Below are 57671 nucleotides of genomic sequence, written 5' to 3'. Positions count from 1 at the left end.
ACGACGAGTGGACGCAGGACGAGAAGAACGAGGAGATCGCGGCCGCGCTGGCCCCCACCCTCGACCGCAAGATCAAAGAGATGAAGCTCGCGATCGGGCTCGAGAAGAACTACACGAAGGATGAGATCCTCCAGGCGTATCTCAACATCGCGGGCTTCGGCGGCAACACCTACGGCGTGCAGGCGGCGGCCAAGGAGTTCTTCGGCAAGTCCGCGGCGGACCTGACGATCGCCGAGGCTGCGAGTCTCATCGCCATCGTGCAGGAGCCGAACTCGCGCAGCCTCAACGATCCCGAGAACTACGCCGACAACCAGGCCCGCCGCGACGTCATCCTCAAGGAGATGAAAGGGTACGGCTGTATCACCGCCGAGGAACGCGACGAGGCGCTCGCCATCCCGGTCGACGAGGAGTTCGTCAACATCCAGCCGTCGACCGTGGGATGTCTCAACGCGTCGCAGGGATACGGGTACATCTGCGACTACGCACTGCACGTCGTCGACGAACTCGGCGCACTCGGTGGCACCCCGGAAGAGCGACAGGATACCTGGGACCGCGGCGGCTTCACGCTCGTGCTGACCATCGACCCCGGCCTTCAAGCCGTGGCCTGGAACACCGTCCATCAGTGGGCGCCCTCGAACGAAACCCGCTTCGATCTCGGCGCCGTTGCCACCTCGGTCGGAGTCGGCACCGGCAACATCCTCACGATGGCGCAGAACAAGACCTTCGACGACTCGCTTCACCCCGCCGACCCGCTCACCACGAACGCCGTCAACCTCGCCGCCGACCTCGCCCATGGTGGGTCGCTGGGCTTCCAGCCCGGCTCGACGTACAAGCCGTACGTGCTGCTCGCGTTCCTCGCGGCCGGGCACGGCCTCAACGAGTCGTACAACGCCAGCATCCGCGAGGTGAACCAGGCGGAGTTCGCCGACAGCTGCGGCCCGGCCCTGTTGGCCAACGGCGAGCCCCGCACCGACGAGAGCGGCAACGTGGTCGCTCCGCCCTGGGGCGGAAAGTACAAGTTCCGCAACGACTCGAACGAGCAGGGGTCGTACAAGATCGAGCGGGGCACCGCGCAGTCGGTGAACTCCGTGTTCATCCAGATGGCGAAGGCCGTCGACCAGTGCGACATCAAGAAGATCGCCGAGTCGATCGGCGTGCACGACGCGGGTGGGCACGACCTCGTCACCCGTCCCTCCTGCTCGATCGGCGGGTGCGAGAACAACATCGCGCCGCTCACCCAGGCGGCCGCCTACGCGGCGATCGCCAACGGCGGCGTCTACTGCGAGCCGATCATGATCGCCGCCGTGATCGACCGGGCCGGCGAGACGCACGAGGGCCAGGCGAAGGATTGCAGCCAGTCGCTCGTGTCGCCGAGCGTCGCGAACACCGCGGCTCACGCGATGGCCGCCGTCATGAGCGGCACCGGCTCGGCGTCGAACCCGAACGACAAGACCCCCTACATCGGCAAGACCGGAACGACCGACGAGTCGGTGCACACCTGGATGGTCGGCTCCTCGACGCAGGTCGCGACCGCCGTCTGGGTCGGCAACATCACCGGGAAGCAGGCGATGCGTAATGTGCGCGTCAACGGCCAGAGCGGCGGTCTGCTCCGGCACCGGATCTTCAAGACGATCGCTCAGGCGATCGACGTGGTCTACCCCGGTGGCGCGTTCCCCGGTCCCGACCCCGCGTTGCTGACCGGCACCACGGTCGACGTGCCCGACGTCATCGGCCACACCCTCGAGCAGGCGAAGCGGGCCATCGAAATCGCCGAGCTCAACTTCGAGCACGGCGGCGACATCGACTCCGACCTCCCTGCCGGTCAGGTCGCGGCCACCGACCCCGCGCCGGGCACGGCGGTCTCCCGCGGTGCGACGGTTCGTGTCTACACCAGCAACGGGCTCGCCGTGCCGGTGCCCGACGTCATCGGAATGTCAAGGGGTGATGCGGAGAGCGCGCTCGACGCCGCAGGTTTTGGCGTCAACGCGGTGTGTGTCGACGACTCCGACCTCGGCAGCCCGTTGCCACCGCCCACGGTCGACGACGTGACCTCGCAAGATCCGCCGGGCGGCACCATGCGCAACCCGGCGAGCACGACGGTGAGGATCAGCTACTACCGGCCGATCTGTCCCTGAGCGTTCCGGGGCTTCCTTCAGGTTCCTGACCGGACCCATCGCGTACCCTAACGCTATGCCCGCCCAGAAAACGACGGCCACCAGTCTGTTCACGGCAATCCTCGGAACCCTCGGGTTCAGTGCCCTCGCTGGTGTTCTCGTGACCGTCATGATCGCCCCCGCCATCGCTGTCACGGGCGTCACGGCCAGCAACACCGTCGGCATCTTCAACTCGTTGCCCGAGTACATCCAGCTCGACCCCGGCAGCCAGCAGAACACGATCGCCGTGCGCAACGCCGATGGCACCCTGACGAACGTCGCGACGATCTACAAGCAGAACCGTGAAGAGAAGACGCTGGATGAGATCAGCGACTACCTCGAATGCGCCGCGGTGGCCGGTGAAGATCGCCGCTTCTATGAGCACGGCGGGGTCGACCTGCCGTCGCTGGTGCGCGCCGCGATCGGCCAGGTCACCGGAGACGACGGGGCCGGTGGTGCCTCGACGCTCAGCATGCAGACGGTGCGCAACATCCTCCAGCAGCAGGCGCTCAACGACGACAGCCTGACCGAGGAGGCGCGCAAGAAGGCCATCCAAGATGCCCTCGACCCGACCCTCGATCGAAAGATCAAGGAGATGAAGCTCGCGATCGGGCTCGAGAAGAACTACACGAAGGACGAGATCCTCCAGGGCTACCTCAACATCGCGGGCTTCGGGGGCAACACCTACGGTGTACAAGCGGCCGCGAACCAGTATTTCAGCGTCGACGCAGCAGATGTCACGATCGCCCAGGCCGCGAGCCTCCTCGCGATCGTGCAGTACCCGAACCTGCGTGACCTCAGCGATCCCGAGCATTACGCGGCCAACCAGGATCGCCGCGACGTGATCCTCACCGCGATGGAGGACTACGGCTGCATCACGAAGGCGGAGCGCGACGAGGCCATCGCCATCCCCGTCGATGAGAACTTCGTGCTCCCGTCGCCGTCATCGGTCGGGTGCCGGAGCGCCTTGCAGGGCTACGGCTACGTCTGCGACTACGCCCTGCACGTCGTCGATGAACTCGAGGCACTCGGCGGCAGCGCGGAAGAGCGTGAGCAGGCGTGGGACCGCGGCGGCTACCAACTCGTGCTCACCATCCACCCCGATTTGCAGGCCGCGGCGTGGAGCACGGTCCATCAGTGGGCTCCGTCCAACGAGACCCGGTTCGCGCTCGGTGCCGTCGCCACATCGGTGGAGGTCGGCAGCGGCAAGATCCTGACGATGGCCCAGAACAAGACCTTCGACGACTCCCTCGAACCCGCCGACCCCCAGAACACCAACGCCGTCAACCTCGCCTCCGACGTTGCTCACGGCGGATCCCAAGGGTTCCAGCCCGGGTCGACGTACAAGCCGTACGTGCTGCTCGCGTTCCTCGCCGCCGGCCACGGGGTCAATGAGTCGTACAACGCGAGCATCCGCGAGGTGAACCAGGCGGAATTCACCGACACGTGTGACCCGTACTACAACGCCGAGGGTGTTCTTCAGGGCCCGCCGTGGGGCGGCATCTACAAGTTCCGCAACGACTCGAACGAGTCGGGCTCGTACAACATCGTGCGTGGCACCGCCGGGTCGGTGAACTCGATCTTCATCCAGATGGCGAAGGCCGTCGACCAGTGCGACATCGCGAAGATCGCCGACTCGATCGGTGTGCATGACGCGAGCGGCGCCGAACGACTCATGACGCGGCCCTCCTGCTCGATCGGTGGCTGCGAGAACAACATCGCCCCGCTCACCCAGGCGGCGGCATACGCCGCCATCGCCAACCAGGGCATCTTCTGCGAGCCGATCATGATCGACGCGGTCATCGACCCGACGGGAAACTCGCAGCCCGGGCAGAAGCAGGAGTGCGGGCAGTCGCCGCTCGTCTCCCCTGGGGTGGCGAACACCGCCGCCTACGCCATGGCCGCGGTGATGGGCGGCACCGGTTCGGCATCGAACCCGAACGACGGCACCCCGTACATCGGCAAGACGGGAACGACCGACGAGTCGGTTCACACCTGGATGGTCGGCTCCTCGACCCGTGTCGCGACCGCGGTCTGGGTGGGCAACATCACCGGCAAGCAGGCGATGCGTAACATCCGCGTCAACGGCACAAGTGGTGGCTTGCTACGACACCGCATCTTCCGACCGATCGCTCAGGCGATCGACGCGGTCTACCCCGGCGGCGCATTCCCCGGGCCCGACCCCGCATTGCTCACTGGATCGCCGGTCGAGGTGCCGAACGTGATCGGCAGCACCCTCGAGCAGGCGAAGACCGCGATCGAGCTCGCCGAACTCGGTTTCGAGCACGGTGGTGACATCGACTCCGACCTCCCCGCCGGCCAGGTCGCCGCGACCGATCCCGCTGTGGGCTCGGGCGTGCCGCGGGGTACCACGGTGCGGGTCTTCACCAGTAACGGCCTCGCCGAACCGGTACCGAACGTCGTGGGGATGTCGAGGAACGACGCCGAGGACGCGCTCGATGATGCGGGCTTCAACGTCGATGCCGTGTGCGTCGACGACGAAGATCTCGGCAATCCGTTGCCACCGCCGGCCGTCGACAACGTGACCTCACAGGATCCGCCGGGCGGCGCGATGCGCAACCCCGGGAGTACCACGGTGACGATCAGCTACTACCGGCCGATCTGTCCATGACCCGTGTGCGCGCGGCGGGCGTCGTCCTCGGAGCGACGACCGCCGCGGCACTCGGGGCGCTCACCTGGGGCGTGTTCGTCGAACGCACCCGCTTCACGGTGCGCCACGAGGTGCTGCCGATCCTGGAGCCCGGGGCGCGGTCGCTGACGATCCTGCATCTCAGCGACCTGCACATGGCGCCGTGGCAGCGCAAGAAGCAGGACTTCGTGCGGTCGCTGGCGCGCTATGAGCCCGACCTGATCGTCGACACCGGCGACAACCTCGGACACGCCGAGGGGCTGGTCGGCATCCGTCGTGCGTTCGAACCGTTCCACGGCATCCCGGGCGTCTTCGCTCACGGGTCGAACGACTATCACGGCCCGGTGCTCAAGAATCCGTTCTCGTACTTCGGGGGCCCGTCGAGGAAGAAGAAGCAGCAGCCCGATCTCGACGTGGGTGCGCTCAACGCGTTCCTCGGCGACGACCTCGGCTGGCTCGACCTCAACAACACCGCGCGGGCGCTCGAGTTCCGCGGTCACCGGATCGAACTGTTCGGCACCGGTGACGCCCACCGCGGCTGGGACCGGCTCGACACCCTGCCCGGCGCGATCGAGGCGCTGCGCGAAGAGGTCGAGTGGGATGCCGACGCTCACGCCGTGCTCAAGCTGGGGGTCACCCACGCCCCCTACCGCCGGGTGCTCGACGCGTTGACCAACCAGGGCGCCGACCTCATCCTCGCCGGACACACCCACGGCGGGCAGGTGCGCATCCCCGGCCTCCCCGCACTGGTCACCAACTGCGACATCCCGCACCGCCAGGCCCAGGGCCTCTCGGTCTGGAACGGGCAGCGTCGTTCGGCGCTGCTCAACGTCTCCGCGGGCCTCGGCACCTCGATCTACGCGCCCGTCCGCTTCGCCTGCCCGCCCGAAGCCGTGGTGCTCACCCTGGTTCCGGTCGGCTATCCTTGACAGGTTGCCGCGACAACGCAGTAACGGGGTATGGCGCAGTTTGGTAGCGCGCGTCGTTCGGGACGACGAGGCCGCAGGTTCAAATCCTGTTACCCCGACCAACGTGGAGAGGGCCGCCCGACGGGGCGGCCCTCTCCACGTTTCGTTCCGCGGAAACTACCGGGCCCCCGCTGCCGGTTCCGGCGCGCCGCCTCCGGCGGCGTGACGGCCGTGCACGTCGGGGCGTACCCCGACGCCACCCAGCGGAATCGCATCGCGATTCCGCGTCACGTATTGCACACAGCCTTTCCACGCTTAGTGAATAGGCCGCTAAACTAATCCCCGGATCTGGAAACCTCAGATGGGCGGGAAAACAAATTGAAGAAGCAAATCACGCAGCTGGTCGACGATCTCGACGGCACCGTGCTCGAATCCGGTAACGGCACCACGATTCGTTTCGCCCTCGAGGGCCGCCAGTACGAGATCGACCTCTCGACGGCGAACGCTCAGCGGCTCCGGGCGGCGCTTGCCCCCTTCATCTCGGCCGGCCGTTCCGTCGCCGGCACGCGGGGCACCTCAAGCCCTCGTCGCTCGAGCCGCAACGCGAGCGGCGAGCTCGCCGCCATCCGCTCCTGGGCGCAGGGCCACGGCTATGCGGTCGGCGACCGCGGTCGCATCTCGGCCGAGGTGCGCGAGGCCTACGAGCGCGCGCACTGACGGGTCTCGACACGCCGCTACGCGGCTACTCGACCACCGAGGGTCAGCTGAAGTCGGTGTCGGGCCCTGAGCGGTACGAGAAGTCGTACTTGGGCCGCCAGCCGCGGTTGAGCACGCCGCCCGACTCTTCGAGGTAGCAGGCGCCGCACAGCGACTCGTAGGTCACGTCGACGCCGTCGATGGCGACCTGATCCCCGTCGAAGACGAATGCACCTCCGACGGTTCGCGCGTTGAAGATCGCTTTGCGCCCGCAGCGGCAGATCGTCTTGAGCTCTTCGAGCGAGTGCGCGATCTCGAGCAGCCGACGGCTGCCGGGGAACGCGATGGTCTGGAAATCGGTGCGGATGCCGTAGGCCAGCACCGGCACGTCTTCGTCGATGGCGATGCGCAACAGGTCGTCGATCTGCTGTTCGCCGAGGAACTGCACCTCGTCGAGCAGCAGGCACGCGACATCCGACCCGGTCTCACGGATCACCTGCTCGCGATGGGTCATGAAGGCGGCGAGCACGTCTTCGTCGGGGGCGATCGTGAAGTCGACGGGTCGTGACACCCCGAGGCGCGAGACGATCGCCGCTTCACCCTTGGAGTCGATCGCCGGCTTGGCGAGCAGCACGTGCTGCCCGCGCTCCTCGTAGTTGTAGGCCGCCTGCAGCAGGGCGGTGCTCTTGCCCGAGTTCATCGCCCCGTAGCGGAAATACAGTTTCGCCATTCGCGCTACTCGAGGTATCCGTCTTCCGCGGCACGGCGGATGAGATCCGCCTTCTTGCTCGCGGGACGGTCGACGCGTGCGTATTTCTCGCGCACCCGTCTCAGGTAGGTCTTCGCGGTCTCATATTGCACATTCATGCGCGTCGCGACCTCCGAGGTGCTGTACCCCGTCGCGTAGAGCCGCAACGCCTCGGCCTCCCCGGGGCTGAGCTTCGGCCGGTCACGTGCCGCCTGCCCGCCGGGAGCGGGGCGCCACACTCGCGCGGCGGGGTCGCTCTGGATCCCCATCACGCGGCGCGCGGTCTCCATGACGGCCGCCATGCTGAGCGACTTCGACAGGAAGGCGGCGGCCCCGGCGGCGAGGGCGCGTTCGCGGGCTTCCCGGGTGTCGACGCTGGAGAGCACGATGACCTTGGCCCCGGCGGCCCGGCAGGTGCGCACCCGCGCTTCGATCGAGATCGGCTCCTTGAGTTGGAAGTCGATGAACACCAGGTCGGTGGGGAATGCCGGGCTGTGCACGAGTTGCAGCCAGGTGGGTGCCATCAGCACGACCTCGAAGTCGGTGGCGTTGGCGCTGATCCAGCTGCTGAGGCTGTCGAGCAATACCTCGTGGTCATCGAGGATGGCGAGTCGCACGGCGGCACTGGCGTGCCCAGCGCTGCGCCCGCCGGCCGGGAGCGCCGACGATTCGGGTCGATGCTCGATGGTGCTCACCGAACAAGCCTATGGCTCAACCCTGCCGATCGTCTCGACGTCAGAACAGTGTCGGCTGGATCCCGGCCGCCGCGGGCGGGGGCGCGGGCGCCTCGGGACGCGGGCGATCGAGACCGTAGGAACGCAGCATCGGCCGGATGCGGGCGGCGAGCCACCGCCGATACCCGGCAGGCGCGTAGACCTGTCGCATCGGGTACAACCGCCCGTATCGGGGCAGCAGTTCGGGGTGCTCGCGCGCCAGCCACGCGAAGAACCACTCCCGGGCGCCGGTCTTGAGGTGCAGCGCCGAGTAGGCCACCGACTGAGCACCCGTGGCGGCGATCGCGGCGAGAGCGCGGTCGAGATGCTCGACGGAGTCGGTGAGGTAGGGGAACACCGGCATCAGGAACACAGCGCAGGGAAGGCCCGCATCCCGTACCGCACGCACGGTGGCCAGCCGGGCCTCGGTGGTCGGCGCCCCCGGCTCGATCGATTCACGCAGGCCCGCGTCGAAGATGTCGATCGTCATCGCGACCTCGACCGGCACGCGTTCGGCCGCCTGCTGCAGCAGCGGGATGTCGCGGCGCAGCAGCGTGCCCTTGGTGAGGATGCTGAACGGCGTGCCCGAGGCGGCGAGCGCCTCGATGATGGCGGGCATCAGCCGATAGCGGCCTTCGGCGCGTTGGTAGGGGTCGGTGTTGGTGCCCAGCGCCACCGGATGCCGCCCCCAGGACCGACGGGCGAGCTCCTTCGCGAGCACCTCGGCGACGTTGATCTTGACGACGATCTCGGAATCGAAGTCACGGCCCGCGTCGAAGTCGAGGTAGGTGTGGGTCTGCCGGGCGAAGCACATCACGCAGGCATGCGAGCAGCCTCGATAGGGGTTGATGGTCCAGCCGAACGGCAGGGCGTTCGATGAGCCGGGAACCTGGTTGAGCGCCGACTTGGCGAGCACCTCGTGGAAGGTGATGCCGGCGAACTCGGGGGTCTGCACGGAGCGCACGAGCCCCCGCAGGGTGCCGAGCCCGGGCAGCGCCGCGGCGCTCTCGGCCCCGACCGCCTGCCCACTCCATCGCATCCCCACATTCGAACATACGTTCGAACCGATGGCAAGGGTCAGGCGGGGATGCCGAGGGCCTCCGCGGTACGCGACAACGTCGACTGCGCGACGGCCGGGTCACTCGACAGGGTGCCGCCGTAGGAGGGGATCATCGCCTCGAGCTGCGGACGCCAGGCATTCTTCTTCCCGGGGAAGCACTTCGCGATCACGTCGAGCATGATCGGAACGGCGGTCGACGCACCCGGCGAGGCGCCGAGCAGCCCCGCGATCGTGCCGTCACCGCCGGCGACGACTTCGGTGCCGAACTGGATGATGGCCTTGCCGTCGGCGTCGCGCTTCATGATCTGCACCCGCTGCCCGGCGGTGATCAGGCGCCAGTCCTTGCCGTCGGCGGTCGGCGCGAACTGCTGCAACGCGCGGATCTTCTTGGCGCGGGTCGCGAGCACCTCGGTGACGAGGTACCAGACGAGCGACAGGTTCTTGAGCCCGGCCCCGATGAAGGTGAAGAGGTTGTGCCAGCGCAGCGCCGCGAACAGGTCGAGGTACGACCCGGTCTTAAGGTACTTCGTCGAGAAGCCGGCGTAGGGGCCGAAGAGCAGGCTCGCCTGCCCGTCGATGACCCGGGTGTCGAGGTGCGGCACCGACATCGGCGGTGCGCCGACGGACGCCTTGCCGTACACCTTCGCCGAATGCCTGCGCACGAGAGCGGGATCGTCGGTGTGCAGGAACTGCCCGCTGATCGGGAACCCGCCGTACCCCCGGATCTCGCGGATGCCGGAGCGCTGCAGCAGGTTGAGGGCGTTGCCGCCGGCGCCGACGAACACGAACCGCGCGGTGAACTCCTTCGGCGTCGACCCGACGTCGTGCTTCACCCGAAGCTTCCACAGGCCGGTGCGGCGCGACCGGCGCAGGCCGGTGACGCGGTGGTTGAGGTGCAGCGACGCGCCCTTGTCGACGAGACCGTCGATGAGGATGTGGGTGAGCGATCCGAAGTCGACGTCGGTTCCCGAGGGGATGCGGGTGGCCGCGATCGGCTGATCCTTGCGCCGACCCGGGATGAGCAGCGGCGCCCACGAGCGGATGACAGCGGCGTCTTCGGAGTACTCGAGGCCCGCGAACAGCGGGTGGTCTTTCAGCGCCTCGTACCGCTTCTTCAGGTAGGCGACGTTGTCGGCACCCCAGACGAAGCTCATGTGCGGAACGGGGTTGATGAAGCTCTTGGGCTCCGGCAGCAGCCCCTCGCTGACGAGGTACGACCAGAACTGTCGCGATACCTGGAACTGCTCGTTGACCTTCACCGCGTTCGCGATGTCGATCGTGCCGTCGTCGCGTTCGGGCGTGTAGTTGAGCTCGCACAGGGCCGCGTGGCCGGTGCCGGCGTTGTTCCACGCATCGGAGGACTCGCGAGCGACGCCGCCGAGGCGTTCGAAGATCGCGATCTTCCAGGTGGGTTCGAGTTGATTCAGCAGGGTTCCGAGGGTGGCGCTCATGACCCCGCCGCCGATGAGGGCGACGTCGAGGGGTTCAGTCACCCGACGAGTCTACCGAGCCGACGGGGCCTGCTTCGTTCGCTGCGCCTCGAGTGACCCGCCACCTTGTCGTCAGCCGACGGGGAGGCGCGCGGCGACGAGCTCTGCGATCTGCACCGCGTTGAGAGCGGCGCCCTTGCGGAGGTTGTCGTTCGAGATGAAGAACGTCAGGCCGCGGCCCTCGGGGGCGCTCTGGTCGGTGCGGATGCGCCCGACGAGGCTCGGGTCGGCGCCGGCGGCGTCGAGCGGGGTCGGAACGTCCATCAGCTGCACCCCGGCAGCCGTCGAGAGCAGCTCGGTGGCGCGCTCGGGGCTGAGCGGACGGGCGAACTCGGCGTTGATCGACAGCGAGTGGCCGGTGAAGACCGGCACCCGCACGCAGGTTCCCGAGACCCGCAGGTCGGGAAGCTCGAGGATCTTGCGGCTCTCGTTGCGGAGCTTCTTCTCCTCATCGGTCTCACCGAGGCCGTCGTCGACGATCGAGCCGGCGAGCGGCACGACGTTGAAGGCGATGTTCTTCGGGAACTTGACGGGCGCCGGAAGCTTCACGGCATCCCCGTCATGCACGAGACCGAGGAGGTCCTGCTCCGTCGCGGCGCGCGCCTGCTCGGCGAGCTCCTCGCCGCCGGCCAGCCCCGCGCCGGAGACCGCCTGGTAGGTGCTGACGATGAGGCGTTCGAGGCCGGCCTCGGCATCCAGAACCTTGAGCACCGGCATCGCGGCCATCGTCGTGCAGTTCGGGTTGGCGATGATGCCCTTCTTCGCCTCGTCGAGGGCGTGCGGGTTGACCTCGCTCACGATGAGCGGAACGTCGGGATCCATGCGCCACGCGCTCGAGTTGTCGATCACGAGCACGCCGGCTGCCGCGAAACGCGGTGCCTGCACCTTCGACATCGTCGCGCCTGCCGAGAAGATCGCGACGTCGAGCCCCGACGGGTCGGCGGTCTCGGCGTTCTCGACCACGATCTCGTCGCCGCGGAACGGGAGGGTCGTGCCCGCGCTGCGCGCCGACGCGAAGAACCGGATCTCGGCGATCGGGAAGTTGCGCTCCTCGAGGAGGCGACGCACGACAGCGCCGACCTGTCCGGTGGCGCCGACGACGCCGAGTCGAAGGCCGTCCGGCCGCGATCCGTTGGTGTTCATGAGGCGAGAGCTTAGCCGCGCACGCGGCGACGTGCCGCGCGGCAGGCTCCCCCGAGCGCCACCGCGCGGCACGTGATCCCGCGGATCAGCGCCCGTGCCCGTTGCCGGGCTGCGAGCCGGAGTGACCGGGTGCGTCCCCGGATCGTCCGGGCGACGCCGGTTCACCGTTCGACGGTGCAGAGTCATCCCCCGATGTCTCCTCGCCGTCGTCGACCGGTACGTCGTCGACCGGAGCGTCGTCGTCCTCGGACTTCGACTTCTTGTTCGCGTGGGTCTTGGCCCATGCGGAGATCGCGGCGCCCTTCTCGGCACCCGTGAACTCGTCGGAGTGCGCGAGGTAGCGGGGCACCAGGGCGACTTCGGAGCTGCGCTCGTTGCCCGTTCCGCTGCACTCGATCGTGTTCACCTCGAGCAGCTGCTCGATGCTCAACGGCTCGGTCTCGGTCGGCTCGCCTTCGGTCGGCTCGGACTCCGTCGACTCGGACTCCGTCGACTCGGATTCGGCATCGCCTTCGACCGGCTCCGACTCGATCGGCACCAGCACACACACGAGGCCGTTCTCGTCGGCCGGGGCGTCGGGTGAGGGCACGTCGTCCGACGCTTCCTCACCCGACACCTCATCCGGCTCAACGGTCGCGGTGATGGCCGCGACCGGATCGCCCGGGTCCTCGGCTTCGACGGCCATCGCGAACCCCCCGTACGCGACAACCACAAGCGTGCCGGTCGCGAGCGCGACGGCGAGAGAACCCTTCATCTTGCGAACCCCCCGATTCGATGAGCGTGTTGTCACACTAACCACGCACTTCGGGGCCGCGCCCCGAAGGTGAGAGCACTCTCATCGAAGCCGGGGCCCCAGTCCGGGGGACGACGTCAGCGGCCGGTGCCGCCGTGCACGACCGCTTCGCTGTCGGCGTCGAGACCGAACGCCTCGTGCACGACCCGCATCGCGTGATGCAGGGTGTCGGCGCGGGTGACGACCGAGATGCGGATCTCGCTGGTCGAGATCATCTCGATGTTGATGCCGGCCTCCGACAGTGCGCGGAAGAGCTGGGCGGACACCCCCGCCGAGGTGCGCATGCCGGCGCCCACGACGGCCAGCTTGCCGATCTGGTCGTCGTACTGGAGCGCCTCGAAGCCCACCGCTGCCTGCTCGCTGTTGAGGGCGGTGACGACCTTCTCGCCATCCGCCTTCGGCAGGGTGAACGAGATATCGGTGAGACCGGTCGCGGCAGCCGACACGTTCTGCACGATCATGTCGATGTTCGCGCCGGTCTTGGCGACGATGGTGAAGATCTCGGCGGCCTTGCCGGGCACGTCGGGAACCCCGACGACGGTGACCTTGGCCTCGTTCAGGTCTCCGGCAACACCGGTGATGATCGGCTCTTCCACCGACTCCCCTTTCTTCGGGTTGCTCTGCTGCACGTCGTGCTGCTCGGTCGGCAGCACCCAGGTGCCCTCGTTGTTGTTGAAGCTCGACCGTACATGGAGCGTCACGCCGTGCCGGCGGGCGTACTCGACGGCGCGGATGTAGAGCACCTTCGCTCCCGCGGCCGCGAGCTCGAGCATCTCCTCGCTCGTCACCCTGTCGATCTTGTGCGCCTTCGGCACGATCCGCGGGTCGGCGCTGAAGACGCCGTCGACATCCGTGTAGATCTCGCAGACGTCGGCGCCGAGGGCGGCGGCGAGCGCCACCGCTGTGGTGTCCGACCCGCCGCGGCCGAGCGTGGTGATGTCTTTGCTGTCGCGGTTGAAGCCCTGGAACCCGGCGACGATCGCGATGGCGCCGTCGTCGAGCGCCTCACGGACCCGGCCGGGGGTGACGTCGACGATGCGGGCCGACCCGTGACGGTCGTCGGTGATCATGCCGGCCTGGCTGCCGGTGTACGACCGGGCGTCGAGACCCATGCTCTTGATCGCCATCGCGAGCAGCGCCATCGAGATGCGCTCCCCCGTGGTGAGCAGCATGTCCATCTCGCGCGGATCGGGCTGCGGCGTCACCTGATGGGCGAGGTCGATGAGGTCGTCGGTCGTGTCGCCCATCGCCGACACCGCCACGACGACGTCGTGACCGGCCCGGCGGGTCTGCACGATGCGCTTCGCGACCCGCTTGATGCTCTCGGCGTCGGCGACGCTCGATCCCCCGTACTTCTGCACGATGAGGCTCACGGTGGTGCTCCAGGGAAGAGAGGATGTCGGGCGAGCGGCCCGAGGGAAGTTTAGCCGCGCCAGAATGGGGCTGTGTCCCACCGGCCTGCCCTCACTGTCGTCGGTGCGATTGCGGCCCTCGTCACGCTCGCCGGGTGCGTCCCCGCGACAGAGGCCCCCGACATCCGGTTGCCCCCTGCGGGTGCCGCGTTCGACTACCAGCTCGGGGGCGGCTACGACCCGCCCGAGGGCGTCACCGTCGTCGCGCGGGATGCGACCGACGCGTCGGTCGGCGAGGGCGTCTATGACATCTGTTACGTCAACGGATTCCAGACGCAGCCCGGCGAGGGCGATCACTGGGTGGCCGAGCATCCGACGCTCGTGCTGCGGGTTGCCGACGGCTCACCGCTCGTCGATCCGGGGTGGCCCGACGAGTACCTGCTCGACACCTCCACGCACGCGAAACGCGACGAGATCGCGGCGCTGCTCGGCACCGTCGTCGCGTCGTGCCTCACCGGCGGGTTCGACGCCGTCGAGATCGACAACCTCGACTCGTACACCCGCTCCGACGGACGGCTCACGATCGAGAACAACATCGCGCTCGCGGCGGCATACGCGCGGGTCGCCCACTCGCTGGGCCTGGCGATCGCGCAGAAGAACGAGGCAGGGGACTCGGAGCGACTGCGCGACGAGGTGGGATTCGACTTCGCGATCACCGAGGAGTGCGCGCGATACGACGAGTGCGCCGACTACACCGACGCCTACGGCGACCTGGTGTTCGACATCGAGTACTCCGCCGAGTACCTCCCCGCCGCGTGTGCCGCCGTCGGCACGGCGGTGCTGCGCGACCTCGACCTGACGACTCCTGACGATCCGGGATACGTGTTCACGAGTTGCTGACCCGCGCAGGATGCGCGGCCCGACGCCCGGTCAGCACCGCTCGAGACCGACACGCCGGATCGGCGCCCTCCTGCTCGGAGAGTCGTACGGAACGGTGCTCAGCGGGCGCTGAGTCAGCGAGCGGCGAGGAACTCCTCGACGACCTCGGCGGTGTCCTCCCAGCCCTCGACGGCACGGGTCGGGATGCCGAGCGCGATCACCGGGAAGTCGTTGCCATCGGGGTCGAGACGGTCGCCGACGAAGAGCATCTGCTCGAACGGGATGCCGGTGAGCTCGGAGAGGCGGGCCATGCCGTAAGCCTTGTCGATGCCGCGCCGGGTGATGTCGACACTCGTCGACCCGCCGGAGCGCACCTCGAGGTCGGGGAGGTGCTGCTGCACGGCGGCGCGCAGGGCGTTCTTCTTCTCGCCCGTCGGGTCCCAGGCCTTCTTCGCGTCCACCGGAGCGGCCTGCCCGAGCGCCGAGAAGGTGATCTGCGAGCCGCGGTCTTCGAGGATGGGGCCCCACGTCTCGGTCTCCCAGAACCCGAGCCGTTTCGCCTCCGACTCGACGGCCGCGAGCGCGGCCCGCTTCTGCTCGTCGGTGAGGTTCTCGGCGTACTGCCGCACCCACGCTCCGTCGCGGAACAGGAAGTACTGGGTTCCACAGGTCGGCATGAGGTGCATCCTCGCGAGCGCCTCGGGGTGGTCGAGCGGCAGATTGTCGACCAGCTGGCTCTGGAACTGCCCGAACTGCCCACCCGAGATCACACACACCTCGACGGCACCGAGCAGCTTCACGAGTAGCTCCGCCATGCGCGGGTCGACCGGCGACTTCGATGGGGCGAGGGTGTCGTCGAGGTCGAAGGCCACGAGACGCACGGGAGAAAGGGTCACGGGAGACCAGCTTGCCAGGGGATCAGGCCTCGACCGTACGCCGGCCCTCGAAAGCACGGCCCAGCGTGACCTCGTCGGCGTACTCCAGGTCGCCACCGACGGGAAGCCCCGAGGCGAGGCGCGTCACGCGCAGGCCGGGCTGCACGAGCAGACGGGTCAGGTAGGTGGCCGTTGCTTCGCCCTCGAGGTTCGGGTCGGTCGCGATGATCACCTCGGTCACCGTCGAGTCCGCCAGCCGCTTGACCAGGGATGCGATGCGCAGGTCGTCGGGTCCGATGCCGTCGATGGGGCTGATCGCCCCGCCGAGCACGTGGTACAGCCCCCGGAACTCGCGGGTGCGTTCGATCGCGACGACATCCTTCGCCTCCTCGACGACGCAGATCGTCGCCGGGCTGCGGCGCGGATCACGACAGATCGAGCAGGTCTCCTGTTCGGCGACGTTGCCGCAGATCGAGCAGAACCGCACCTTGTCGCGCACATCCATGAGGATCTGCGCGAGCCGTTTCGTGTCGAACGACTCGGTCTGCAGGATGTGGAAGGCGATGCGTTGCGCCGACTTCGGCCCGATGCCGGGCAGCCGACCGAGTTCGTCGATCAGCTCCTGCACGATGCCCTCGTACATGCCGGGCTCCTAGTCGTCGAGGGAGTCGAGCGGTGGCGGCGGATCCGCCGGGTGCAGGGTCTGCTCTTCGATGAAGCTCGCGCCGAGGATCTCGCGCACCACCGCCTCGCCGTAGCGGGCCTTGCCGTCGGCGGTGTGATGCTGCGGCGCGCGGCGCTCGGAGACGCTCGTCGCGGGAGCGGGCGGCGGCTCGACGGGCGCATCCGGTTCGGCCGGTGCAGCAGGCTCGGATGCCGCAGGCTCGGACACAGCGGGCACCGGCAGCACGGGCTCGCTCGAGGGGATCTGCACCACGTTCCACTCGGGGGCCGGGGGAAGCGGGTTCTCGTCGGCGGGGTTCTGCGACGCCTCCGGCTGCGCCGGGCGCTCCTCGACGCGCGGAGACTCGGCCTCGTGCCGGGCGAGGAACTTCACGCGCACCCCGAGCACCTGGTGGATGGCGCCGCGCAACTGCTCGCTGACGCTCTCGCCGGGGCTCTGCGGCTGCTTGAACGACGCGACATCCGCCTCGGTCGCGAACGCGACGGTGAGCACGTCGCCGGCGAACGCACGAGGCGTCGAGGCGGCAAGGGCCATCCAGGCGTTGCGCTTCGAGTCTTTGACGATCTCGAGGATCTCGGGCCAGGCATCCTTGATCTGATGCAGGGTGACCGGCGAAGCCGGCTCGGGCGCGGAGATCTCGGCGGGCGGCGGGGTTTCGACCCCGGTTTCGATGTCGTCGACGGGCTCCTCGTCCCGCGGTTCCGGCGATGCCTCTTCCTTCGCCTTGCGGGCGCTGCGGATGTCGACGGGTTCGACCGCCGGGCGGTCGGGCACCGCGCGCATCGACGGGTGCTCGTCGATGCCCATCCGCCGCTCCAGACGTTCCACGCGGGCGAGCGCCCCGCGATCGGTCTCGTCGGCGGCCGGCACCAGCAGACGCGCGACCATGAGTTCCAGGTGCAGCCGCGGCGAGGTGGCACCGGTCATCTCGGTGAGCGCCGTGTTGACGACATCCGCCGCCCGGGAGAGCTCTGCCGCCCCGAAAGCGCTCGCCTGCCCCGCCATCCGGTCGATCTCGTCGAGGGGCACGCCGCGCAGCACGGCCGATGCCCCGTCGCGGGTCGCCGCCACGACGATGAGGTCGCGCAGCCGTTCCAGCAGGTCTTCGACGAACCGACGCGGATCCTGCCCGGTCTGGATCACCCGGTCGATCGCCCCGAAGACGGCCCCGGCATCCCGTGCCGCGATCGTGTCGACGACTTCGTCGAGCAGGGCGCCGTGGGTGTAGCCGAGCAGCGCCACCGCGCGCTCGTACCCCAGAATGACGGTCCCCGAGCCTGTCGAAGGGTCGGATCCCGCGATGAGCTGGTCGAGCAGCGACAACGTGTCGCGCACCGAGCCGCCTCCGGCCCGCACCACCAGCGGCAGCACCCCGCCTTCGACCTCGACCGCTTCGTCGGCACACATCTTCTGCACGTAGTCGAGCATCTGCGCGGGCGGCACCAGACGGAACGGGTAGTGGTGGGTGCGGCTGCGGATCGTGCCGATGACCTTCTCGGGCTCGGTCGTGGCGAAGATGAACTTGATGTGCTCGGGGGGCTCCTCGACGAGCTTCAGCAGCGCGTTGAACCCCTGGGGCGTCACCATGTGCGCCTCATCGAGGATGAAGATCTTGTACCGGTCGCGGGCGGGGGCGAAGGCCGCACGCTCGCGCAGGTCGCGCGCGTCATCCACGCCGTTGTGCGAAGCCGCGTCGATCTCGACGACATCGAGCGACCCGCCGCCGTCGCGCGCCAGCTCGACGCACGATGCGCACGTCCCGCACGGGGTATCGGTCGGCCCTTCCGCACAGTTCAGGCAGCGGGCGAGGATGCGGGCGCTCGTCGTCTTGCCGCAGCCGCGCGGACCGGAGAAGAGGTAGGCGTGATTGACCCGGTCGGTGCGCAGAGCCGTGCGCAGCGGATCGGTCACTTGCGCCTGGCCGATCAGTTCGGCGAACGTCTCCGGCCGGTAGCGGCGATAGAGGGCGGTGACCACGGTACGAGAGTAGTCGTCGCAGCTGACGTGCTCCTGCCCGCGTACCGGCGCCCGGGTTGAGGCCCTACACTGGCAGACGGCTCTCCGCGTGGCGCCATCCAGGCCAACTCCCCCAGGACGGAAACGTAGCAAGGGTAACCGGGCTCTGACGGGTGCGCGGAGAGTCCTTCAGGAGGATTCGCCTAGTGGCCTATGGCGCACGCTTGGAAAGCGTGTTGGGTGAAAGCCCTCGGGGGTTCGAATCCCCCATCCTCCGCTGAAATCCCGCACCGAACGCACCACCGCCACCCCGTACACCACCCGCTCAAGAGGCGGGTTTTCATCAGGGAGAGCACGCCCGTGACGGACGCCGAGATCGTGCGCATTGTGCCGCGCCGCTCGCTCATGGTGTCCGCCCTCATCTCGATCCTCGTGGTGCTCATCCCCGTCTCGGCGGTGCTGTACTGGTTCGCGATCCCGCGCGGCCAGGCGGCGTGGGTCGGCCTCATGCAGGCGATCGTCGTCGTCGCAGCGCTGGCCCTGCTGTGGCGGCAACTCACGGTCGACACCGTCGTCGCCGACGGGGAACTGCGCGGGCGCGGGATCTTCAGCCCGATGGTGCGCGTGCCGCTCGAAAGGATCGCGACGGTCGACATCGTGCCGGTCTATGTCGGCCAGTCTCCGGAGACGGTGCCGCAACTGCTCGTGCGCGACGCCGAAGGACAGCGGCTTTACCGGCTTCGGGGGACCTTCTGGCATGAAGCCGACCTCATGAGGGTCGCGGAGGCGCTCCCGGTTCCCGTGCGGATCGCGCCGGAACCGATGTCGTTCCCCGAGTTCTTCGCTGCCTACCCGGGGAGCGCGTACTGGTTCGAGAACCGCCCCTGGCTCATGGCCGGGCTCCTCGCGGCCTGCATCGCGGCCGCCATCGCGGTCGCCGTCGGAGTCATGGTGCTCCTCGGCATGCCGATCATGGCGTGACGCGGTTCAGCGCGCGCGACCGAACAACTTCTCGACGATCACGCCGATGATCGTCGTGCGTCGGCGGCCTCCGGACGGCTTCGTGCGGGCGCGGCGCGGGTTGTTGGTCGCGCGGCGGGCCGCGGGTTCGGCGACGGTTTCCGCGATCTCCGGCTCGGGCGTCACCGGTTCCGGGGTGACCGGTTCCGGGGTGACCGGTGCCCGCGCGGCGAGGATGTCGTGCGCCGACTCCGGATCGGCGGGGGTCCCGTAGCGCGCGAGCAAGGGCGAGGCCCGAACGGTGGCCTCGATCCGCTCGGGCGGGGTCGGCGACATCGCGCTCTGCGGCGCTCGCAGCCGCGTCCACGCGACCGGCGAGGGTGCGCCCTCCTCGTTGAGCACCGTCACGATCGCCTCGCCCATCGCGAGCGTCGTGAGCACCTCGATCAGGTCGTACGCCGAACTCGGGTAGGTCGACACCGTCGCCTTGAGCTCTCGCGCGTCGTCGGGGGTGTGAGCCCGCAACTGGTGCTGCACGCGGCTGCCGAGCTGGGCCAGCACGTCGCCCGGAACATCCTTCGGGGTCTGGGTGACGAAGAAGATGCCCACACCCTTCGAGCGGATGAGCCGCACCGTCTGGGTGACGACCGCCAGGAAGTCTTTCGAGGCATCCCGGAAGAGCAGGTGCGCCTCGTCGAAGAAGAACACCAGCTTCGGCTGGCGCAGGTCGCCGACCTCGGGCAACGTGCGGTACAGCTCTGAGAGCAGCCACATGAGGAAGGTCGAGAACAGGGCGGGCTTGTCCTGCACGCTCGACACCTCGAGCAGGCTCACGACACCGCGCCCGTCCTGGGCGAGGCGCAGGAACTCGCTCACCTCGATCTCGGGTTCCCCGAAGAAGACGTCGGCGCCGTGATCCGCGAAGGTGACCAGTTCGCGCAGGATCACGCCCGCGGTGGCCTTCGACAACCCGCCCAGCTCGGCCAGCTCCTTCTTGCCGGCCGGGCTCACCAGATGGCTCACGATGGCACGCAGGTCGGCGAGGTCGACGAGCGGCAACCCGGCTTTGCGGGCGTAATGGAACACGAGCCGCAGGCTCGACTCCTGGGTGGGGTTGAGGCCGAGCACCTTGGCCAGCAACACCGGGCCGAAGCGTTCGACGGTGGCGCGCACCGGGATGCCGGCGCCGAGACCGCCGAGGCTGAAGAACTCGGTCGGCGCCGCCTGCGGTTGCCACGGCTGCCCGATGCTCGCCGTTCGAGCCCGCAGCTTGTCGTCGGCGGTTCCCGCGGTCGCGATTCCCGACAGGTCGCCCTTCACGTCGGCGGCGAACACCGGCACCCCGGCGGCGCTCAGCTGTTCGGCGAGCACCTGGAGCGTCTTCGTCTTGCCGGTTCCGGTGGCGCCCGCGACCAGACCGTGGCGGGTGACCATCGCCAACGGGATGCGCACCGGCACGTCGGGCAGGACGGCGCCGTTGACCAGCGCCCCCATCTCGAGAGCGGGGGCGTCGAAGGCGTACCCGGTGCGCACGGCCGCGACGGCATCCGCAGTCAACGGCCCGGCCCCCAGGGTCGGCGCCGGCTCAGTCACGCCGTCAGCCTACCGGCGTCACCGCGGGGGCTCCCGGGCGCTGACCGTGCCGACGCGCCGTCTCGGCCTCGGTGGGCAGCACGATCGTCGGGTCGTCGAGCAGCCGTTGGAAGACGAGCTCGGCGGCGCCGATCAGCAGGTTGTCGCGCCCCAGCGTCGACGGCACGAGGGTCAGGTCGCGCACCCCCTCGGGCAGCGTGGCCCCGATCGCACGGATGATCTCGTCGGCTCCGACGACCCGCAGGATCGCCGCGAGGAAGCCGCCGAACACGACACAGCGCGGATTGAGGGCGTTGACGATCGTGCGCAGCGCGACGCCGAGACTGGCGATCTGACGCGCGATCTCGCGACGGCCGGCGCTCGCGGGATCGCTCCACGCGGCGGCGAGCGCTCGTTCGAGGTCGTCGAGGTCGGAGCTGTCGGCCCCCAGTGCGGCGATGAGCCGCTCGCGACTGACCTCGGTTTCGAGACACCCGATCGCGCCGCAGTGGCACTCGATCCCCGCGGGGTCGACGAGGGTGTGCCCGAACTCGCCGGCCTGCCCGTTGTGCCCGATGACGATCGACCCGAACAGCGAGATGCCGCCGCCGATGCCGCTCGCTCCCCCGTTCAGGTACACGACGCTGTCGACGGAGCGACCCGCCCCGAAGGCGCTCTCGGCCAGCACCCCGCAGTTCGCGTCGTTGCCGGCGACCACGGGAAGGCCGGTCGCCTCGGAGAGCAGAGCCGACACCGGCGCATCGCGCCAGCCCAGGTGGGGAGCGATCGAGACGCTCGCATCGTCGGGACGCACCAGCCCGGGCACGGCGACGCCGACCCCGACGATTCGTGACTCCGGAGCGAAGCCGGGTCGCATCCCGTCGATGATCGCCGCCACGACGTTGACGAACTCGCGGAAGGTCGGGATGCGCTCGTGCCGGTGGCGCACCGTGCGCAGCACCCGTCCGCCGAGGGCGACGATCCCCACCTCGGTCGCGTCGATCTCGGGGTTGACCGTGATGGCGAAGGTCGTCTCGGCCGGATTCACGATCGCGCTCGGTCGCCCGACGCGCCGGGTCTGCAAGGCCTCCGATTCGACGACGAGTCCGCGCTCGCCGAGTTCCGCGACGAGCCCGCCGACCGTCGAGCGGTTGAGTCCGGTCGCCCGGGTGATCTCGGCGCGGGAAGACGGACCGCGGTAGTGCACGAACCGCAGCACCTGGGAGAGGTTCTGGCGGCGCACGTCGTCGAGCGTCGTGCCCGGGGAGACCCGGCGGGGCGCGCCGCCGGCCTCGATGGGGAGGCGTGGGTCGGTCACCGTCGCACGTCATCATTCGACGGTGTGGTGGCGAGGGGCCCGCAGCCCGACATCTCGCGGGCCCCCCGCACCGAGATCACTTCGTCGAGAAGGCCGCGTCGAATGCGGCTGCCGGAGCGGCGAAAGCGTTGCGCTTGACGAACTCGAGCGCCTCGGGCGCGCCGAGCAGCCGATCCATGCCGGCGTCTTCCCACTCGACCGAGATCGGGCCGTCGTAGCCGATGCTGTTGAGCGCCCGGAACGAGGCCTCCCAGGGAACGTCGCCGCGACCGGTGGAGACGAAGTCCCACCCGCGCCGCAGGTCGGCCCACGCGAGGTGCGACCCGAGGCGGCCGTTGCGGCCGTTGCCGAGGTTCAGCTTCACGTCCTTGCAGTCGACGTGGTAGATGCGGTCCTTGAATTCGAGGATGAAGTCGACCGGGTTGAGCTGCTGCCAGATGAAGTGCGACGGGTCCCAGTTGAGCCCGAACGCCTCGCGGTGGCCGATCGCTTCGAGGGTGCGCACGGTCGTCCAGTAGTCGTAGGCGATCTCCGACGGGTGCACCTCGTGGGCGAACCGCACGCCGACCTCGTCGAAGACGTCGAGGATGGGGTTCCAGCGGTCGGCGAAGTCCTGGTAACCGGCGTCGACCAGTTCCTGAGAAGCCGGCGGGAACATGGCGACGTACTTCCAGATCGACGAGCCGGTGAAACCGATGACCGTCTTCACCCCGAGCTTCGCGGCCAGGCGGGCGGTGTGCTTCATCTCCTCGGCGGCCCGCTGCCGCACGCCCTCCGGGTCGCCGTCACCCCAGACGGTGTCCCGGAGGATGCCGCGGTGACGCTCGTCGATCGGGTCGTCGCAGACCGCCTGACCCGTCAAGTGGTTGGAGATCGCGTACACCTTGAGGTTGTACTTCGCGAGCAGGTCCAGGCGCCCCTGCACGTAGGCGGGGTCGTCCCACTGCCACGGGTCGAGGTGGTCGCCCCAGCAGGCGAGCTCGAGGCCGTCGTAGCCCCAGCCGGAGGCGAGGCGCGCGACTTCTTCGAGCGGGAGATCGGCCCATTGGCCGGTGAACAGGGTGATCGGTCGCGACATCGCTTCCGCCTCTCTTTCTCGGTGAAGGTGCCGTCAGGCGACGGTCGGCAGCCAGGAGCTGCCTGCGAGCGAGCTGCGCTCGACGGCGTCGAGCACCCGCTGCACGTGGAGTCCGTCGGCGAACGACGGCCGAGGCTGCTCGCCCCGGGTGATGGCCTCGACGAAGTCGACGACCTGGTGGCTGAATCCGTGCTCGTAGCCGAGCATGTGGCCCGGCGGCCACCACGGGGCGAGGTACGGGTGGTCGTGTTCGGTGACGAGGATCGTGCGGAACCCCTGCTCGGTGCCGGCGGCCGTCGCGTCGTAGAACCGCAGCTCGTTGAGCCGTTCGAGGTTGAACGACACCGCGCCGAGGGAACCCGAAACCTCGACCTGGAGCCCGTTCTTGTGGCCGGTCGCGAACCGGGTGGCCTCGAAGATCCCGAGCGGTCGGTAGCCGTCGCCGCCACCGAACCGACCGGTGAACAGCGCGATGTCGTCGACGGTGACGGTTCCCCGCTCGGAGGATGCCGTGCCCGACAGGCCGATTCCCTCACCCAGCAGCGGGCGCTCGCGCACGACGGTGTCGAGGATGCCGGAGACCTCCGAGAGCGTCAGCCCGGTGATGTGTTCGGCGAGGTCGACCGCGTGGGCGCCGATGTCGCCGAGCGAGCCGGAGCCCGCGCGGGTCTTGTCGAGCCGCCAGGTCATCGGCGATTCGGCATCCATCAGCCAGTCCTGGAGATAGGCGGCGCGCACCTGACGCACCTCGCCGATGCGCCCGTCGGCGACGAGCTGCTTCGCGAGCGCGACCGCCGGAACCCGGCGGTAGGTGAAGCCGACCATCGAGCGGGCTCCTCCGGCGGCCGCCCGTTCGGCGGCAGCGGTCATCGCCTCGGCCTCGGCGACGGTGTTGGCGAGCGGCTTCTCGCAGAGCACGTGTTTGCCGGCGTCGAGGGCCGCGATCGCGATCTCCGCGTGGCTGTCGCCGGGGGTGACGATGTCGACGATGTCGATGTCGTCTCGCGCGATCACCTCGCGCCAGTCGGTGGCCGACTCTTTCCAGCCCCACTTGTCGGCCGCCGCGGCGACCGCCGCCGCGTCTCTGCCGACCACGACCTCCATCGTGGGCTCGGCGGGAAGGTCGAAGAAGCGGGGGGCGACCCGCCACCCCTGGGAGTGAGCGGCGCCCATGAATCCGTAGCCGATCATGGCGACCCGAAGTGTGTCGGTCACTGGTTCTCCTCGGACTGCTTTCAGCGTAGTGATCGCTCAGGGCGCCCGTCCGACTGGGGACGGACGCCCTGAGCGGGGTTCAGTGCAGGGTCAGGACGCGAACGCCAGGTCGATGAACTGGTCGACGTTGTCCTTGGTGACGACCGGCGCGTCGAGCACGATCCGGTTCGGCACGCTCGGCGTGATCAGGTCACCCACGGTCTTGGCCTGCGCGATGAGCCGCGCGAGCGCGATCCCGTCGGCCGCCTGAGTCGACGGGTAGATGATCGTCGCCTTCAGCACCGAGTTGTCGGCCGCGATGAGGTCCATCGCGTTGCGCGAGCCCGCGCCACCGACCATGAAGAACTCGTCGCGTCCGGCGGCGTCGATCGCGGCGAGCACGCCGATGCCCTGGTCGTCGTCGTGGTTCCAGATGGCGTCGATGTGCGGGTTGGCCGAGAGCAGCTGCGAGGTCACGGCCTCGCCGCCCTGCACCGTGAAGTCCGCGGCGACACGCGCCGAGACCTCGAGGCCGCAGTCGCTGAGTGCGTCGTTGAAGCCGCGCGTGCGGTCCTGCGTCAGCGGGAGCGCGTCGATGCCGGCGATCTCGGCGACGATGGCGTCGGTGCCTCCGAGTTCGGCGCAGATATACGTACCGGCGCTGACGCCCATGCCGTAGTTGTCACCGAGGATCGTGGTGCGCGCGGCGAACGGGCTCGAGAACTCGCGGTCGACGTTGATGACCGGGATGCCGGCCTCCATCGCCTTGATCGCGACCTCGGTGAGGGCGGCACCGTCACTGGGCAGCAGCACGATCGCGTCGACGCCTTCGTTGATGAAGGTCTCGACGGCCGCGATCTGCGCGGTCACGTCGTTGGTGCCCTCCGCGATGCGCAGGTCGACGTCGTCGAAGCTCTCGGCCGCGGCGATCGCGCCCGAGTTGATCGCGCCGAGCCAGCCGTGGTCGGCGGCCGGTCCCGAGAAGCCGATGACGACGGTCTCACCCGACGCCGCGTTCTCGTCGTTGCTGGTGCCCTGATCGACGACGGAGTCGCCTCCCCCGGACGTACATGCTGCGAACAGGCCCATCGCGACGATGCCGACACCGGCACTCATCGCGAATCGCTGGCCTAGGGTACGTGGCTTTGCCATGCTGTCTCTCCTTTGAGGAATGGTTGCGCCGTGGTCACTTCGGGTCCATGGGGAGCCCAATTGACGTGGACGACAACATAACAGCGAACCGAGAAGACGTCTAGCATCTCTGTGCTGAGACGGAAACTGGGGCGATGCGCACCGGCTATGGCATCTGTTATGTTGCCGCAATGATCAAAGTCGACCAAGACTTGTTGCGCGTCCGCGGGGTCACCAAGTCATTCGCCGGCGTTCGGGCGCTCAAAGGCGTGGAACTCGACGTGCGACCTGGCGAGGTGCACTGCATCCTCGGCCAGAACGGTGCGGGCAAGTCGACTCTGATCAAGGTGCTCGCCGGGGTCTACCGGCACGACGACGGAGACATCATCTGGAACGGGGAGCCGTTCCAGGTCTCCAGCCCCCAGGACGCGCTCGCCCTCGGGATCGCGACGATGTATCAAGAGCTGGATGTCGTCGACGGTCTGACCGTCGCCGAGAACATCTTTCTCGGGCACGAGATCGCGCGCGGCGGATTCACCCGGCAGGCGACCCTCGTGCGTCGCGCCCGCGAACTCATGAAGCGACTCGGCCACGGGTCGCTGTCACCGACGACCGAGGTCGGACAGCTCAGCGCCGCGAACAAGCAGATCGTCAGCATGGCGCGCGCTCTGTCGCACGACATCAAGTTGATCATCATGGACGAACCGTCGGCGGTGCTCGACAACAAGGAGGTCGAGAACCTCTTCCAGGTCGTGCGCGAACTGACCGCGTCGGGAATCGCGGTCGTCTACATCACGCATCGGCTCGAAGAGATCCGCCGGATCGGCGACCGCATCACCGTGCTCAAAGACGGTCGCACCACCGCGAGCGGACTTCCCGCCGCCACGACCTCGACGAGCGAACTCATCCACCTGATGACCGGCCGCGACGTCGGCAACGTCTTCCCGCCGGCCGCGCCGATCCCTGCCGACGCCCCGGTCGCCCTCACCGTCGAGAATCTCACTCTGCCGGGGAGGTTCGAGAACGTCTCCTTCACCGTCCGAGCCGGCGAGATCGTCGGACTCGCCGGTCTCGTCGGGTCGGGGCGCACCGAGATCCTCGAGACCATCTACGGCGCTCGGCGCGCGTCGGCCGGCACCGTTCGCGTCGGCGACTCCGCCCTGCGCCCCGGGTCGGTCGGGTCGGCGGTGCGTGCCGGCATCGGCCTCACCCCCGAAGAGCGCAAGAGCCAGGGCCTCATCGGCGAGCAACCCATCTTCGTCAACGTGACCCTCTCGTCGTTCGAGCGCATGGCGCGGGCGGGTTTCCTCGACGAGCGCGCCGAACGCAGCGTCACGCGCGAGCAGATCTCCGCCCTCGACCTCCGCCCTGCTGATCCCGACCGGCCCGCGATGACCCTCTCGGGCGGCAACCAGCAGAAGATCCTGCTCGCCCGATGGCTCGTGCACGGCACGCGCATCCTGCTCCTCGACGAACCGACCCGCGGGGTCGACGTCGGCGCCCGCAGCGAGATCTACGGCCTCATCCGCCGACTCGCCGCGGAGGGCAATGCCGTCGTCGTGGTGTCGAGCGAGATCGAAGAGGTGCTCGGCCTCTCCGACACCGTCCTCGTCATCTCCGACGGACAGGTTCTGAGCACCGTGCCCTCCGACCAGATCGACGAGCACGGCGTGCTCGACCTCATCATGAAAGGAGCCGCCGCGTGAGCGACAGCACTCCCGGGGCACCGGAGCCCACGGCATCCACCTCGACCGTCGAGACGAGCGAGCCCGCCTGGCGGCGGGTGCTGCGCGGCCCGCTCGGTCGCAACGTCGGTCTCGTGCTCGCGCTCGTGCTCATCGTCGCGGCCGGAGCGGTCACCGCGGGCAACGACTTCACGAGCTGGAACAACGCGCTCGTGATCCTGCGGCAGGCCTCGATCATCGGCGTCATCAGCATCGGCATGACCCTCGTCATCACCGCGGGCGGCATCGACCTCTCGGTCGGATCGGTACTCGGCCTCGCCTCGATCGTCGCGACCCTCGACGCCACCCAGGCGTTCGTGCGGGAGTCGCACTGGGTCGTGATGATCATCATCGCGATCGCCGTCGGCATCACCGCGGGATTCATCAACGGCGTCGTGATCGCCTACGGCCGGGTCGCCGCCTTCATGGCCACCCTGGCGATGCTGGTGGCGGCCCGCGGCCTCGCGGAGATCCTCGCGGAACGCCGCACGCTCATCGTCGGCTCCCGCCCGTTCATCGACTTCATGAACGCCGACTACATCGGCGTCGACGTGCTGATCTGGATCTTTATCATCGTCGCCGCCGCCGGATGGATCCTGCTCAACCGCACGACCTTCGGACGGCGCACCGTGGCGATCGGCGGCAACCGAGAAGCGGCGCGCCTCGCCGGCATCAATGTCAACCGTCACATGGTGTGGCTCTACCTCATCGCCGGGCTCACCGCGGGCATCGCCGCCGTGATGATGCTCGGGCGCACGACGGCCGGCACGTCGACCCACGGCACCCTCTACGAACTCGACGCGATCGCCGCCGTCGTCGTCGGCGGAACGCTGCTCATCGGCGGCCGCGGCACGATCGTCGGCACCGTCTTCGGAGTGCTGATCTTCGCGACGCTCACCAACGTCTTCGTGCAGAACAACCTTCCGTCGTCGGTGCAGGCGGTCGCGAAGGGCGCCATCATCGTCATCGCGGTTCTGCTCCAGCAGCGGTTCGCCCGGCGCGAGACGCGCACCTAGCCACACCCCTCGCGCGAAACCACGCGAACGACCCACAAGAAGGACACGAATACCCATGACTCTCACTCCGACGCGCGCCGACAAGTTCTCCTTCGGCCTGTGGACCTTCGGCTGGCGTGCGCAGGACCAGTTCGGTTCCGCGACCCGCGAGCCCGTCGACACGGTCGAGGCCGTTCACAAGCTCAGCGAGCTGGGCGCCTACGGCATGACTTTCCACGACGACGACCTGTTCGCGTTCGGCAGCACCGACGCCGAACGGCAGCACGAGATCGATCGGCTGAAGCAGGCCCTCGCCGACACGGGCCTCATCATCCCGATGATCACGACCAACCTGTTCAGCCACCCGGTCTTCAAGGACGGCGGGTTCACCTCCAACGACCGTGACGTGCGCCGGTTCGCGCTGCGCAAGGTGCTGCGCAACATCGACCTGGCGGCGGAGCTGGGTGCGACCACGTTCGTCATGTGGGGTGGCCGCGAAGGCAGCGAGTACGACTTCGCGAAAGACATCCGCGGCGCGCTCGAGCGCTACCGCGAAGCCGTCAACCTGCTGGGCCAGTACGTGCTCGACAAGGGCTACGACATCAAGTTCGCGATCGAGCCCAAGCCGAACGAGCCGCGCGGCGACATCCTGCTGCCGACCGTCGGCCACGCCCTCGCCTTCATCGAGACCCTCGAACACCCCGAACTGGTCGGGCTCAACCCCGAAACGGGCCACGAGCAGATGGCGGGGCTCAACTACACCCATGCGATCGCGCAGGCGCTGGATGCCGGGAAGCTGTTCCACATCGACCTCAACGGTCAGCGCGGCATCAAGTTCGACCAAGACCTCGTCTTCGGCCACGGCGACGTGCTCAACGCGTTCTCGCTCGTCGACCTGCTCGAGTTCGGCGGCGCCGACGGCGGCCCGAGCTACCACGGCCCGCGGCACTTCGACTACAAGCCGTCGCGCACGGAAGACCCCCAGGGGGTCTGGGAGTCGGTGTCGGCGAACATGCAGATGTACCTGCTGCTCAAGGAGCGCGCCGCCGCCTTCCGCGCCGATCCCGAGGTCGCCGAGGCCCTCGCGGCCGCCAAGGTCGACGAGATCAGCCGCCCGACGCTGTCGGCGGGTGAGGGCTACGCCGAACTGCTCGCCGACCGCTCGGCCTACGAAGACTTCGACGCGGAGCCGTACTACAACGGTCGCGGCTTCGGATTCGTGCGCCTGCAGCAGCTGACGCTCGAGCACCTGCTCGGCGCGCGCTGACGTCGGTGAGTCTCGTCGCGGGCGTCGACTCCTCGACGCAGAGCTGCAAGGTCGTCGTCGTCGATGTCGAGTCGGGGCGGGTGGTTCGCTCAGGGCGCGCCGCCCACCCCGAGGGCACCGAGGTGGCTCCGGCCGCCTGGTGGGAGGCGCTGCTCGCGGCGATCGCCGACGCGGGCGGCCTCGCCGACGTCGAGGCCGTGTCGATCGGCGGGCAGCAGCACGGCATGGTGGCGCTCGCCGCCGACGGCGACGTCATCCGCGACGCGTTGCTGTGGAACGACACCCGCAGCGGCACCGCAGCCGAGGCGCTTCGGGATGAGGTGGGCCGCGACGCCTACGCCGCCCGCACGGGTCTGGTTCCCGTCGCCTCCTTCACCGCGAGCAAGCTGCGGTGGTTGCGCGACGCCGAGCCGCAGAACGCGGAGCGCGTCGCCGCCGTGGCTCTCCCCCACGACTGGCTCACCTGGCGGCTCCGTGGCTTCGGGCCGGGCGCCGCGGCGCTCGACGAACTGACCACCGATCGTTCCGACGCGAGCGGCACCGCGTACTGGTCGCCGCAGACGGGCGACTACGACCGGGAGCTGCTGCGACTCGCGCTCGGACACGACGCGATCCTGCCCCGCGTGCTCGGTCCCGCCGAGCGCTCGGGAGTCACCGCCGCCCACCCGGGCGTCCCCGCGGGAATCCCCGTCGGAGTGGGGGCCGGCGACAATGCGGCTGCGGCGCTCGGACTCGGCGCCCGCAGCGGCGACGTGGTGGTGTCGATCGGAACCAGCGGCACGGTGTTCGCGGTGACCGACCGTCCGGTGATCGACCCGACCGGCACGATCGCCGGGTTCGCCGACGCCGGCGGCGCCTTCCTGCCGCTCGTCGCGACGCTCAACGCCGCGCAGGTCGTCGACACCGTCGCGGCGCTGCTCGGCGTCGACCACGCCGAGTTCGGCGCCCTCGCCCTCACCGCGAACCCCGGGGCGGACGGGGTGACCCTGGTGCCGTACTTCGCCGGCGAACGCACCCCCGACCTCCCGGACGCCACGGCGACCTTCGCCGGCCTGACCTACCGCACCACGACCCGACCCAACATCGCCCGCGCCGCGATCGAGGGGATGGTGTGCGGGCTCGCCGCCGGGCTCGACGCCGTCGTCGATGCGGGGGTCGCCGTCGAGCGCATCCTGCTCATCGGTGGCGGGGCACGACTCGAGGCGACTCAGCAGATCGCGAGCGAAGTCTTCGCGCGGCCCGTCACCGTCGTTCCCCCGGCCGAGTACGTCGCCCTCGGCGCGGCGGCACAGGCGGCGTGGACGCTCACCGGAACCCGGCCGTCGTGGGAGCTGGAGGGCACGACCGTCGTCAGCTCACCGCCGCATCCACAGACGCGATCGGCCTACCTCGCAGCTGCGACGCGCTGACCACTGTCGGATTCTGCAGCACCGCGCGGAAAGCGAGTTCGGCCGCGCCCACCAGCAGGCTGTCCCGTCGCAGCTCCGACGCCAGGATGTCGACCGAACGCCCCGGCCCGCGGAGGGCCGTCGCCCGCACCCGTTCGGTGAGCAGGTCGCCGCCGACGCGGTGGAGGTCGGCGAGGAAGCCGCCCAGGATGATGCGCCCCGGGTTGAACGTGTTGGTGATGTTGCGCAGCGCGACCGCGAGGAACTCGAGTTGTCGCTCGATCTCCTGGCCGCTCATCACCGCAGCCTGGGTGATCTCGGTTTCCAGGCAGCCCGAGGCTCCGCAGTGGCAGTGCTTGCCGTCGGAGTTCACGAGGGTGTGCCCCAGCTCGCCGCCGAACCCTTCGTGGCCCGCAAGGAGCGAGTCACCGACGATGACCCCGCCGCCGATGCCGCTCGCGCCCCCGTTGAGGAACACCAGGTGGCTCTGCCCCCGACCGGCCCCGAACATCCCCTCGGCGATGACACCGCAGGCGGCATCGTTGCCCGCCGACGTCGGAAGCCCGGTCGCCGCCGAGATCATCTCGGCGAGCGGCTCGTCGACCCACTCCAGGTGCGGGGCGAGGTTGACGAAGCCGTCCCGTGACCGCACCTGCCCGGGCACCGCGACGCCGATTCCGGCGAGGTGATGGCGCCGCTCCAGGTCGGGACGCATGCCGGCGACCACCGCCGCGACGGCGTTCGCCACCTCCCGGGCCGACGGGATGCGATCGTTCTCGTACCGCACGACTCGCAACACCCGCCCGCCGAGGGTGACGACGCTGACGGTCGTCGCGTCGAGTTCCGGGTTGACCGCGATCGCGGCGACGCGTTCGGTGGGGATGATGGTGGCGCTCGGCCTGCCGACGCGCTTGGTGGCGCGCGGGTCGGCGGCCTCGACCAGTCCGCGCCACTCGAGGTCGGCGACGATGGTGGCGATGGTCGACCGGTTGAGGCCGGTCGCCCGCGTCAGCTCGGCGCGGGAGATCTGACGGTTCGCGTGCACCAGACCCAGCACGATCGAGAGGTTGCTGCGGCGCAGATCGTCGAGACTGCCACCCGCGGGGGCATGGCCGGCCGCACCCGCGAACGGGCGGATCACATCCATTCGGGTTCCGCTCAACGGTCGTCGAGACCCCACGCCTGCCCGTAGCCGCCGTCGGCTTCGGGCTTCGCCATCAGCTCGAGGAACGGGGTCGCCGGGAACGCCTCCGGGCCGAGCACCCCGGTGCCGCTCCACACCCCCGTCGCGAGCAGCTCGAGCGCGATCACCGGGTTGAGGGCCGTCTGCCACACGACGCACTGGCTGTCGTACTCGGCCATCGTCCACTCGTTGTCGCTCACGTGGTACAGGTACACCTCGCGCGGCGTGCCGTCCTTCCCGGTGCCGGTGACCCACACCCCGGCGCAGGTCTTGCCGGTCATCCGCGGCCCGATGGATGCGGGGTCGGGCAGCGCGGCGGCGACGACATCCCGGGGCGCCACCTCGACGGGACCGTTCGCGCTGCGCACCCGGATCGGCTCGGTCGCGTCGAGATGCAGCTTGTGCAGCGTCTTCAGCACGCCGATGAACTCATCGCCCAGGCCGTACTTGAAGGTGACCCGCTTCGCGTCGACCCAGCGCGGCATGAGCAGCACCTCTTCGTGCTCGACGTTGACGCACTCGACCGGCCCGATGCCTTCGGGGAAGTCGAACACCTCCGGCTCCGAGAACGGCGGGGTGGTGAACCAGCCCCGGTCCTTCTCCCAGATCACCGGCGGGTTGAGGCACTCCTCGATCGTCGTCCAGATGCTGAACGACGGCGCGAAGATCTCCTCGCCGTTCTCGTCTTGCACGACCAGGTTCGCCCCGTCACGCACCCCGAGCTCGTCGATCGACGAGAACAGTTCGTCGGCCGCGTAGCGGGCGAAGACATCGGAGAGGCCCGGCTCGACGCCCATCCCGACGAGGGCGAGTCGGCCCGCGCTCTCCCAGTCGCCCGCCTGCCGGAACTGGTCGTCGCCCAGCTTCACTCCGGTGAGGGCGTACGGGTCGTCGGGATGCGGCTCCGACAGGCTCATCGCCATGTCGAGGTAGTCCGCCCCCGCGGCGAGCGCCCCGGCGAAGATCGTCGGCACGAACTTCGGCTCGACGGCGTTCATCACGTGCGTCGCGGCGTGTTCGCGGGCGACGGCGGCCACCGACTCGGGGTCGGACGCGTCGATCTTCGCCGCGACGAACCTCGCGCCCTGGTCGCCGTGCTTGGCGGTCACCGCGGCGATGGTGCGCTCCGCCCGGGAGACGTCGTAGTCGCTCACGACCATCGTTTCGAAGAAGTCGCGACGGGCGGCGATCTTCGCGATCGCGTCGCCCACGCCGCCGGCACCGACGAGCAGGATTCTCATGTGCCGACGCTAGCGTGTGCGCCGGTTCGCTCGCGATGGAGCTGCGGGGCGAAAACCGCCCAGGCGGCGAGGGCGACGGATGCCCCGAGCAGCGCGCCGCCGACCGTGTCGGTCACCCAGTGCGCCCCGAGGTAGGTGCGGCTCAGGGCCATGAGTACGACGTAGACGGCTCCGACGACGGCGAGCCACCAGCGGCCGAGCACCACCACGAGAAGCACCGCCAGGGTCGCGGCGTTCGCGACGTGCCCCGAGGGGTAGGCGCCGTTGTCGAGTTCGAGCAGGATGTCGGCGGGCCGCTCCCGCCCGAAGAGCGCTTTCAGCACCTGCACCAGACCGGCGCTCAGCGCCGAGGCCGCGATGAAGACGAGCGCTGCCCACGGACGCCGCACGATCAGGAAGACCCCCGCGACCGCGAGCGGCACCAGCCAGACCGCGAACCAGCCGCCGCCGAGGAAATCGAAGACCCGCGACACCGCTTCCCATCCCGGGCCGCGCATCTCGAGGACCTCCTCCATCCACTGGCCGTCGATCTCGTCGGCGATCGCCTGGACGCGCACCAGCAGGCCGAGCAGCACGACGGTGACGGCCCCCGCGCCCGCCGCGATCCCGCCGATCCGGCGCCACGGGAGGCCACGGCCGACGGCGGGAGACTTCATCCCGCCACGGTAGCCCGCAACTCAGTGGGCGGCGACCGCGAGCTCCGCCGATTCGTCGTCGATGCGCCGCGCGCGCAACGGCCGCACGACGATCCACAGCAACAGGGTGGCGAGTGTGAGCGCGCCCGCCATCACGAGACCCATGGGGATCGCGCTCTCGGTGCCGAAGATGCCGATGAGGGGTGCCGAGAGGCTCGCCACGCCGAAGTTGATCGCCCCGAGGAGTGCGGCGGCGGTACCGGCCTCCGCACCGTGCGGGGCGAGCGCCGTCACCTGGATGCACGGGAAGCTCAAACCGGCGCAGCTGAGGAAGACGAAGGTGCCCACCACGACCGGCCCCAGTCCCAGGTCGAGGGCCGCTGCCGCCGCCGCGGTGACGCCGGCGAGGGCCATGATCGGCAACGAGACGGCGAGGATGCGGGCGGGCGCGAAGCGGCGCATGAGCCGAGACGCGACCTGCGACGACAGGGCGAGGCCGATCGAGTTGACCGCGAAGAGGATGCCGTACTGCTGGGCGTCGAAGCCGTAGACATCCTGGAACAGGAACGACGACGCCGACAGATAGGCGAACAGGCCCGAGAACATGAGGCCCGCGATGAGCGCCACCCCGATGAACACCCGGTCGGAGAGCACCGCGCGGTAACGCTGCGCCATCGTGCTGTGACCGCGCACCCGTCGACGCTCGGGCGGGAGGGTTTCGGTGATGAGCGTCGAGGCGAGCACGAGCACGAGCACGCCATACGCGGCGAGCGCGAGGAAGAGCCCGCGCCAGTCGAGCAGCACGAGCAACTGCGACCCGATCACCGGGGCCAGGATCGGCGCGAGGCTGGTGACGAGCGCGAGGCGCGACAGCATCCGCACCAGGGGTTGCCCGCCGAACAGGTCGCGCACGGTCGCCATCGCCACGACGCCACCCCCGGAGGCACCCACCCCCTGCAGCACCCGGAAGACGAGCAGCCAGGTGATGTCGGGCGAGAACGCCACCCCCAGGCTCGCCCCGACGTGCACGGTCGTGGCGAGGATCAACGGCAGTCGCCGCCCGACGGTGTCGCTCCACGGGCCGACGACCAACTGACCCAACCCGAACCCGATCATCGTCGCGGTCAGCGTGAGCTGGATCAGCGTCTCCGACCCGGCGAACTCCTCGGCGACCACCGGGAAGGCCGGCAGGTAGAGGTCGATCGTGAACGGCCCGAGCGCGACGAGGGCGCCGAGCACGACCACGTAGAGCACGCGGGAGGAGCGCGACAGGGCGTCGCCCGGATGGGTCAGAGTCGTCATGGGATGCGTTTCTGGGTGGCGGCGGAGCGGGGCGCCGGCTCCCTCGGCGACGTATCCCGCCTCGACCCTAGCGCGCGGCGAGGTCGCTCTGCAGGCTGTTGCCGGCCCGCACCGGGGCAGGTGCCGAAGTGACGGCGTGAAGCCGACCGCTCAGTCGGCGGCGCGCGCCTCTTCGACCCCGCGCAGCGCCATCGGCAGACCAAGGGCGAGCATCGTCCCGATATTGGTGTACCGGGTGTCGAGGCCCACGCCCTGTCGCAGGTCATCCCCATGCAGGATGACCAGGGTCGCCGCATCGCCCTCGAGGTCGAGCAGAAAGTACCGGTTGATGGTCGGAATGCCGGCCGTTGCGAGCGCGTCGATGAGATCGTCGGTCAGCGTGTTGAACAACACGCTGGCCCCGGGCTGGGGGTTGTATGCGGCGATCGACTCACCGGTTTCGGCGATCCAGATGTCGGTCGCCAGCAGCCCCGGCAGCCTCTCCTGCATCTCGCCGACCAGCTTCTCGAGACGTGCGACATCGACGTTCACTGCCGCACCCGTTGGCGCGTCGCTCGACTTCACAGCGAAACGATAGGGGACTCATCGTTGCCGGTCGAGAGGGTCGACCCGAACTGGGGGTAGGCCGCCGAGGCTAGTTCGGGATGCCGGGAATCGTCGCGAACGCCCGCACCGGAAACGTGCCGAAGCCACGCACCGCGGGCGGGGCGGCGGTGAATCGGGCGCCGTGCGCGGGCAGGTCGCCGAGTCGCGTCAGGTGCTCGACGACGTGGATTCCGGCGGCGAGCAGGCCGGTGTGAGCGGGCCGCTCACCGCCCGACTCGGTGTCGTCGATGTTGAGCGAGTCGATGCCGACGAGCGTGACCCCCTGCTCCACGAGGTACTCGACCGCTGCCGGCTCGAGGAACGGCGCCCCGTGCAGATACTCCGGGGTGCCGAAGTGCCGATCCCACCCGGTGTGCAACAGCACCGCGCGTCCACGCACCTCGCGATCGAGGAAGACGCCGACCGGGATGCCGCGGGTCGCCAGATCGGTGAGGTGGAACACCTCGGCCGGAAGGTCGACGAGGGTCGCCAGGTCGAGACCCGCGAGGTCGGCGCCGTCGCCGTACCGGTGGAACGGGGAGTCGAGGTAGGTGCCGGTGTTGCCGATCATCGTGATGACGTCCATCGCGAACTCGGTGCCCGCCGCATACTTCGCCCGCGAATCCTCACGGGTCAGGAACGGGGTGACGACGGGAGCCGGAAGCCCCGGGTAGGTGATCAGCCCCTCGTGGATGATGTGGCTGAGATCCACGATGCGGCCCGGCGCCTCGGCGGCCGGCTTCTCGATGCCCCGCGATCCCTTGTGGGGCTCCTCGACGATCGCGAGTCCGTCGATCGTCACGGAGTCGACCATCGCGAGGCCGAGGTGGCGCACGAAGAGCCGCCCGACCTCTTCGGACGACTCGGCGCCGGTCGGCAGGTCGAGACGGAAGCCCTCGGCGGTGAGACCCCCACCGTTGGCGAACGTCACCCGGGCATCGAAGTGGGCACGGAACTCAGACAACGGCTTTCTCCTTGCGGGTGACGAGGGTGATGACGAGGGCGACGACCGCGAGGATCGCCGGGATCAGCAGGTTGGCGCCGGCGAGCACGACGAGCCCGCCGACGAGCACGACCGAGACCACCGCCATCCACCAGCCGACGGTGAAGCGGTCGAGCAGGCGCACGGCGGCGACCATGCCGAGCAGGTAGACGGCGACCATCGACGAGGTGTGGATGAGCACGAACACCTCGAGGTCGAGATCGAACGCGAAACGGATGGCGGTGTAGCCCAGGCAGAGCACGGCCGTGAGCAGCAGCCCGCGCCGCGGCACCTCGCCGCCTGCGGCGCCGGGGGCGAACCAGCGCGGAAGGTCGCCGTCGCGACCGAGCGACGCGGCGAGGTTGCCGAACGCCGGGATGTAGACGTTGAGCACCCCGAGTACGACGATCACCGCGATGCCGGCGACGACCGCCGGGCCGAACCCGGGCAGGGTCACGGCGACGAGGTCGATGAGCGGCACGAGGCTGCTGCCGCCCCGGGCTCCCGACACCATCACCGTCGCGACCTGGAGGGCGAGGTACGCGGCCCCGACCACGACGACCGCGATCGCCGTGGCGAGCGGCAGCGTACGGCGGGGGTTGCGGAACTCGCTCGCCCAGTGCGTGATCGCCTCCCACCCGGCGAACGCCCAGACGAAGAGGCTGATCGCCAGGCCGACGCCCGCCCAGCCGTGGGGCAGGAACGGCTCGAGGTTCGCGGGGTCGGCCGCGGGCGCGGCGCTCGCGACCACGAGCACGACGACGACCACGAGCAGTGCGCTCAAGCCCAGTTGCACGCCGCTGCTGACCCGCAGCCCGATCCAGGCCAGGCCGATCGCGAGGAGCAGGAAGGCGGCACCGACCACGCCGATCCACTCGCGGGTCAGCCCGACGACGGCCGCGAGATACTCGCCGCCGAGCGTCGCGACGACGGGCGCGCCGAACCCGCAGCCGAAGAAGAACCAGTAGCCGGTCATCCGGGCGGCGGTCGGGCCGAGCGCGAGCCGCACGAACGTCGCCACCCCACCCGCGTCGGGGAACCGCGCGGCGAGCGCGGCGAAGGTGCCGGCGAGCGGGATCGAGATCACGAACACGATCGCGACCGCGAGGATCGAGGCCGGCCCCGCGACATCGGCGGCGAGGCCGGGCAGCACGAGGATGCCGGTGCCGAGCACGGCGGCGATGTAGAGGGCGGATGCCGACGGCAGCCCGATCCGCCCTTGGTGTGTCACCTGTCCAGTCTGGCGGGGAGGGACTGACATCGGCGCGCGAGATTCGGCCATCTCGTCGGGGCTAGAGGCTCCTGGTCTGGATGAGTTCGGCGTAGCGGCGGCCGGAGTCCTTCACGATGCGCTCCTGGGTGTCGTAGTCGACCCGCACGATGCCGAAACGCTTCGAGTAGCCGTAGCCCCACTCGAAGTTGTCCATCAGCGACCACACCAGATAGCCGCGCACGTCGACGCCGGCCTCGCGGGCACGGATCGTCGCGGCGAGGTGCCGCTCGATGAAGTCCTGTCGCGCGGAGTCGCGCACCCGGCCGTCGACGACGACGTCGGGGAAGGCGGCACCGTTCTCGGTGATGAGCAGCGGGGTGCCGGGGTAGTCGCGGGCGAGGCGCAGCAACAGCTCTTCGAGGGCATCCGGGGCGATGTTCCAGCCCATATCGGTCTGCGGACCGGGCTGCGGCAGGAACTCGACGTGCTCGCTTCCGGGCCACGGCGAACCGCTCGCGGCCCCGTGCCCGTCGTTGCCGACGCGCGGCGAACGCCCGTCCCACTCCTTCACCGTGACCGTCGAGTAGTAGTTGACGCCGAGCACGTCGATGGGGGCGGCGATCTTCGCCAGGTCGCCGTCGCGCACGAACGCCCAGTCGGTGACGCCGGCGGTGTCGAGCAGCAGGTCGTCGGGGTAGTCGCCTCGCAGGATGGGTTCGGTGAACGATCGGTTGGCGAGCGCGTCGATGCGGCGCACCGCCTCCTCGGCGTCGTCGGAGCCCGGACGCGGCACATGGAAGTTGAGCGTCGCCGACACCTCGGGCGAGTTGCGGGCGGCCCGGCGGATCTCGGGCACGGCGAGCCCGTGCGCGAGGTTCAGGTGGTGCATCGCGGCGAGCGCCGCGGCGCCGTTCGTCCGACCCGGGGCGTGCGCGCCCGCCCCGTAGCCGAGGAACGCTGAGCACCACGGCTCGTTGAGCGTCGTCCACATCGCGACGCGGTCACCGAGCACCTCGACGGTGCGCGCCGCGTACTCGGCGAAGCGTTCCGCGGTGTCGCGCGCCGGCCAGCCGCCGGCATCCTCGAGCTCTTGCGGCAGATCCCAGTGGTAGAGGGTCGCCACCGGGCGGATGCCGCGGGCGAGCAGACCGTCGACGAGCCGGCTGTAGAAGGCGACGCCCTTGGCGTTGAGGGAGCCCCGCGCTCCGGGCTGCACCCGCGGCCAGGAGATGGAGAACCGGTAGGCCTCGAGACCGAGCGACTGCATCAGGTCGAGGTCGGCATCCAGGCGGTTGTAGTGGTCGGCCGCGACGTCACCGGTGTCGCCGTTCCAGGTGCGGCCCGGGGTGTGGCTGAAGGTGTCCCAGATCGACGGGCCGCGGCCATCCTCGTGGGCGGCCCCCTCGATCTGGTACGCCGCCGTGGCGGCACCCAGCAGGAAGTCCTTCGGGATGACGCCCATGCCGGTCACAGGGCGTCGAGCGCCGTCACCAGATCGTCGATGAGGTCGCCGACATCCTCGATGCCGACCGAGAGCCGCACGACCGAGTCGGGGATCTCGAGCTCGGTGCCGCGCACCGATGCGTGGGTCATCTCCGAGGGGTAGCAGACGAGCGACTCGACGCCGCCGAGCGACTCCGCCAGCTGGAACAGCCTCGTCGACTCGGCGAACCGACGCGCGGTGGGGCCGTCGGCGAGCTGCACCGAGATCATGCCGCCGAACGCGCTCATCTGAGCCGCGGCGAGGTCGTGACCGGGATGATCGGGAAGGCCGGGGTAGTACACGGCGGTGAGTTTCGGATGCCCCACCAGGCGTTCGGCGATCGTCGAAGCGTTCGCCGAGTGGCGATCCATCCGCACCGCGAGCGTCTTGATGCCGCGGATGGTGAGCCAGGCATCCATCGGGCCGGAGACCGCACCGACGCCGAACTGCAGGAACTCGACCTTCTCGACCAGGCTCTGCCCGCCGACCTCGGTCGCGTCGCGCAGGATGAGCGCACCGCCGAGCACGTCGCTGTGACCCCCGAGGTACTTCGTCGTGGAGTGCACGACGACGTCCGCCCCGAGATCGAGCGGCTGCTGCAGGTACGGCGTCGCGAAGGTGTTGTCGACGACGACGATCGCGCCCACCTCGTGCGCGATGGCGACGACCGCGGCGATGTCGGTGATCTTCATCAGCGGGTTGCTCGGCGTCTCGACCCAGACGACCTTGGTCGCGTCGGGACGGATCGCCGCGCGCACCGCATCCAGGTTGCTCATGTCGACCGTGGAGAGCGACGCGCCCCACGGCACGAACACCCGGCTCACCAGCCGGTGGGTGCCGCCGTAGACGTCGTTGCCCATCAGCACATGCGCGCCCGGAGTGAGGATCGCCCGCAGCAGGGTGTCTTCCGCGGCGAGCCCCGACGCGAAACTGAACGCCCGGTCGCCACCCTCGAGGCTGGCGAGGAGGGTCTCGAGCGCCGTGCGGGTCGGGTTGCCGCCCCGGGCGTACTCGTAGCCGTTGCGGAAGCCGCCGATGCCGTCCTGCACGAAGGTCGTCGTGAAGTAGACCGGCGGGATGACCGAGCCGGTCGTCGGGTCGAAGTCCTGCCCCGCGCGGATCGCGCGCGTGGAGAACCGGTGGGTTGCGTCGTTCATGGTGGGGGTGTCCTAGGCGCCGAGGAAGGTGAGCAGGTCGTGCCGGGTCAGAACGCCGGCGGGTTTGCCGTCGTCCACCACGAGCAACGCGTCGACCGTCGCCAGGGATTCCCGCGCCGCTTCGACCGACTCGTTGACGCCGATCAGTTTCAGCGGCGGCGAGACGAAGGCCTCGAGGGAGTCGGTGAGCTGAGCGCGCCCGGAGAAGACGGCATCCACGAGCGCCTTCTCGTCGATCGACCCCATCACCTCGCCCATCACGACCGGCGGTTCGGCGGTGAGCACCGGCATCTGCGAGATGTCGTAGCGCCGCATCTTGTCGATCGTGTGGCGCACGGTGTCGCTCGGGTGCACGTGGATGAGGTCGGGCAGGTCGCCCTCCTTCGCCCCGACGACGTCGGCGACGGTCGCGCCCGACTCGGCGGGCAGGAAGCCATAGGAGCGCATCCACTTGTCGTTGAAGACCTTGCCGAGGTAGCCGCGCCCGCCGTCGGGCAGCAGCACGACGACGACGACGTCGGCGGGGAGGTCTTTCGCGGCCTTGAGGGCGGCGCTCACCGCGAGTCCCGAGGAGCCGCCGACGAGCAGGCCCTCCTCGCGGGCGAGGCGGCGGGTGATCTCGAAGGATTCGGCATCGCTCGACGCGATGATCTCGTCGACGACGCTCGGGTCGTACGCGGTCGGCCAGAAGTCCTCGCCGACGCCCTCGACCAGGTACGGGCGGCCGGTGCCGCCGGAGTACACGGATCCCTCGGGGTCGGCCCCGATCACCTTGATGTCGGGGTTCTGCTCTTTGAGGTACTTGCCGGCGCCCGAGATGGTGCCGCCGGTGCCGACGCCGGCCACGTAGTGGGTGACCTTGCCGTCGGTGTCGCGCCAGATCTCCGGCCCGGTCGTCTCGTAGTGGCTGAGCGGCCCGTTCGGGTTGGAGTACTGGTCGGGCTTGAACGCGCCGGGGATCTCCGTCACCAGCCGGTCGGAGACGGAGTAGTAGGAGTCGGGGCTCTCGGGGGCGACGCTCGTCGGAGTGACGACGATCTCGGCACCGTAGGCGAGCAGCACGTTGCGCTTGTCTTCGCCGACCTTGTCGGGCAGCACGAAGACGCAACGGTAGCCGCGCTGCTGGGCGACGAGGGCGAGGCCGATGCCGGTGTTGCCCGACGTCGGCTCGACGATCGTGCCGCCGGGCGCCAGCTTGCCCTCACGCTCGGCCGCGTCGATGATGCGCGCCGCGATGCGGTCTTTACTCGACCCGCCCGGGTTGAGGTACTCGATCTTGGCGAGGATCGTCGCCTGGATGCCGTCCGTCACGCTGTTGAGCTTGACGAGCGGCGTGTTGCCGACGAGGTCGAGCACCGTCTCCGCGTACTTCATCCCTCGATCCTACGGGCGCGGGTTCTCGTGTTACCGAGGGCGCCGCGTCAGCCGACCGGGAGGGAGACCGGCGGAGGCTCGCCCGCATCGCGCAGGGCCTGGGCGACGAGCTGGTGCCGGGCGTCGATCGCCTGGCCCATGTCGCGGGCGAGGTCGGGATGCGAGCGCACCAGTTCGTCGATGACCGCCAGCGGCACGAACAGCACGGCGAGGTCGACGAGGGCGACGACCTCGGCGCCGGCGACCTGCCGGGTGAGCGCGGTGACCCCGAGCACGTCGTCGCGCCCCAGCTTGCCGACCGGGAGCATCGCGCCGCGAGAGGCGGGCACCGAGAGCTCGACGTTGCCACTGATGATGATCCGCACGCCGTCGGGAACGGTGTCCGCGCGTTGCACGATCTCGCCCTCGCCGTACTGCTGGAGGCACGCCCCCCGTTCGACGAGCGCCAGGGCCTCGGGAACGCTGAGGTAGAACCGCGGAGCGAGCCGCGTCAGGTGCTCGCGGGTGCGCTGCGGGGTCGCGAAGTTGTCGGTGAGGTCGCGGTCGAGGTGCAAGCCGGCCCGACGTGCGGCGTACCAGAGCCGCTTGCGGAACAGGCCGAGCGACATGTACCGGCGGGCCGGTGAGGTGAGAGCGAAGTTGATCTCGTACTTCGACTTGCCGAGCGGGATGGCGTACGGCGTCTCGTCGGGATGGCGTTCGGGCAGTCCCGACGCGACCTCGACGAGGACGTCGATCACCAGCTGCGGCGGATCGTCGGTCGCGAAGCGCACGATGTCGGAGGCCTCGAACGGGGACGTCGCCTGCGAGAGGTTCGTGAACGACGCACCCGACAGGGTCGAGTTCGGGATGACGAGAATGCCGTTGCTGGTGTCGAGGTGCGTCGCCCGCCAGTTCACCGCGATGACACGACCGCGACCGTCGGGGGTGACGATGTAGTCGCCGATTTCGAACGGCTGCTCGAACAGCAGGAAGAGCCCCGAGAGCACCGAGCCGACGGCGTTCTGCAGCGCGAGGCCGATGACGATCGACCCGATGCCGAGTGCCGTGAAAAACCCGCCGATGTCGGCGTTCCAGATCCAGCCGAACAGCACGGCGAGGCAGATGGCGATGAGCAGCACGCGCGCGATGTCGACGAAGATCGACGGGAGGCGGTTGCGCCAGGTGCCCTGCTTCGCGGTGACGAAGATCGCCAGGTTGAGCCCGTTGAGCAGCACCAGGATGAGCACGAAGCCGAACGCGGTGGCCGCCACCTTCGGCCAGGTGAACTCTGCGTTCCCCGCCTCCTGCGGGATCTGCGTGAACAGGATGATGATCGCCCCGAGCGGTGCGAGCACGTTGCGGATGAGCAGCACGATGCGCGTGCCCGGTGAGTCACGTCGCACCATCGCGGTGTGCACTTCGCCGAGCACGAGCAGAACGATCGGCAGCCCGACGATCACCGAGACGGCCGGCCAGAACCAGGGTTCGGCGGCGATGTCGGCGAGGATCTCGATCATCGGTTCATCTCGGTCGTCGCTTAGAGCTCGGCGGCGGCCGGGTCGATGCGCCAGACCCGCTGCCAGCCCGAAGCGGTCTCGACGACACCCGCGTCGCCGTAGGGAAGGGCATCCGGGATCTTGTCGACGACCCGTTGGGTGAGGAACACGCCCGACTCGGTCGCTCCGCCTTGCAGCCGGAAGGCCAGACTCACGGCGTCGCCCCACAGGTCGTAGACCATCGACGAGCGCCCGACGAGTCCGCTCGTGACGGTGCCGGTGTCGATCCCGACGCGCACGTGGATGTCGGCGCCCTGCTGGGCGCCGAAACGCTCGACGATGCGCGCGATGTCGAGCGAGAACGAGACGGCGCGACGGGCGTTGTCGACGCGGGGGATGGTGAGTCCGCAGCTGGCGAGATACCCGGCGCGCGTGCTGCGCACCCGCTCCACGCCGTGCTGTTCGGCGGCGTCGTCGAACGCGCGGAAGATCTCGTTGAGCAGGTCGAGGGCCTTCTCGGAGTCGAGACCCCGGCCGTACTCCTCGAAGCCGACGACGTCGGCGAACAGCACGGTCACCTCCTGGTGATCCTGCACGATCGTGCGGGCGCCCTCGCGATACCGCTTCGCGATGCTCTCGGGCATGAGGGTGCGCAGCAGACGCTCGTTCTCGACGCGTTGCTCCTCGAGCAGGGCGTTCTTGAGTTCGAGGCTGCGGCTCATCTCATTGAACGCCGCGGCGACGTCGGCGAGTTCGTCGCTCTCGCCCGCCTCCACCTGCACGCCGCTCTCGCCCGCGGCGATGCGGCGGGCGGCATCCCGCAGCCGGTAGAGCGGACGCACCGCGAAGCCCGCGATGAACACCGACACGAGCGACACGATGGCGACGAGGATGGCGGACGAGATGGCGAGTCGACTCGTGAAGTCGGAGACCGGCGCGAGCGCTTCGTCGGCGTCGATCTCGGCGATGATCGCCCACTGGAATCCCGCGGGCTTGACGGGGGCGTATGCCGCGATCGACCGATCCCCGAGGTAGTTTGCTGAGGTCTCGACCCCCGACCGGCCGTCAAGCGCGAGCTCAGCGGCCTTGGTGTCGACCCGCTGGATGAGCATCGTCTGCCCGGTCTCGACGGCGCGCTCGGCATCCTCGAGCTGCAGGCCGGCGCTGGTCGCGGCGGTGAGATAGCCTCCCGGGTCCTCAGCCAGATCCCGCGACAGCGATCGCATCGTTCCGTCCCGACCGACGAGGTAGGCCTCCCCGGTTTCGCCGAGACCGCTGTTCTCCCAGTCGCCTCCGCCCGTCATGATCGCGTCGATGCGTTCGGACGGCAGCCGCACACCGATCGCCCCGACGATCGCGTCGTTGCTCGCAATCGGCGCAACCGCCCATCCGGTCGGAGCATCGAGCGCGGGCGCGTACTTCTCGAAGTCGGCGAAGGTCACCGCATCGAGGCGGTTGCCCGACATCGCTTGCTGGAACGCCAGGGCGAGGTTGGTGTAGCTGTAGGGCCCGTCGACGAGGTCGGCGCCGAGGTCGACATCCTTGTTGACCGTGTAGACGACCTGACCCGAGGTTGAGATGAGCACGAGGCCGGGGTAGTCCGACAGGTTGGCGAGCCGGCGCAGGTAGTCGTGGTGCTCGGCGTGCGCCGCCGACCACGCGCTGCCGTCGCCGGCGTCGTCGACGGCGGAGGCATCCTCGCCGCCCTTGACCGTGTAGTGGTACAGCAGGTAGCGGGCCGACGCCGAGTCGGGGATGAAGCTCGAGGCGTCGTTCTCTTCGCCACTGGCCTCGTTGAGCCGCGGCCCGAAGTCGTCGGTGAAGTAGGCGACCAGCTCGGCCTCCTGCTCCGGGGTCAGCACCGGGGCGGGCTCGCCCCCGGCTGCGGCGACGGCGTCATCGGCGATCGCCGCGCTGTCGAGCTCGGCGACGCCGGCCGAGAACGCGAGCTCGGCATCCACGACGGCGCTGTCGCGGCTGGCCAGCAGCAGCGAGGCCTCGATCGAGTCGAAGAGGTTGAGGATCTCGCGGGCCCGGGAGTCGCGCACCTCGGTGAGACGATCTTCGGCGGCCTCGGTGAGGGACTCGGTGCCGTTGATGTAGCCGATCACGCCGACCACGACATTCGACCCGACGCTGACCAGCAACAGCATGAGCAGCAGCAGCGACTTGATGCTCAGCGAATGACGACGGCGCACCCGCGTGGCGACATGGTCGCCGTGCGCATCATCGACCGTCACCGCAGGCCTCCTGGGGGCATGAGTAAGCGCTCTTCACGAGAGTTTCCCCACTTTAGCGGCTGGCGCGTTCAGCGCATCCTCTGCCGGATCGGGGATGATGAGGGGACACGTCCACTTTCTTCCAGGAGCGCGCATGGCCACGCCCCCCGATCGTCCCGATCAACCCACCATCAAGGAGCAGCGCGCCCAGAAGCGCGCCGCCCAGTTGGAGGCCTTCAAGAAGAAGGAGGCGGCGGCGAAGCGCAACCGCCTGCTCGGGATCATCGCGGCCGTCGTCGCCCTCGTGCTGGTGGTCGGCACGGTCGCCACCGTGCTCGTGCTGAACTCCATCCCCTCGCAGCGAGAGGTCATCAGCGGCGACTACGAGGATCGGCTGCAGCTCTACCCCGACCTCGACGCGACCCACACCGACACCCGGGTGAGCTACGACCAGTCACCGCCCGTCGGCGGCCCGCACAACCCGGCCTGGCTCAACTGCGGCGTCTACGACGAGGAACAGCAGAACGAGAACGTCGTGCACACCCTCGAGCACGGTGCGGTGTGGATCGCGTACGACCCCGCGACGACGACCGACGACGAGATCGCGGCGCTGATCGCACTCGCCCCCGACACGTACACCGTCATCTCGCCCTATGAGGGGCTCGGCGACGCGAAGGCGATCTCGGCCTGGGGCGCCCAGCGGCTCTTCACCGAGGTCGACGACCCGGCGGTCGAGGACTTCCTCAACGAGTTCTGGCGCTCTCCGAGCTCTCCCGAGCCCAACGCGTCCTGCACCGGAGGGGTCGACGGCCCCGGCCGGGTCTCGTGACGTGATGACCCGCGGACGCGTCGTCGCCGTCATCCTGGCGGCGGTGCTCCTGATCGCGGGCGCGTTCGCGCTGGGTCGGGTGGCGGCCGGCACCGCGCCGACCCCGACGACCGACAGCGCCGCCGCCGGCTTCCTGCGCGACATGCAGGTGCACCACGCCCAGGCGGTCGAGATGGCGCTGCTCGTGCGCGACCGCACCGACGACGAGACGGTGCGCACGATCGCCTACGACATGGCCGTCACGCAGGCGGGCCAGTCGGGGGCGATGTACGGACTGCTCGACGCCTGGGACCTGCCGCAGCGCTCAGCACAGCGGGCGATGGCCTGGACCGAGTTGCCCGCCCTCGACGGCTCGGACAGCGGTCACCAGATGGACCCCGACGCCCCCGGGGGGATGCCGGGACTCGCGACCGACGCCGAGGTCGCCGAACTGGAAGCCGCGACCGGCGACGCCGCCGTGCGGTTGTTCCTGAAGCTCATGATCGCCCACCACGAAGGGGGGGTCGAGATGGCGGACGCCGTTCTCGCGCGCACCGACGTGCCGCAGGTGGTCACTCTCGCGGAGGGGATCCGGCGGGCCCAGCAGGCCGAGATCGACGCGATGACGCAGCTGCTCGCGGCCCTTCCTCCGGAGTGACGCCGGTCTCCATCGCGTCGGCTAGCTGTTCCGCGAAGAGTCGCGCGTAGACGCCTCCGGCGGCGAGCAACTCGGCGTGCGTGCCGCGCTCGACGATGCGGCCCGCCTCGACGACGAAGATCACGTCGGCGGCGACCACCGTCGAGAGCCGATGGGCGATCGCCAGGGTCGTGCGACCTCGCGAGGCATCGTCGAGGGCGCGCTGCACGATGCGCTCCGAGACGGTGTCGAGTGAACTGGTCGCCTCGTCGAGGATGAGCACCGCCGGATCCTTGAGCAGCACCCGCGCGATCGCGACGCGCTGCTTCTCGCCCCCCGAGAGGCGGTAGCCGCGTTCGCCGACGACGGTGGCGTACCCCTCGGGGAACGAGGCGATGGTGTCATGGATGTTCGCGGCGCGCGCCGCCGCCTCGAGTTCGCCGTCGGTGGCATCCGGTTTGGCGTACCGCAGGTTCTCGGCGATCGTCGCGTGGAAGAGGTAGGTCTCCTGGCTGACGATGCCGATCGCATCGATGAGCGACGCGTGGCGGAGCCGGCGCACGTCCTCGCCCGCGAACAGCACGCGACCGTCGGTGACTTCGTGCAGCCGCGGCACCAGGTACGACACCGTCGTCTTGCCTGCACCCGACGGCCCGACGAATGCGGCGTAGGTGCCCGGCTCCAGCTCGAACGAGATGCCCTTCAGCGTCGCGGGGGCATCACCCGTCTGATCGGGATAGCGGAACACGACGTTCTCGAACGCGACCGCCCCGAGCCGCCCCGCATCGACGGGCTCGGCGTCGTCGGCATCCCGAATCGCCGGCACCAGATCGAGATACTCGAAGATGCGGGCGAACAACGCCTGCGACGTCTGCAGATCGAGGGCCACCCGCAGCAGCCCCATGAGCGGCCACATGAGACGCGCCTGCACCGTCGTGAACGCGACGATCGTGCCGGCGGTGACCGGCACATCCTGGACGATCAGCCACGCCGCGACCAGGTAGATGACGGCGGGGATCACCGAGAGCACGACGTTCACGATCGCGAAGAACCACTGGCCGGTCATCGCCAATTGGATCTGCAGCTTGATCTGCCGACCGTTCTCGTCGCGGTACCGGGTGACCTCGGCCTCTTGCTGGTTGAACGCCTTCGCCAGCAACACCCCCGAGACGCTCAGCGTCTCCTGGGTGATCGCCGTCATGTCCGAGAGCGACTCCTGGGTCTTCGTCGCGATGCGCGCGCGGGCCTGCCCGACGCGTCGCTGCACGAACACCAGGATCGGCATCAGCACGACGGCGACGATCGTCATCTGCCACGAGAGCAGCAGCATCGCCACGACCGCGGCGATCACCGTGACGGTGTTGCCGACGACGCTCTGGATGGTGTTGCTCAGCACCCCCGCGACGCCGCCGACGTCGTTCTGCAGGCGCGACTGGATGATGCCCGTCTTGGTTCGGGTGAAGAAGCCGAGCTCCATCGCCTGGAGATGCGAGAACAGCCGCACCCGCAGCGCGCCCATGACGCTGTTGCCGATGCGGGCGGTGAGGAAGGTCTGCCCGACCCCGAGACCGGCCGAGGCGAACCAGGCGAGCAACATGAGGCCGACCAACTCGACGAGCACGGGAACGTCGGGGCGCCCTGAAGGCGGGAAGAGCCCCCGGTCGAAGGCCTGCTGGGTGAGCAGCGGCGGCAGCACTCCGAGGGCGGCGCTCGCCAGCACCAGCACGATCGTGATGACGAGGGTGCGGCGGTGGGGCCGGAACAGGTCACCGATGCGCTGGATCAGGTCCGGGATGCGCGGCGCCTCAGCGTTGAGTTGACGCTGCGCCTGCGCATCCCTGCCCCCCACGTGGGAACCGCCGACACGCGGGACCCCCGGAGGTGCCGCCCCCCGGTTTCCCATGCTCACCGGGGAAGCCTACGCGACCGTCCCCCCGCCCCACTGGGGCGCTTGTCGCCGCCGAGCCGCGCATGGTGGACAGATTCGCGCTCCCGCAAGTAGCCTCGTGGCGACTGCACCACCCCGTTGGTTCGAGCGCTGGGAGTCATCCCGACGGGTACCCGATGCTGCTGTCGCAGATCACGTACCGCCGCGTCGCCAGACCTCACCATCCCTGGTCGGACGCATCCGCAGGAGACCAGTGCCGCATCCCGCCTTCCCTGACGTGCGTCGTCGGGTCGTCGCCGCTCTCGCGGCGGGCGACCCCACCGCCGCTGTGGAGGCTGTGCGCCCGGGAGCCCGGGCCCTCGCGGTGGAGCACGGCGCCGACTTTCGTGCCCTGATCGCCGAACTGCCGGAGTCGGCGTGGCACGCCGACTCCGCGATCGCGAGCGCGATGGGCGCGAGCTACCGCGCCGCCGGGTCGCCGCGCGGATCCTCGGCGATCGGCTACTTCCGCGCGGCCGAGGCGGGGTTCGTCGCCGCCGGCCCCGAGGCCGACCCGGATCGGGTGACCGTGTGGCTCGGACACGCGGCGGCCCTACGTGTGCTCGGGCGCCTCGATTCCGCGCAGCAATTCGTGCAACGGGCCCGCGACCTCGACGTTCCCGGCAGCACCCTCTCCCTGTCGGTTCGGGTCGAGTTGGGCGCCCGCTGCATGCTCGAGAGCGGGATGCTCAATCTCCACCTCGGCAACCTGGACACCGCCCGGAGCCAACTCGAGTACGCGAACGGCCTCGCCGCCGAACACCTCACCCGCGCGGAGCGCATCGAGGGTCTCGGCGGCCTCGCCCTCGTCGAGTACGTCCAAGCCGGCATCGACGCCGCGGCCCGCCACAGCGCCGAAGCCCGAGCGCTCGCCGCCGGCACCAGCCTCCTGCAAACCGGCTTCGGCGCCCCGGCGATCCTGGCCGAGGCGCTGGTCGCCATAGACCGGCACGATCTCGACGCCGCCGCCGCGGTCGAGGCCGAGATGCTCGAGGCGGCGAGCCACACCGACTGGGAGCCGTTCTCGTCCATCGCCGCCGGTTACCTGCGGCTCGCGGGACGCCGACTGCCCGAGGGCCTCGACTTCCTGCAACGCGCCCAACGCGGCTACCGCACCTGGACCCCGCCCGGACTCGGGCTCTCGGTCGGCGAACTCATGCGTGCATCGCTGCTGATGCACCTCGACCAAGGCGACGAGGCGTGGGCGATTCTGCGCGACCTGCCGGCCTATGAGCACCACATCCTGTGCCCGGCCCGGGTCGTCGCCCAGCTGCGGCTGCGCCACGGCGACCTGCGGGGCGCCGCCCAGGCCCTCGAGGGCTGCGAGCAGATCGCCGCGGACCACTCGCAGCGCACCCTGGTCGACGTGCGCATGCTTCGCGCCGCGATCGAGTTCGAGCGCGCCGACCTCGCGCTCTCCGACGTCATGTTCGATCGCGCGCTCGTCGCGATGGCGTCGAGCGGTTCACGGGCACCCCTGCGCCTGGTCCCACCCGGGACGCTCGCCGGCCTCACCGCGCGCGCCCTCACCCGCGACCACGGCGACGAGGTGACGCGCATCCTCACCCGGATCGCCGAGGCCACCGACGGTCACGCCCGACTCATCGAGCCGCTCAGCCACCGCGAGCTCCTCGTGCTCGCCGAGGTCGAGAAGGGTTCGACCGTCGTGAGCATCGCGACCACGCTGTTCATCTCTCCGAACACGGTGAAGACCCACCTCCGGCGGCTTTACCGCAAACTCGGTGTCACGACCCGGGCCGACGCCATCCGCAAAGCCAAGTCCCTCGGACTGGGGCGCGCTGTCACCCGCGATTCACCCGAGTAGACAGATCGGTCGCTCAGGGCGGGATGCTTTGATGTGACCGTTGCATGCGGGCGCCGTCCCTGATCCCGGCGCCCGGTTCGACACGGGTGGGGCCGAATGGCTGGTTACCGGAGGCCTCACCCCCCGCACCTGGAACACGAAGAAGGCGCCGCCCCTTTCGGAGCGGCGCCTTCTCTCGTGAAACGGGTGACTACTTGAGGGTCACCGTGGCGCCGGCGCCCTCGAGAGCGGCCTTGGCCTTCTCGGCGGCGTCCTTGTTGACACCCTCGAGCACGTTGCTCGGGGCGCCGTCGACGAGGGCCTTCGCCTCGCCCAGCCCGAGGCTGGTGAGGGTGCGCACCTCCTTGATGACGGCGATCTTGCCGGCACCGGCGGACTCGAGGACGACGTCGAACGAGTCCTTCTCCTCCTCGGCTTCGGCAGCGCCACCGGCACCACCGGCGGCCGGGGCGGCAGCGACGGCGACGGGGGCGGCGGCGGTGACCTCGAAGGTCTCCTCGAACTTCTTGACGAACTCGCTGAGCTCGATCAGCGTCAGGTCCTTGAACGCCTCGAGAAGGTCGTCAGTGCTGAGCTTGGCCATTCTTTACTCCTTAGTTGGTTTCCTGCTTGGCGCGCAGCGCGTCGACCGTACGAACGGCCTTCGCGAGCGGTGCGTTGAACATGTAGGCGGCTCCGAACAGCGAGGCCTTCATGGCGCCAGCCAGCTTCGCCAGCAGCACCTCCCGGCTTTCGAGATCGGCGAGCTTGCCCACCTCGGCCGACGTCAGCGGGTTGCCATCGAAATAGCCCCCCTTGACGACCAGCAGAGGGTTCGCCTTGGAGAAGTCACGCAGCGCCTTCGCGGCGGCGACGGTGTCGCCGTGCACGAAAGCGATCGCAGACGGACCAGCGAGCTGGTCGTCGAACGAGCTGATGCCAGCCTCGTTCGCCGCGATCTGGGTGAGCGTGTTCTTCACCACGGCATAGCTCGCGTGGTCACGGAGGTTCGCGCGAAGCTCCTTGAGCTGCGCAACCGTGAGCCCGCGGTACTCGGTGAGCACGATCGCGTTCGAGCTGCGGAATTTCTCCGCGAGCTCGGCGACAGTGGCTTCCTTGTTCGCCATGGCGTTCCGTTCTTTTGTGTATGAGTGACGGTCGGAGACCCACGAAAAAAGCTCCGGCGCAGACGCACGGAGCTTCGGATCCCAGAAAGGACAGTCACTTCACACACCTGCGCAGGCTCTTCCTTGCGGAAGCTTCGTCCCTCGCGAGCGAGAGAAACCGGCGGTCTACGGCCTCGTGAAGGATACGCGACGGATGCCGTTACAGCAAGGCGGCGTTCAATCGGCCGGCGGGGGCGGCGTCTTCTTCTTGCGCGGGGCGGGCTTCTTCGGCGCCGCCTCGGGCTCCTCGGGCGCCGCCTCGGGCTCCTCGGGCACCGTCTCGGGCTCCTCGGGCACCGTCTCGGCGGCGACGGGCGCGACTTCGATGTCAGCGACCTGCTGAGCATCGGCGTCGGGCTCGGCGTCGGCATCCGGCTTCTTCGCCCGCAGCCCCGGCAACACCAGGGCGACGACGATGATGACGAGGAGCAGCAGCACCACGGCGATCGCGAACCCGACGCCCGTGCCCGGATCGCCGCCCGCCCCTGCAGCACCGCCGGCGGGCGGCAGCAACGCGACGTCGTCGATCGGCACCGGAGTGGTGAGGCCCGTCGTGCCCGGAACGAGCGGGGTGAGGGTTCCGTCGGCGGCGAGCGCGAGCCACGCCGCACTGTCGAGATCGTGGACGAGCGATGATCCGTCGGCCACCGCCGAGAGCGCGGTCGCGAGATCGGCATCGGCTTCGAACAAGGCGAGTTCGGGGCGCGCGGTAGCCGGATTGATCCAGATGGTCGCGAGACCGACGGGCGCATCGGCGATCGTGATCGGAACGACCCACTCATTGAGCAGATCGAGAGGATGTTCGGTGTCCTCGCCTTCACGCAGCTCTGCGCTCCAGACGTGAACCCGCTCGATCACGCCGGTCTTCGTCGTCTCGTCGAAGTCGATGCCGTCACCATCGGCATCGACGCCGTAGACGTCGTTGAGCTGCGCGACCAGCGAGCCGTCGGTGACGTACGCGGCCACCTCGGAGGGCACGGAGCCTTCCGCTCGCGCGAGGGACGCAGGAGCCAAGACGAGCAGAGCGGCGAAGGCAACCGCGAGCACGCTGCGGAAACGGGTCATCCGAGGGCGGCTTTCGAGAGGGGACCGGGACGACTCATGTTCTCATTGCTCAGGGCGCGCGAGCGGGAGGCGCACGACGAATCGGGCTCCTGCCGAATCGCTCTCCAGGGCCACCGAACCGCGGTGCGCCTCGACGACGGCGGCGACGATCGCGAGGCCGAGACCGGTGCTGCCGGTCCCCCGGGAGCGCGACCCGTCGCCGCGCGCGAAGCGTTCGAACAGCACGGGCCGCAGGGCTGCCGGGATGCCGGGGCCGTCGTCGGCGACCGTCAGCACCGCGTCGTCCCCGGCCCTGACCAGACTCACCGTGACGACGGTTCCCGCAGGGGTGTGCACGCGGGCGTTCGCCAGCAGGTTGGCGACCACCTGATGCAGCCGATTCGCGTCGCCGGTGACGACCAGCGGATCCTCCCCGGTCTCGATCCTCCAGTCGTGCTCCGGCGACGCGGCGTGCGCGTCTGAGACGGCGTCGGCGATCAGCGGCACGAGGTCGACTGTGCCGTGCGCGAGCTCCTGCCCGGCGTCGAGCCGGGCGAGCAGCAGCAGCTCCTCGACGAGGGAGGTCATGCGCACCGACTCCGACTCGATGCGGGCGAGCGCATAGACGATGTCGTCCGGCAGCTCGAGCCCCGAGCGCCGCGTCAGCTCGGAGTACCCGCGGATCGATGCGAGCGGGGTGCGCAGTTCGTGGCTCGCATCGGCGACGAACTGGCGCACCTTCTCTTCGCTGTCCTGACGGGCGCGCAGCGACGACTCGACGTGCTCGAGCATGCGGTTGAACGCGGCACCGACCTGACCGACCTCGGTGCGCGGGTCGGAGTCGGGCACCCGCTCGGCGAGCGCGACCTGACCGCGGGCGAGCGGCAGTTCGGCGACCCGGCGTGCCGTCGCCGTGACCCGGTCGAGCGGGCGCAGCGCGACCCGCACGACCTGGGTGCCGGCGAGGGCGGCGACGACCAGCGCGGCCAGGGTCACGAGGGCGAAGATGAGGGCCAGGTTGCTGGTCGTCGCGGTGACCTCGGCCGTCGGCAGACCCGCGATGGCCACGTCATCCCGCCCGGGCAGTTCGCGCGCGCCCACCCGGAACTCGCCGAGCTCGCCGAGGTCGACGGTCATCGGCTGCTGCCCCAGATCGAGCGCGCGCAACTGGGCGATCTGGGCATCGGTGAGCTCGACGTCGACCCCGCTCTCGGTGACGTATTCGGCGCGCACCACGACGCCGTCCCGGGTGCGGAGCACGAGGGTTCCGATGCGGTTCCCGGGTTGGTCGCCCTCCGCCTGCGGCGCGCCCTGCAGCGGTCCCGCGGCGCGGGACGCGGCATCCATCACCTGCTCGTCGAGCCGAGCCATCAGCGTCTGCCGCAACGCGACGACGCTCGACACCCCGACGACGACGCTCACCACCGCCAGCAGGCCGACGATCCCGACCACCAGCCGGCGGCGCAGCGACCACGAGCCGCGCGCGGCCACCGTCACGCCGCCGGTTCGGGAGCCGACGGCTTGATCGTGTAGCCCACGCCGCGCACCGTGTGGATCATCGCGTCGCGCCCCTCGTCGATCTTCTTGCGCAGGTACGAGATGTAGATCTCGACGATGCTCGACCGGCCGCCGAAGTCGTAACTCCACACCCGGTCGAGGATCTGCGCCTTGCTCAGCACGCGCCGCGGGTTGCGCATCAGGTAGCGCAGCAACTCGAACTCGGTCGCGGTGAGCGCGATCGGCTCACCGGCCCGCTCCACCTCGTAGGTCTCCTCGTTGAGCACGAGGTCACCCACCCGGATCTCGGGGCCGGTCGCCGCCGAGACGATGCGCGCGCTCCGCCGCAGCAGGCCGCGCAGTCGGGCGATGACCTCGTCGAGCGAGAACGGCTTGGTGACATAGTCGTCACCGCCGGCCGTGAGCCCCGCGACGCGGTCGTCGACGGCATCCTTCGCGGTGAGGAAGAGCACGGGGGCATCGCTCCCGGCGGCGCGCACCCGCTGCAGCACCTGCACGCCGTCGAGGTCGGGCAACATGATGTCGAGCACGATGACATCCGGTGAGAAGGTGCGGGCCAGGGCGAGAGCATCCTGGCCGTTCGCGGCGGTCTGAACGTCCCAGCCCTCGTAGCGCAGCGCCATCCGCAACAGGTCGCCGAGCGAGGCCTCGTCGTCGACGACGAGAGCGCGCACCGGCGAACCGTCGGGGCGGGTCAGGCGAACAGAGGCGACGGGCGTGAGGGTGGGCATGCTCTCCAGTCTGGCGTCGATCCTATGAATCGTCTGAGCCGCGCCTTGGTGCCTGCCAGGAATCGCCTCGGGCGCGTCAGTCACCCGGGCGCGTCAGGGCCCCGGATGTCTGCTCCGTCCCGCAGACTGGACGGGTGACGATCGCGCAGCCGACTCTCCCGCTCTGGGACGAGCCGCCGCGCACGCACCGCGACCGGATCGTCGCCGACCAGACCGATCGGATCGGGTGGCTCAAGGCTCGGGCCCGTGGTGTCACGGCGACCGATGTCGCCCGGCTCACGAGCGAACGCGCGGTGAAGGCGCTCGCGATGGAGAAGCTGCTCGGCTCACGGTTCGGGGGCAACGCCTACACCGAGCACGGGCGGCTGCGCGAACCGGCGATCGGCCGCTGGGCGGGCAACGTCTACGGGATGCGAGCCTCGAGCGCGTTGTTCCACGCCGACGGCAACCGCGACCACCTCGCCACCCCCGACGGGCTCCGCGAAGTCGACGGTCGCGTCGAGCTGTGCGAGATCAAGACGACGTCCCACGCGTGGCGCGGCATCCCCCGCAACTACCTGCGGCAGGTGTGGTGGCAGCAGTACGTCTTAGGCGCTGAGCGAACGCTCGTCGTCTGGGAGCGACACGAGGAGTTCGTTCCCATCTCGAGCGAACCCGAATGCCGTTGGGTCGACCGCGACGACGCCGAGATCGGCCGCCTCATCGTGCTCGCCGACGACCTGCTGCGGGCGATGCGCCGCGAGCGCTGACCGCCGCTCGAAGGTCAGCGCGATCCCGTAGACGGCCACCCAGGCGATTCCGAGCGTCGTCGCGACGAACTCGAGTCGGCTGCCGAGGTTGGCGTAGAAGTCGAACACCGACATCAGCCCCCCGGTGGCGGCGATGACGGCGACCGAGACGGCGGCGATCAGCGAGAACCGCCGGATGGCGCGGTGGCCGACCGCGAAGGCGCACTGCAGCATCGTCCAGGCCGCGAGCGCGAATGCGAGGGTCGCGGCGCTGACGTGCCCGAGATCCTGCCACGACAGCCCCGGGCCGAACTGCGGCACGGGACAGCCGCTCGTGCACGGCACCTGCGAGGCGACGAGGAACAGCGCACTCGCCGCCCCAAGGGTCACCGACGGCGGCCACGAGCGCAGCACGGGAATGCGAGAACGGATGCGGCGGCCGGCCCAGGCGACCGCGAACCCGCCCGCCACGAGCAGCAGCAGTGCCCGCTCGAACCACGCCGCGGTCGGCTCCCCGTCGGCGCCGAGTTCGCTCACGTACAGGTCGCGCGGCACGCCGAGGCGGGCCACCCAGATGATGACGAGCGAGGCGAGCACGAGCACCGTGCCCGCCGCGGCGGCGAAGCGGTCGAGCATCCTCGGCGTCAGCCCTTCGGGGCCGGGAGAGGCCAGCGGTCGCGGCGGGACACCCAGATCACGGCGGCGCCGACACCGCCGATGACCGCGGCGATGAGCACGACGTAGAACGCGACCGAGACGTAGCCCTGCGCCGACGTGTCGGGGTTGAGGAACGGGTACGGGTACCAGCCGCCCACGTAGTCGGGGTTGAGCACGGCTTGGGTCGGATCGTCGACGAAGGGGCCGCGGATCATCGTGTAGACCGCCCAGACGATCGGGAAGATCACGATCACCCAGATGTGCACCCAGTCCAGCTTGCGGCGACCGGGGGCGAACAGCCAGTCGAGCACGACGAGGACCGGGCCGATGACGTGCACGATCTCGTTCGACCAGCCGAGGGTCGCCCCCTCGCTCACCTCGACACCGCGCAGCAGGGTGTTGTAGACGATGCCGGTCGTCGCCATGTACGCGGTCACCGCCGCGCGGCCCACCCCGAACCAGAGCGGATCGGGGTCCGACGAACGGATGAGCAGGATCGCGCCGATGAGGAACACCGCGATCGTGAGCACGTTCGACTCGATCGTGAAGAAGCTGAAGAAGTTGACCGCGGGAACGCCGTTCTCGGCGATGCCGTGCTCGGCGCGGAAGTTCAGCGAGTGGATGTACTGCCCGATGATCGCGGCCGCGATCGCCGCCGCACCCGCCAAACGGAACGCGATGAAGAGAACCCGCATGTCGACCCCGACCTCCCGGAGCCGAACGCCCCGCTCGATGCTAGCGGAGCCAAGTTTCACGAGGCGATGACATCCACGTAACACCGGCGACTCATCGGCGGCGTTTACTAGGGGAGGAAGACGGGGAGCGGATGATGGCGACGATGCGGGCCATGGCGATGACGCAGGCCGGTGGCCCTGAGGTGCTCTCGCTCACCGACGTCGAGCGTCCCGTGCGGGTCAACGCCGAACTGCTCGTGCGCGTCGTCGCGGCGGGCATCAACCCGATCGACGCGAAGACCCGGGCGGGCAAGGGGGCGTTCCCCGGCATCAGCGCGTTTCCCGTGATCCTCGGCAACGATTTCAGCGGAATCGTCGAGGAGGCGCCCTACGAGGC

Annotated in this window: 49 protein-coding genes, 2 tRNA genes, 1 other RNA gene and 1 pseudogene (2 of these 53 only partly in view); 18 read left to right on the top strand and 35 right to left on the bottom strand. The window is 69.5% G+C overall.

What is annotated here, in order from left to right; translation table 11 throughout:
- From IE173_RS07185 to IE173_RS07165, 5 genes are all read left to right on the top strand, one after another.
- Positions 1 to 2135 carry the 3' portion of a transglycosylase domain-containing protein gene (locus IE173_RS07185; protein WP_191282773.1) on the top strand. The gene continues 475 nt to the left of window position 1, outside the view, so the window shows 2135 of its 2610 coding nt (coding positions 476–2610); its start codon lies beyond the left edge, outside the window; its stop codon occupies positions 2133 to 2135.
- A gap of 55 nt (positions 2136 to 2190) precedes the next feature.
- Entirely contained in the window at positions 2191 to 4785 is a 2595-nt protein-coding gene (locus tag IE173_RS07180; RefSeq protein WP_191282772.1) for a transglycosylase domain-containing protein, read from the top strand.
- On the top strand, positions 4782 to 5732 hold the full coding sequence (locus IE173_RS07175) for a metallophosphoesterase (protein WP_191282771.1): 951 nt from the start codon (positions 4782 to 4784) through the stop codon (positions 5730 to 5732). Before IE173_RS07180 ends, IE173_RS07175 begins: the two co-directional genes overlap by 4 nt.
- Positions 5733 to 5756: 24 nt before the next feature.
- Positions 5757 to 5833: transfer RNA gene (locus IE173_RS07170), tRNA-Pro, on the top strand.
- A gap of 256 nt (positions 5834 to 6089) precedes the next feature.
- Complete coding sequence (locus IE173_RS07165) at positions 6090 to 6428, top strand: histone-like nucleoid-structuring protein Lsr2 (protein ID WP_229841961.1); 339 nt, start codon at positions 6090 to 6092, stop codon at positions 6426 to 6428.
- Between the two features lie 43 nt (positions 6429 to 6471).
- On the opposite strand, the gene IE173_RS07160 is transcribed toward IE173_RS07165, so the two are convergent.
- The 7 genes from IE173_RS07160 to IE173_RS07130 all read right to left on the bottom strand — a co-directional run bounded on the left by IE173_RS07160 (position 6472) and on the right by IE173_RS07130 (position 13727).
- Positions 6472 to 7137 carry a thymidine kinase gene (locus tag IE173_RS07160; RefSeq protein ID WP_191282770.1) on the bottom strand — a complete coding sequence of 222 codons (666 nt, stop codon included), beginning with the start codon at positions 7135 to 7137 and terminating at the stop codon, positions 6472 to 6474.
- A 5-nt stretch (positions 7138 to 7142) separates the two neighbouring features.
- On the bottom strand, positions 7143 to 7850 hold the full coding sequence (locus tag IE173_RS07155; protein WP_229841960.1) for a response regulator transcription factor: 708 nt from the start codon (positions 7848 to 7850) through the stop codon (positions 7143 to 7145).
- Between the two features lie 40 nt (positions 7851 to 7890).
- Positions 7891 to 8907, bottom strand: coding sequence for an Rv2578c family radical SAM protein (locus tag IE173_RS07150; RefSeq protein WP_191282769.1), 1017 nt, complete (start codon positions 8905 to 8907; stop codon positions 7891 to 7893).
- 38 nt (positions 8908 to 8945) lie between these two features.
- Positions 8946 to 10421, bottom strand: a complete 1476-nt coding sequence (gene mqo / locus IE173_RS07145; RefSeq protein ID WP_191282768.1) for a malate dehydrogenase (quinone) — start codon at positions 10419 to 10421, stop codon at positions 8946 to 8948.
- Positions 10422 to 10490: 69 nt separating this feature from the next.
- Positions 10491 to 11561: an aspartate-semialdehyde dehydrogenase gene (locus IE173_RS07140; protein ID WP_191282767.1), complete on the bottom strand. Its 1071-nt coding sequence runs from the start codon at positions 11559 to 11561 to the stop codon at positions 10491 to 10493.
- 85 nt (positions 11562 to 11646) lie between these two features.
- Positions 11647 to 12315, bottom strand: a complete 669-nt coding sequence (locus IE173_RS07135; RefSeq protein ID WP_191282766.1) for a hypothetical protein — start codon at positions 12313 to 12315, stop codon at positions 11647 to 11649.
- Between the two features lie 116 nt (positions 12316 to 12431).
- Complete coding sequence (locus tag IE173_RS07130) at positions 12432 to 13727, bottom strand: aspartate kinase (RefSeq protein ID WP_191282765.1); 1296 nt, start codon at positions 13725 to 13727, stop codon at positions 12432 to 12434.
- Between the two features lie 72 nt (positions 13728 to 13799).
- Between IE173_RS07130 and IE173_RS07125 the strand changes: the two genes are divergently transcribed.
- Positions 13800 to 14606 carry an endo alpha-1,4 polygalactosaminidase gene (locus IE173_RS07125; protein ID WP_191282764.1) on the top strand — a complete coding sequence of 269 codons (807 nt, stop codon included), beginning with the start codon at positions 13800 to 13802 and terminating at the stop codon, positions 14604 to 14606.
- Positions 14607 to 14719: 113 nt separating this feature from the next.
- Here IE173_RS07125 and IE173_RS07120 read toward each other — a convergent pair whose 3' ends face one another.
- Genes IE173_RS07120 through IE173_RS07110 form a run of 3 tightly spaced genes read right to left on the bottom strand, consistent with a single transcriptional unit; the run spans position 14720 to position 18122 of the window.
- Positions 14720 to 15481, bottom strand: a complete 762-nt coding sequence (locus IE173_RS07120; protein ID WP_191282763.1) for an HAD-IIB family hydrolase — start codon at positions 15479 to 15481, stop codon at positions 14720 to 14722.
- Positions 15482 to 15503: 22 nt separating this feature from the next.
- The gene (recR, locus tag IE173_RS07115; protein ID WP_191282762.1) at positions 15504 to 16103 is read right to left on the bottom strand and encodes a recombination mediator RecR; all 600 of its coding nucleotides are present in this window, start codon (positions 16101 to 16103) and stop codon (positions 15504 to 15506) included.
- 9 nt (positions 16104 to 16112) lie between these two features.
- Complete coding sequence (locus IE173_RS07110) at positions 16113 to 18122, bottom strand: DNA polymerase III subunit gamma and tau (RefSeq protein WP_191282761.1); 2010 nt, start codon at positions 18120 to 18122, stop codon at positions 16113 to 16115.
- A 75-nt stretch (positions 18123 to 18197) separates the two neighbouring features.
- Here IE173_RS07110 and ffs point away from each other — a divergent pair.
- The 3 genes from ffs to IE173_RS07095 all read left to right on the top strand — a co-directional run bounded on the left by ffs (position 18198) and on the right by IE173_RS07095 (position 19082).
- Positions 18198 to 18294: signal recognition particle sRNA small type (gene ffs, locus IE173_RS07105), an RNA gene on the top strand.
- Positions 18294 to 18378, top strand: a tRNA-Ser gene (locus IE173_RS07100). Before ffs ends, IE173_RS07100 begins: the two co-directional genes overlap by 1 nt.
- An 83-nt stretch (positions 18379 to 18461) precedes the next feature.
- Positions 18462 to 19082: a hypothetical protein gene (locus tag IE173_RS07095; RefSeq protein WP_191282760.1), complete on the top strand. Its 621-nt coding sequence runs from the start codon at positions 18462 to 18464 to the stop codon at positions 19080 to 19082.
- Between the two features lie 6 nt (positions 19083 to 19088).
- On the opposite strand, the gene IE173_RS07090 is transcribed toward IE173_RS07095, so the two are convergent.
- The 5 genes from IE173_RS07090 to IE173_RS07070 form a co-directional block, all read right to left on the bottom strand.
- Entirely contained in the window at positions 19089 to 20654 is a 1566-nt protein-coding gene (locus IE173_RS07090; RefSeq protein WP_229841959.1) for a helicase HerA-like domain-containing protein, read from the bottom strand.
- Between the two features lie 4 nt (positions 20655 to 20658).
- Entirely contained in the window at positions 20659 to 21951 is a 1293-nt protein-coding gene (locus IE173_RS07085; protein ID WP_229841958.1) for an ROK family transcriptional regulator, read from the bottom strand.
- A 76-nt stretch (positions 21952 to 22027) separates the two neighbouring features.
- Complete coding sequence (locus IE173_RS07080; protein WP_191282759.1) at positions 22028 to 23029, bottom strand: sugar phosphate isomerase/epimerase family protein; 1002 nt, start codon at positions 23027 to 23029, stop codon at positions 22028 to 22030.
- 33 nt (positions 23030 to 23062) lie between these two features.
- The gene (locus IE173_RS07075; protein WP_191283032.1) at positions 23063 to 24220 is read right to left on the bottom strand and encodes a Gfo/Idh/MocA family protein; all 1158 of its coding nucleotides are present in this window, start codon (positions 24218 to 24220) and stop codon (positions 23063 to 23065) included.
- Positions 24221 to 24334: 114 nt separating this feature from the next.
- A complete protein-coding gene (locus IE173_RS07070; RefSeq protein WP_191282758.1) occupies positions 24335 to 25375 on the bottom strand; it encodes a substrate-binding domain-containing protein in 1041 nt (346 codons plus the stop codon).
- 170 nt (positions 25376 to 25545) lie between these two features.
- Between IE173_RS07070 and IE173_RS07065 the strand changes: the two genes are divergently transcribed.
- Genes IE173_RS07065 through xylB form a run of 4 tightly spaced genes read left to right on the top strand, consistent with a single transcriptional unit; the run spans position 25546 to position 30749 of the window.
- Positions 25546 to 27060 carry a sugar ABC transporter ATP-binding protein gene (locus IE173_RS07065; protein WP_191282757.1) on the top strand — a complete coding sequence of 505 codons (1515 nt, stop codon included), beginning with the start codon at positions 25546 to 25548 and terminating at the stop codon, positions 27058 to 27060.
- Entirely contained in the window at positions 27057 to 28094 is a 1038-nt protein-coding gene (locus IE173_RS07060) for an ABC transporter permease (RefSeq protein WP_191282756.1), read from the top strand. Before IE173_RS07065 ends, IE173_RS07060 begins: the two co-directional genes overlap by 4 nt.
- A gap of 55 nt (positions 28095 to 28149) precedes the next feature.
- On the top strand, positions 28150 to 29340 hold the full coding sequence (xylA, locus tag IE173_RS07055) for a xylose isomerase (RefSeq protein ID WP_191282755.1): 1191 nt from the start codon (positions 28150 to 28152) through the stop codon (positions 29338 to 29340).
- 5 nt (positions 29341 to 29345) lie between these two features.
- Positions 29346 to 30749, top strand: coding sequence for a xylulokinase (gene xylB / locus IE173_RS07050; RefSeq protein WP_191282754.1), 1404 nt, complete (start codon positions 29346 to 29348; stop codon positions 30747 to 30749).
- On the opposite strand, the gene IE173_RS07045 is transcribed toward xylB, so the two are convergent.
- The 12 genes from IE173_RS07045 to IE173_RS06990 all read right to left on the bottom strand — a co-directional run bounded on the left by IE173_RS07045 (position 30691) and on the right by IE173_RS06990 (position 45601).
- Positions 30691 to 31875, bottom strand: coding sequence for an ROK family transcriptional regulator (locus tag IE173_RS07045; RefSeq protein WP_191282753.1), 1185 nt, complete (start codon positions 31873 to 31875; stop codon positions 30691 to 30693). The two genes, xylB and IE173_RS07045, sit on opposite strands and share 59 nt — an antisense overlap.
- Positions 31876 to 31886: 11 nt before the next feature.
- On the bottom strand, positions 31887 to 33152 hold the full coding sequence (locus tag IE173_RS07040) for a saccharopine dehydrogenase family protein (protein ID WP_191282752.1): 1266 nt from the start codon (positions 33150 to 33152) through the stop codon (positions 31887 to 31889).
- Complete coding sequence (locus IE173_RS07035) at positions 33149 to 33808, bottom strand: phosphatase PAP2 family protein (protein ID WP_191282751.1); 660 nt, start codon at positions 33806 to 33808, stop codon at positions 33149 to 33151. Before IE173_RS07035 ends, IE173_RS07040 begins: the two co-directional genes overlap by 4 nt.
- 21 nt (positions 33809 to 33829) lie before the next feature.
- Positions 33830 to 35089: a multidrug effflux MFS transporter gene (locus tag IE173_RS07030; RefSeq protein WP_191282750.1), complete on the bottom strand. Its 1260-nt coding sequence runs from the start codon at positions 35087 to 35089 to the stop codon at positions 33830 to 33832.
- A 150-nt stretch (positions 35090 to 35239) separates the two neighbouring features.
- Positions 35240 to 35653, bottom strand: a complete 414-nt coding sequence (locus IE173_RS07025) for a hypothetical protein (protein ID WP_191282749.1) — start codon at positions 35651 to 35653, stop codon at positions 35240 to 35242.
- A 70-nt stretch (positions 35654 to 35723) separates the two neighbouring features.
- Positions 35724 to 36638, bottom strand: coding sequence for a cyclase family protein (locus IE173_RS07020; RefSeq protein ID WP_191282748.1), 915 nt, complete (start codon positions 36636 to 36638; stop codon positions 35724 to 35726).
- A complete protein-coding gene (locus IE173_RS07015) occupies positions 36631 to 37887 on the bottom strand; it encodes an APC family permease (RefSeq protein ID WP_229841957.1) in 1257 nt (418 codons plus the stop codon). The genes IE173_RS07020 and IE173_RS07015 overlap by 8 nt, the downstream gene beginning before the upstream one ends.
- Positions 37888 to 37948: 61 nt before the next feature.
- Positions 37949 to 39331: a GH1 family beta-glucosidase gene (locus IE173_RS07010; RefSeq protein WP_191283031.1), complete on the bottom strand. Its 1383-nt coding sequence runs from the start codon at positions 39329 to 39331 to the stop codon at positions 37949 to 37951.
- Positions 39332 to 39336: 5 nt separating this feature from the next.
- Entirely contained in the window at positions 39337 to 40509 is a 1173-nt protein-coding gene (locus IE173_RS07005; RefSeq protein ID WP_191282746.1) for a cystathionine gamma-synthase, read from the bottom strand.
- Positions 40510 to 40521: 12 nt separating this feature from the next.
- Entirely contained in the window at positions 40522 to 41883 is a 1362-nt protein-coding gene (locus IE173_RS07000; RefSeq protein WP_191282745.1) for a cystathionine beta-synthase, read from the bottom strand.
- A 47-nt stretch (positions 41884 to 41930) separates the two neighbouring features.
- Positions 41931 to 43382, bottom strand: a complete 1452-nt coding sequence (locus IE173_RS06995; RefSeq protein WP_191282744.1) for a mechanosensitive ion channel domain-containing protein — start codon at positions 43380 to 43382, stop codon at positions 41931 to 41933.
- 20 nt (positions 43383 to 43402) lie between these two features.
- Complete coding sequence (locus IE173_RS06990) at positions 43403 to 45601, bottom strand: adenylate/guanylate cyclase domain-containing protein (RefSeq protein WP_191282743.1); 2199 nt, start codon at positions 45599 to 45601, stop codon at positions 43403 to 43405.
- Between the two features lie 133 nt (positions 45602 to 45734).
- Between IE173_RS06990 and IE173_RS06985 the strand changes: the two genes are divergently transcribed.
- Positions 45735 to 46409 carry a DUF3105 domain-containing protein gene (locus IE173_RS06985; protein ID WP_191282742.1) on the top strand — a complete coding sequence of 225 codons (675 nt, stop codon included), beginning with the start codon at positions 45735 to 45737 and terminating at the stop codon, positions 46407 to 46409.
- A 4-nt stretch (positions 46410 to 46413) separates the two neighbouring features.
- Positions 46414 to 47046: a DUF305 domain-containing protein gene (locus IE173_RS06980; RefSeq protein WP_191282741.1), complete on the top strand. Its 633-nt coding sequence runs from the start codon at positions 46414 to 46416 to the stop codon at positions 47044 to 47046.
- On the opposite strand, the gene IE173_RS06975 is transcribed toward IE173_RS06980, so the two are convergent.
- Positions 46961 to 48928 carry an ABC transporter ATP-binding protein gene (locus IE173_RS06975; RefSeq protein ID WP_191283030.1) on the bottom strand — a complete coding sequence of 656 codons (1968 nt, stop codon included), beginning with the start codon at positions 48926 to 48928 and terminating at the stop codon, positions 46961 to 46963. The two genes, IE173_RS06980 and IE173_RS06975, sit on opposite strands and share 86 nt — an antisense overlap.
- Before the next feature lie 238 nt (positions 48929 to 49166).
- On the opposite strand from IE173_RS06975, the gene IE173_RS06970 reads away from it, so the two are divergent.
- On the top strand, positions 49167 to 50777 hold the full coding sequence (locus IE173_RS06970) for a LuxR family transcriptional regulator (RefSeq protein WP_191282740.1): 1611 nt from the start codon (positions 49167 to 49169) through the stop codon (positions 50775 to 50777).
- 190 nt (positions 50778 to 50967) lie between these two features.
- Here the strand turns inward: IE173_RS06970 and rplL are convergent, their stop codons facing one another.
- From rplL to IE173_RS06945, 5 genes are all read right to left on the bottom strand, one after another.
- The gene (gene rplL, locus IE173_RS06965) at positions 50968 to 51360 is read right to left on the bottom strand and encodes a 50S ribosomal protein L7/L12 (protein WP_191282739.1); all 393 of its coding nucleotides are present in this window, start codon (positions 51358 to 51360) and stop codon (positions 50968 to 50970) included.
- 10 nt (positions 51361 to 51370) lie between these two features.
- Positions 51371 to 51883 (bottom strand): 50S ribosomal protein L10, encoded by a 513-nt coding sequence (rplJ, locus tag IE173_RS06960; RefSeq protein ID WP_191282738.1) that lies wholly within the window; start codon positions 51881 to 51883, stop codon positions 51371 to 51373.
- Between the two features lie 216 nt (positions 51884 to 52099).
- Complete coding sequence (locus tag IE173_RS06955; RefSeq protein ID WP_191282737.1) at positions 52100 to 52987, bottom strand: hypothetical protein; 888 nt, start codon at positions 52985 to 52987, stop codon at positions 52100 to 52102.
- A 42-nt stretch (positions 52988 to 53029) separates the two neighbouring features.
- Entirely contained in the window at positions 53030 to 54463 is a 1434-nt protein-coding gene (locus IE173_RS06950) for a sensor histidine kinase (protein WP_229841956.1), read from the bottom strand.
- Complete coding sequence (locus tag IE173_RS06945) at positions 54460 to 55215, bottom strand: response regulator transcription factor (RefSeq protein ID WP_191282736.1); 756 nt, start codon at positions 55213 to 55215, stop codon at positions 54460 to 54462. The genes IE173_RS06950 and IE173_RS06945 overlap by 4 nt, the downstream gene beginning before the upstream one ends.
- 134 nt (positions 55216 to 55349) lie before the next feature.
- Between IE173_RS06945 and IE173_RS06940 the strand changes: the two genes are divergently transcribed.
- Entirely contained in the window at positions 55350 to 55964 is a 615-nt protein-coding gene (locus tag IE173_RS06940) for a YqaJ viral recombinase family protein (protein WP_229841955.1), read from the top strand.
- 33 nt (positions 55965 to 55997) lie between these two features.
- On the opposite strand, the pseudogene IE173_RS06935 reads toward IE173_RS06940, so the two are convergent.
- Positions 55998 to 56579, bottom strand: a pseudogene (locus tag IE173_RS06935) (DUF998 domain-containing protein); the annotation flags it as partial.
- An 8-nt stretch (positions 56580 to 56587) separates the two neighbouring features.
- Positions 56588 to 57295 (bottom strand): Pr6Pr family membrane protein, encoded by a 708-nt coding sequence (locus tag IE173_RS06930; protein WP_191282735.1) that lies wholly within the window; start codon positions 57293 to 57295, stop codon positions 56588 to 56590.
- Positions 57296 to 57426: 131 nt separating this feature from the next.
- Here IE173_RS06930 and IE173_RS06925 point away from each other — a divergent pair, with 131 nt between their 5' ends.
- A protein-coding gene (locus IE173_RS06925) for an NADP-dependent oxidoreductase (protein WP_191282734.1) crosses the window boundary here: on the top strand, positions 57427 to 57671 show its start. It continues 724 nt past the right edge of the window; the window shows 245 of its 969 coding nt (coding positions 1–245); the start codon lies at positions 57427 to 57429; the stop codon falls past the right edge of the window.

It is taken from the genome of Pseudolysinimonas yzui, from assembly GCF_014653215.1.
GTDB lineage: Bacteria > Actinomycetota > Actinomycetes > Actinomycetales > Microbacteriaceae > Pseudolysinimonas_A > Pseudolysinimonas_A yzui.
Note: the sequence above shows the minus strand (reverse complement) of the source record. Positions and strands in the feature narration are given on the sequence as shown.

Coding starts and splice junctions, on each gene's coding strand:
- IE173_RS07180 (WP_191282772.1), top strand. CDS start 2,191: ATGCCCGCCCAGAAAACGACGGCCACCAGTCTGTTCACGGCAATCCTC.
- IE173_RS07175 (WP_191282771.1), top strand. CDS start 4,782: ATGACCCGTGTGCGCGCGGCGGGCGTCGTCCTCGGAGCGACGACCGCC.
- IE173_RS07160 (WP_191282770.1), bottom strand. CDS start 7,137: ATGGCGAAACTGTATTTCCGCTACGGGGCGATGAACTCGGGCAAGAGC.
- IE173_RS07150 (WP_191282769.1), bottom strand. CDS start 8,907: ATGCGATGGAGTGGGCAGGCGGTCGGGGCCGAGAGCGCCGCGGCGCTG.
- IE173_RS07140 (WP_191282767.1), bottom strand. CDS start 11,561: ATGAACACCAACGGATCGCGGCCGGACGGCCTTCGACTCGGCGTCGTC.
- IE173_RS07135 (WP_191282766.1), bottom strand. CDS start 12,315: ATGAAGGGTTCTCTCGCCGTCGCGCTCGCGACCGGCACGCTTGTGGTT.
- recR (WP_191282762.1), bottom strand. CDS start 16,103: ATGTACGAGGGCATCGTGCAGGAGCTGATCGACGAACTCGGTCGGCTG.
- IE173_RS07080 (WP_191282759.1), bottom strand. CDS start 23,029: ATGTCGCGACCGATCACCCTGTTCACCGGCCAATGGGCCGATCTCCCG.
- IE173_RS07075 (WP_191283032.1), bottom strand. CDS start 24,220: ATGATCGGCTACGGATTCATGGGCGCCGCTCACTCCCAGGGGTGGCGG.
- IE173_RS07070 (WP_191282758.1), bottom strand. CDS start 25,375: ATGGCAAAGCCACGTACCCTAGGCCAGCGATTCGCGATGAGTGCCGGT.
- IE173_RS07065 (WP_191282757.1), top strand. CDS start 25,546: ATGATCAAAGTCGACCAAGACTTGTTGCGCGTCCGCGGGGTCACCAAG.
- xylA (WP_191282755.1), top strand. CDS start 28,150: ATGACTCTCACTCCGACGCGCGCCGACAAGTTCTCCTTCGGCCTGTGG.
- IE173_RS07045 (WP_191282753.1), bottom strand. CDS start 31,875: ATGGATGTGATCCGCCCGTTCGCGGGTGCGGCCGGCCATGCCCCCGCG.
- IE173_RS07040 (WP_191282752.1), bottom strand. CDS start 33,152: ATGAGAATCCTGCTCGTCGGTGCCGGCGGCGTGGGCGACGCGATCGCG.
- IE173_RS07035 (WP_191282751.1), bottom strand. CDS start 33,808: ATGAAGTCTCCCGCCGTCGGCCGTGGCCTCCCGTGGCGCCGGATCGGC.
- IE173_RS07030 (WP_191282750.1), bottom strand. CDS start 35,089: ATGACGACTCTGACCCATCCGGGCGACGCCCTGTCGCGCTCCTCCCGC.
- IE173_RS07010 (WP_191283031.1), bottom strand. CDS start 39,331: ATGGGCGTCATCCCGAAGGACTTCCTGCTGGGTGCCGCCACGGCGGCG.
- IE173_RS07005 (WP_191282746.1), bottom strand. CDS start 40,509: ATGAACGACGCAACCCACCGGTTCTCCACGCGCGCGATCCGCGCGGGG.
- IE173_RS07000 (WP_191282745.1), bottom strand. CDS start 41,883: ATGAAGTACGCGGAGACGGTGCTCGACCTCGTCGGCAACACGCCGCTC.
- IE173_RS06995 (WP_191282744.1), bottom strand. CDS start 43,382: ATGATCGAGATCCTCGCCGACATCGCCGCCGAACCCTGGTTCTGGCCG.
- IE173_RS06985 (WP_191282742.1), top strand. CDS start 45,735: ATGGCCACGCCCCCCGATCGTCCCGATCAACCCACCATCAAGGAGCAG.
- IE173_RS06980 (WP_191282741.1), top strand. CDS start 46,414: ATGACCCGCGGACGCGTCGTCGCCGTCATCCTGGCGGCGGTGCTCCTG.
- IE173_RS06975 (WP_191283030.1), bottom strand. CDS start 48,928: ATGGGAAACCGGGGGGCGGCACCTCCGGGGGTCCCGCGTGTCGGCGGT.
- rplL (WP_191282739.1), bottom strand. CDS start 51,360: ATGGCCAAGCTCAGCACTGACGACCTTCTCGAGGCGTTCAAGGACCTG.
- rplJ (WP_191282738.1), bottom strand. CDS start 51,883: ATGGCGAACAAGGAAGCCACTGTCGCCGAGCTCGCGGAGAAATTCCGC.
- IE173_RS06955 (WP_191282737.1), bottom strand. CDS start 52,987: ATGACCCGTTTCCGCAGCGTGCTCGCGGTTGCCTTCGCCGCTCTGCTC.
- IE173_RS06945 (WP_191282736.1), bottom strand. CDS start 55,215: ATGCCCACCCTCACGCCCGTCGCCTCTGTTCGCCTGACCCGCCCCGAC.
- IE173_RS06930 (WP_191282735.1), bottom strand. CDS start 57,295: ATGCGGGTTCTCTTCATCGCGTTCCGTTTGGCGGGTGCGGCGGCGATC.